The 55,801-nt window shown below is 74.4% G+C and carries 50 protein-coding genes (1 of these 50 cut by a window edge); 16 read left to right on the top strand and 34 right to left on the bottom strand.

What is annotated here, in order from left to right; genetic code table 11:
• Positions 1-2,277: the 3' portion of a SpoIIE family protein phosphatase gene (locus ACFVVL_RS28290; RefSeq protein ID WP_387680096.1), read on the top strand. Its footprint begins 492 nt before the window's first position; only the last 2,277 of its 2,769 coding nucleotides appear in the window; its start codon lies off the left edge, out of view; its stop codon occupies positions 2,275-2,277.
• Positions 2,278-2,411: 134 nt separating this feature from the next.
• On the opposite strand, the gene cobA is transcribed toward ACFVVL_RS28290, so the two are convergent.
• The 17 genes from cobA to ACFVVL_RS28205 form a co-directional block, all read right to left on the bottom strand.
• Positions 2,412-3,665 carry a uroporphyrinogen-III C-methyltransferase gene (gene cobA / locus ACFVVL_RS28285; protein WP_380293281.1) on the bottom strand — a complete coding sequence of 418 codons (1,254 nt, stop codon included), beginning with the start codon at positions 3,663-3,665 and terminating at the stop codon, positions 2,412-2,414.
• A gap of 102 nt (positions 3,666-3,767) precedes the next feature.
• A complete protein-coding gene (gene cobT, locus ACFVVL_RS28280) occupies positions 3,768-7,463 on the bottom strand; it encodes a nicotinate-nucleotide--dimethylbenzimidazole phosphoribosyltransferase (protein WP_387680093.1) in 3,696 nt (1,231 codons plus the stop codon).
• A gap of 503 nt (positions 7,464-7,966) precedes the next feature.
• Complete coding sequence (gene cbiE, locus ACFVVL_RS28275; RefSeq protein ID WP_380293277.1) at positions 7,967-9,256, bottom strand: precorrin-6y C5,15-methyltransferase (decarboxylating) subunit CbiE; 1,290 nt, start codon at positions 9,254-9,256, stop codon at positions 7,967-7,969.
• A gap of 203 nt (positions 9,257-9,459) precedes the next feature.
• Positions 9,460-10,113, bottom strand: a complete 654-nt coding sequence (locus ACFVVL_RS28270) for a GNAT family N-acetyltransferase (protein ID WP_380293275.1) — start codon at positions 10,111-10,113, stop codon at positions 9,460-9,462.
• Between the two features lie 205 nt (positions 10,114-10,318).
• On the bottom strand, positions 10,319-11,149 hold the full coding sequence (locus ACFVVL_RS28265) for a MetQ/NlpA family ABC transporter substrate-binding protein (RefSeq protein WP_380293273.1): 831 nt from the start codon (positions 11,147-11,149) through the stop codon (positions 10,319-10,321).
• A gap of 59 nt (positions 11,150-11,208) precedes the next feature.
• Positions 11,209-11,955: a methionine ABC transporter permease gene (locus tag ACFVVL_RS28260; protein WP_387680089.1), complete on the bottom strand. Its 747-nt coding sequence runs from the start codon at positions 11,953-11,955 to the stop codon at positions 11,209-11,211.
• Positions 11,952-12,992: a methionine ABC transporter ATP-binding protein gene (locus ACFVVL_RS28255; RefSeq protein WP_387680086.1), complete on the bottom strand. Its 1,041-nt coding sequence runs from the start codon at positions 12,990-12,992 to the stop codon at positions 11,952-11,954. Before ACFVVL_RS28255 ends, ACFVVL_RS28260 begins: the two co-directional genes overlap by 4 nt.
• A 559-nt stretch (positions 12,993-13,551) precedes the next feature.
• Positions 13,552-14,052: a GNAT family N-acetyltransferase gene (locus ACFVVL_RS28250; RefSeq protein ID WP_387680083.1), complete on the bottom strand. Its 501-nt coding sequence runs from the start codon at positions 14,050-14,052 to the stop codon at positions 13,552-13,554.
• A gap of 360 nt (positions 14,053-14,412) precedes the next feature.
• Positions 14,413-14,670: a hypothetical protein gene (locus tag ACFVVL_RS28245; RefSeq protein ID WP_380293265.1), complete on the bottom strand. Its 258-nt coding sequence runs from the start codon at positions 14,668-14,670 to the stop codon at positions 14,413-14,415.
• 114 nt (positions 14,671-14,784) lie between these two features.
• A complete protein-coding gene (gene argH, locus ACFVVL_RS28240; RefSeq protein WP_380293263.1) occupies positions 14,785-16,218 on the bottom strand; it encodes an argininosuccinate lyase in 1,434 nt (477 codons plus the stop codon).
• Positions 16,219-16,296: 78 nt separating this feature from the next.
• Complete coding sequence (locus ACFVVL_RS28235; RefSeq protein WP_380293261.1) at positions 16,297-17,490, bottom strand: argininosuccinate synthase; 1,194 nt, start codon at positions 17,488-17,490, stop codon at positions 16,297-16,299.
• Positions 17,491-17,640: 150 nt separating this feature from the next.
• Entirely contained in the window at positions 17,641-18,189 is a 549-nt protein-coding gene (locus tag ACFVVL_RS28230) for an arginine repressor (RefSeq protein WP_380293259.1), read from the bottom strand.
• Between the two features lie 17 nt (positions 18,190-18,206).
• Positions 18,207-19,415: an acetylornithine transaminase gene (locus ACFVVL_RS28225; RefSeq protein ID WP_380293257.1), complete on the bottom strand. Its 1,209-nt coding sequence runs from the start codon at positions 19,413-19,415 to the stop codon at positions 18,207-18,209.
• Entirely contained in the window at positions 19,412-20,287 is an 876-nt protein-coding gene (gene argB, locus ACFVVL_RS28220; protein WP_380293287.1) for an acetylglutamate kinase, read from the bottom strand. Before argB ends, ACFVVL_RS28225 begins: the two co-directional genes overlap by 4 nt.
• 87 nt (positions 20,288-20,374) lie before the next feature.
• Positions 20,375-21,547 carry a bifunctional glutamate N-acetyltransferase/amino-acid acetyltransferase ArgJ gene (gene argJ, locus ACFVVL_RS28215; protein WP_380293256.1) on the bottom strand — a complete coding sequence of 391 codons (1,173 nt, stop codon included), beginning with the start codon at positions 21,545-21,547 and terminating at the stop codon, positions 20,375-20,377.
• Complete coding sequence (argC, locus tag ACFVVL_RS28210; protein ID WP_380293254.1) at positions 21,544-22,572, bottom strand: N-acetyl-gamma-glutamyl-phosphate reductase; 1,029 nt, start codon at positions 22,570-22,572, stop codon at positions 21,544-21,546. The genes argJ and argC overlap by 4 nt, the downstream gene beginning before the upstream one ends.
• 100 nt (positions 22,573-22,672) lie before the next feature.
• Complete coding sequence (locus ACFVVL_RS28205) at positions 22,673-23,896, bottom strand: methyltransferase (RefSeq protein WP_380293252.1); 1,224 nt, start codon at positions 23,894-23,896, stop codon at positions 22,673-22,675.
• A gap of 103 nt (positions 23,897-23,999) precedes the next feature.
• Here ACFVVL_RS28205 and ACFVVL_RS28200 point away from each other — a divergent pair, with 103 nt between their 5' ends.
• From ACFVVL_RS28200 to ACFVVL_RS28190, 3 genes are all read left to right on the top strand, one after another.
• A complete protein-coding gene (locus ACFVVL_RS28200; RefSeq protein WP_380293250.1) occupies positions 24,000-24,404 on the top strand; it encodes a VOC family protein in 405 nt (134 codons plus the stop codon).
• 21 nt (positions 24,405-24,425) lie between these two features.
• Positions 24,426-24,800, top strand: coding sequence for an RNA-binding S4 domain-containing protein (locus ACFVVL_RS28195; RefSeq protein ID WP_380293248.1), 375 nt, complete (start codon positions 24,426-24,428; stop codon positions 24,798-24,800).
• A 145-nt stretch (positions 24,801-24,945) separates the two neighbouring features.
• On the top strand, positions 24,946-25,197 hold the full coding sequence (locus ACFVVL_RS28190) for a hypothetical protein (RefSeq protein ID WP_380293246.1): 252 nt from the start codon (positions 24,946-24,948) through the stop codon (positions 25,195-25,197).
• Positions 25,198-25,272: 75 nt separating this feature from the next.
• Here the strand turns inward: ACFVVL_RS28190 and ACFVVL_RS28185 are convergent, their stop codons facing one another.
• Entirely contained in the window at positions 25,273-25,782 is a 510-nt protein-coding gene (locus tag ACFVVL_RS28185; RefSeq protein ID WP_387680073.1) for an FBP domain-containing protein, read from the bottom strand.
• Between the two features lie 102 nt (positions 25,783-25,884).
• Positions 25,885-26,772 carry an SAM-dependent methyltransferase gene (locus ACFVVL_RS28180; RefSeq protein ID WP_380293242.1) on the bottom strand — a complete coding sequence of 296 codons (888 nt, stop codon included), beginning with the start codon at positions 26,770-26,772 and terminating at the stop codon, positions 25,885-25,887.
• A gap of 275 nt (positions 26,773-27,047) precedes the next feature.
• Here ACFVVL_RS28180 and ACFVVL_RS28175 point away from each other — a divergent pair, with 275 nt between their 5' ends.
• Together ACFVVL_RS28175 and ACFVVL_RS28170 are read left to right on the top strand one after the other, a co-directional pair.
• Positions 27,048-27,950, top strand: coding sequence for a polysaccharide deacetylase family protein (locus ACFVVL_RS28175; protein WP_387680070.1), 903 nt, complete (start codon positions 27,048-27,050; stop codon positions 27,948-27,950).
• Between the two features lie 33 nt (positions 27,951-27,983).
• Positions 27,984-28,982: a ketopantoate reductase family protein gene (locus ACFVVL_RS28170; protein ID WP_380293238.1), complete on the top strand. Its 999-nt coding sequence runs from the start codon at positions 27,984-27,986 to the stop codon at positions 28,980-28,982.
• Positions 28,983-29,022: 40 nt separating this feature from the next.
• On the opposite strand, the gene ACFVVL_RS28165 is transcribed toward ACFVVL_RS28170, so the two are convergent.
• The gene (locus ACFVVL_RS28165) at positions 29,023-29,841 is read right to left on the bottom strand and encodes an SDR family NAD(P)-dependent oxidoreductase (protein ID WP_380293236.1); all 819 of its coding nucleotides are present in this window, start codon (positions 29,839-29,841) and stop codon (positions 29,023-29,025) included.
• A 294-nt stretch (positions 29,842-30,135) separates the two neighbouring features.
• Between ACFVVL_RS28165 and ACFVVL_RS28160 the strand changes: the two genes are divergently transcribed.
• The gene (locus ACFVVL_RS28160; protein WP_380293234.1) at positions 30,136-31,005 is read left to right on the top strand and encodes a 3-hydroxybutyryl-CoA dehydrogenase; all 870 of its coding nucleotides are present in this window, start codon (positions 30,136-30,138) and stop codon (positions 31,003-31,005) included.
• 37 nt (positions 31,006-31,042) lie between these two features.
• On the opposite strand, the gene ACFVVL_RS28155 is transcribed toward ACFVVL_RS28160, so the two are convergent.
• From ACFVVL_RS28155 to infC, 8 genes are all read right to left on the bottom strand, one after another.
• Positions 31,043-31,894, bottom strand: a complete 852-nt coding sequence (locus ACFVVL_RS28155; RefSeq protein ID WP_387680065.1) for a chitosanase — start codon at positions 31,892-31,894, stop codon at positions 31,043-31,045.
• Between the two features lie 213 nt (positions 31,895-32,107).
• Positions 32,108-34,609 (bottom strand): phenylalanine--tRNA ligase subunit beta, encoded by a 2,502-nt coding sequence (gene pheT / locus ACFVVL_RS28150; RefSeq protein WP_387680062.1) that lies wholly within the window; start codon positions 34,607-34,609, stop codon positions 32,108-32,110.
• Entirely contained in the window at positions 34,609-35,730 is a 1,122-nt protein-coding gene (gene pheS / locus ACFVVL_RS28145) for a phenylalanine--tRNA ligase subunit alpha (protein WP_355370869.1), read from the bottom strand. Before pheS ends, pheT begins: the two co-directional genes overlap by 1 nt.
• Positions 35,731-35,977: 247 nt before the next feature.
• Complete coding sequence (locus tag ACFVVL_RS28140) at positions 35,978-37,081, bottom strand: ATP-binding protein (protein ID WP_380297820.1); 1,104 nt, start codon at positions 37,079-37,081, stop codon at positions 35,978-35,980.
• Positions 37,082-37,197: 116 nt separating this feature from the next.
• The gene (locus tag ACFVVL_RS28135) at positions 37,198-38,064 is read right to left on the bottom strand and encodes a TrmH family RNA methyltransferase (protein WP_387680057.1); all 867 of its coding nucleotides are present in this window, start codon (positions 38,062-38,064) and stop codon (positions 37,198-37,200) included.
• Positions 38,065-38,163: 99 nt separating this feature from the next.
• Positions 38,164-38,559, bottom strand: coding sequence for a 50S ribosomal protein L20 (gene rplT, locus ACFVVL_RS28130; protein WP_030395970.1), 396 nt, complete (start codon positions 38,557-38,559; stop codon positions 38,164-38,166).
• Positions 38,560-38,668: 109 nt separating this feature from the next.
• Entirely contained in the window at positions 38,669-38,863 is a 195-nt protein-coding gene (rpmI, locus tag ACFVVL_RS28125; protein ID WP_045701618.1) for a 50S ribosomal protein L35, read from the bottom strand.
• 138 nt (positions 38,864-39,001) lie between these two features.
• Positions 39,002-39,709, bottom strand: coding sequence for a translation initiation factor IF-3 (gene infC, locus ACFVVL_RS28120; RefSeq protein ID WP_380297826.1), 708 nt, complete (start codon positions 39,707-39,709; stop codon positions 39,002-39,004).
• Between the two features lie 462 nt (positions 39,710-40,171).
• Here infC and ACFVVL_RS28115 point away from each other — a divergent pair, with 462 nt between their 5' ends.
• Entirely contained in the window at positions 40,172-40,549 is a 378-nt protein-coding gene (locus ACFVVL_RS28115) for a DUF1844 domain-containing protein (protein WP_380297824.1), read from the top strand.
• 70 nt (positions 40,550-40,619) lie between these two features.
• Here ACFVVL_RS28115 and ACFVVL_RS28110 read toward each other — a convergent pair whose 3' ends face one another.
• Complete coding sequence (locus ACFVVL_RS28110; RefSeq protein ID WP_380422964.1) at positions 40,620-41,393, bottom strand: SseB family protein; 774 nt, start codon at positions 41,391-41,393, stop codon at positions 40,620-40,622.
• A gap of 100 nt (positions 41,394-41,493) precedes the next feature.
• Between ACFVVL_RS28110 and ACFVVL_RS28105 the strand changes: the two genes are divergently transcribed.
• The 3 genes from ACFVVL_RS28105 (at position 41,494) to ACFVVL_RS28095 (ending at position 44,404) form a co-directional block, all read left to right on the top strand.
• On the top strand, positions 41,494-42,738 hold the full coding sequence (locus ACFVVL_RS28105; protein ID WP_387680052.1) for an amino acid deaminase/aldolase: 1,245 nt from the start codon (positions 41,494-41,496) through the stop codon (positions 42,736-42,738).
• Between the two features lie 64 nt (positions 42,739-42,802).
• Positions 42,803-43,225, top strand: a complete 423-nt coding sequence (locus tag ACFVVL_RS28100; protein WP_387680050.1) for a hypothetical protein — start codon at positions 42,803-42,805, stop codon at positions 43,223-43,225.
• Between the two features lie 258 nt (positions 43,226-43,483).
• A complete protein-coding gene (locus tag ACFVVL_RS28095; RefSeq protein ID WP_387680047.1) occupies positions 43,484-44,404 on the top strand; it encodes a lytic polysaccharide monooxygenase in 921 nt (306 codons plus the stop codon).
• Positions 44,405-44,540: 136 nt separating this feature from the next.
• Here ACFVVL_RS28095 and ACFVVL_RS28090 read toward each other — a convergent pair whose 3' ends face one another.
• The 4 genes from ACFVVL_RS28090 to ACFVVL_RS28075 form a co-directional block, all read right to left on the bottom strand.
• The gene (locus ACFVVL_RS28090; RefSeq protein WP_387680044.1) at positions 44,541-45,692 is read right to left on the bottom strand and encodes a DUF2510 domain-containing protein; all 1,152 of its coding nucleotides are present in this window, start codon (positions 45,690-45,692) and stop codon (positions 44,541-44,543) included.
• A 109-nt stretch (positions 45,693-45,801) separates the two neighbouring features.
• Positions 45,802-46,557 (bottom strand): 3-oxoacyl-ACP reductase, encoded by a 756-nt coding sequence (locus ACFVVL_RS28085; protein ID WP_387680117.1) that lies wholly within the window; start codon positions 46,555-46,557, stop codon positions 45,802-45,804.
• Positions 46,558-46,647: 90 nt separating this feature from the next.
• The gene (locus ACFVVL_RS28080) at positions 46,648-48,036 is read right to left on the bottom strand and encodes an aldehyde dehydrogenase family protein (protein ID WP_387680114.1); all 1,389 of its coding nucleotides are present in this window, start codon (positions 48,034-48,036) and stop codon (positions 46,648-46,650) included.
• 5 nt (positions 48,037-48,041) lie between these two features.
• Positions 48,042-49,505 carry a glutamine synthetase family protein gene (locus tag ACFVVL_RS28075; protein ID WP_387680041.1) on the bottom strand — a complete coding sequence of 488 codons (1,464 nt, stop codon included), beginning with the start codon at positions 49,503-49,505 and terminating at the stop codon, positions 48,042-48,044.
• Positions 49,506-49,661: 156 nt separating this feature from the next.
• On the opposite strand from ACFVVL_RS28075, the gene ACFVVL_RS28070 reads away from it, so the two are divergent.
• Entirely contained in the window at positions 49,662-50,396 is a 735-nt protein-coding gene (locus tag ACFVVL_RS28070; RefSeq protein WP_387680038.1) for a gamma-glutamyl-gamma-aminobutyrate hydrolase family protein, read from the top strand.
• Positions 50,397-50,474: 78 nt separating this feature from the next.
• Here ACFVVL_RS28070 and chrA read toward each other — a convergent pair whose 3' ends face one another.
• Positions 50,475-51,650 (bottom strand): chromate efflux transporter, encoded by a 1,176-nt coding sequence (gene chrA, locus ACFVVL_RS28065; protein ID WP_387680035.1) that lies wholly within the window; start codon positions 51,648-51,650, stop codon positions 50,475-50,477.
• Positions 51,651-51,833: 183 nt separating this feature from the next.
• Between chrA and ACFVVL_RS28060 the strand changes: the two genes are divergently transcribed.
• The 4 genes from ACFVVL_RS28060 (at position 51,834) to ACFVVL_RS28045 (ending at position 55,174) form a co-directional block, all read left to right on the top strand.
• Complete coding sequence (locus ACFVVL_RS28060) at positions 51,834-52,916, top strand: cation diffusion facilitator family transporter (protein ID WP_380294506.1); 1,083 nt, start codon at positions 51,834-51,836, stop codon at positions 52,914-52,916.
• A 58-nt stretch (positions 52,917-52,974) separates the two neighbouring features.
• The gene (locus tag ACFVVL_RS28055; protein ID WP_380294517.1) at positions 52,975-53,877 is read left to right on the top strand and encodes a 5'-3' exonuclease H3TH domain-containing protein; all 903 of its coding nucleotides are present in this window, start codon (positions 52,975-52,977) and stop codon (positions 53,875-53,877) included.
• A gap of 149 nt (positions 53,878-54,026) precedes the next feature.
• Positions 54,027-54,833, top strand: coding sequence for a hypothetical protein (locus tag ACFVVL_RS28050; protein WP_387680030.1), 807 nt, complete (start codon positions 54,027-54,029; stop codon positions 54,831-54,833).
• Positions 54,830-55,174, top strand: a complete 345-nt coding sequence (locus ACFVVL_RS28045; protein WP_380294504.1) for a winged helix-turn-helix domain-containing protein — start codon at positions 54,830-54,832, stop codon at positions 55,172-55,174. Before ACFVVL_RS28050 ends, ACFVVL_RS28045 begins: the two co-directional genes overlap by 4 nt.
• The last annotated feature ends 627 nt before the right edge of the window (positions 55,175-55,801 follow it).

Genomic DNA, 55,801 nt, shown 5'->3' with positions numbered 1-55,801 from the left:
CAGCCCGCGCTGGCCGGGCAGGTGGTGACCGAGCAGGTCACGGGCACGATCGGGTCGCTGGTGCAGGCCATCGTGCCGGTGCGCGCCCCGAACGGGCAGGTGGTCGGGATGGTGTCGGCGGGCATCACGATCGCCAATGTGAGCAGTGCCAGCGAGCGGCAGCTGCCGGTGGTGCTGGGGGCGGCGGCCGCCGGGCTCGCGCTGGCGACCGGCGGGACGGCGCTGATCAGCCGGCGGCTGAAGCGGCAGACCCGGGGGCTGGGACCGGCCGAGATGACCCGCATGTACGAGCACCACGCGGCGGTGCTGCACGCGGTGCGCGAGGGCGTGCTCATCGTCGGCGACGACGGCCGGCTGCTGCTCTGCAACGACGAGGCGCGCCGGCTGCTCGACCTGCCGCCGGACGCGGAGGGCCGTCCGCTGACCGAACTGGGCCTGGATCCGGCGCCGCTGGAGCTCCTGGCGGACGGCCGGACGGTCACCGACGAGGTGGTGCTGGCCGGGGAGCGGCTGCTGGCGGTGAACGTGCGGCCCACGGACCGCGACGGCGGGCCGCCGGGCTCGGTCGCGACGCTGCGGGACTCGACCGAGCTGCTGGCGCTGTCCGGGCGGGCCGAGGTGGCGCAGCGTCGGCTGCGGCTGCTGTACGACGCCGGGGTGCAGGTCGGCAGCACGCTGGACGTGACCCGGACGGCGGAGGAGCTGGCGCAGGTGACGGTGGGCCGGTTCGCCGACATCGTCACGGTGGACCTGGCCGACCAGGTGCTGGAGGGCGACGAGCCGCCGTCCGGCGGTTCGCTGCGGATGCGGCGGACGGCGCTGGCGGCGGTCCGGGACGACGCGCCGTTCTACCCGGTGGGGACGGTCCAGGAGGTGGCGCCGTCGACGCCGCTCGCCGGGGCGCTGAGCAGCGGGCTGCCGGGGGTGGAGCCGCGGCTGGCGGACGCCGCCGGGTGGCGGGAGCAGGATCCGGAGGCCGCCGCGCGGGTGCTGGCGTACGGGGTGCACTCGCTGGTGCGGGTGCCGCTGAAGGCGCGCGGGGTGCTGCTGGGGATCGCCCGGTTCTGGCGCACGGAGGGGTCGGAGCCGTTCGAGGAGGACGACCTGGCGCTGGCGGCGGAGCTGGTCGCGCACGCGGCCGTGTGCGTCGACAACGCGCGCCGGTACACCCGGGAGCACGCGATGGCGGTGACGCTGCAGCACAGTCTGCTGCCGCGGAGCCTGCCGGAGCAGAACGCGCTGGAGGTGGCGCACCGGTACCTGCCGGCGCAGGCGGGGGTGGGCGGGGACTGGTTCGACCTGATCCCGCTGCCGGGGGCCCGGGTGGCGCTGGTGGTCGGGGACGTGGTCGGGCACGGGCTGCACGCGGCGGCGACCATGGGGCGGCTGCGGACGGCGATCCACAACTTCTCGACGCTGGACCTGCCGCCGGACGAGTTGCTGGGGCACCTGGACGAACTGGTGAACCGGATCGACCTGGAGGAGTCGGCGACCGGGGGTTCGGCGGCGGTGACGGGGGCGACCTGCTTGTACCTGATCTACGACCCGGTGGCGCGCCGGTGCACGGCGGCGAGCGCGGGGCACCCGCCGCCGGCGCTGGTGCGCCCGGACGGGTCGGTGGTCTTCCCGGAGCTGCCGACGGGGCCGCCGCTGGGGCTGGCGGTGCTGCCGTTCGAGACGGTGGAGCTGGAGGTGGCGGAGGGAAGCCGGCTGGTGCTCTACACGGACGGGCTGGTGGAGGACCGCGAGCGGGACATCGACGAGGGGCTGGAGCTGTTGCGGGCGGCGTTGACGGGGCCGCCGCGGACGCCGGAGCAGACGTGCGCGGACGTGCTGGGGGCGATGCTGCCGGAGCGGCCGCAGGACGACATCGCGCTGCTGGTGGCGCGGACCCGGGGGCTGCCGGCGGAGCAGGTGGCGGAGTGGGAGGTGCCGTCGGAGCCGGCGGCGGTCGCGGGGGTGCGGGCGGCGGTGGCGGAGCGGCTGGAGCGGTGGGGGCTGGCGGAGGCGGCGTTCGTCACCGAGCTGATCCTGAGCGAGCTGGTGACCAATGCGATCCGGTACGGCACGGGGCCGATCAAGGTGCGGCTGCTGCTCGACCGGTCGCTGATCTGCGAGGTGTCGGACGCCAGCAGTACGTCGCCCCACCTGCGGTACGCGGCCACCACGGACGAGGGCGGGCGCGGGCTGTTCCTGGTCGCCCAGTTCGCGGACCGGTGGGGGACGCGGTACACGGCCACCGGGAAGGTGATCTGGACGGAGCAGCCGCTGGAGTAGTCCGTCGGCGCGGGAGGACGCGTCGGGCACTTCGCGGAGTCGCACCCGGCGAAGTGCCCGACGCGGAGAACCGTGCGGAGACCGGCGAGGCGTCGGGCGTCAGGCGTCAGGCGTTCGGCGTCAGGCGTCAGGCGTCAGGCGTCGGGGGACGCAGCGGCGGCGAGGACGTTGACCACGTCGCCGATGACGATGACCGCCGGGGGCTTGATGCCCTCGGCCTCGACCGTGGCGGCGACGGTGGCCAGGGTGGCGTCCACCCGGCGCTGGGCGGCGGTGGTGCCCTCCTGGACGACGGCCACCGGGGTCCCGGCGGCGCGCCCCTCCGCGATCAGCCGGGCCGCGATCGCGCCGATCTTGTCCACGGCCATCAGCAGCACCAGGGTGCCCGTCATCCGGGCGAGCGCCCCCCAGTCGGTGAGCGAGCGCTCGTCGTCCGGCCCGACGTGCCCCGAGACCACGGTGAACTCGTGCGTCATCCCCCGGTGGGTGACCGGCACGCCGACCGCCGCCGGCACGCTGATCGAGCTGGAGATGCCCGGCACCACCGTGACCGGAAGCCCGGCCTCGGCGCAGGCCAGCAGCTCCTCGCCGCCGCGCCCGAACACGTACGGGTCGCCGCCCTTCAGCCGGACCACGAACTTGCCGGCCTTGGCGTGCTCGACCAGCGTCCGGTTGATCGCCTCCTGCGCCATGAAGCGCCCGTAGGGGATCTTCGACGCGTCGATCACCTCGACGTGCTCCGGCAGCTCCGCCAGCAGCTCGCGCGGCGCCAGCCGGTCGGCCACCACCACGTCCGCGTCCGCCAGCAGCCGCCGGCCGCGCACCGTGATCAGGTCCGGGTCGCCGGGGCCGCCGCCGACCAGTGCCACCCCCGCGCCGTGCGCGCGGTACTGGCGGGCGGCGAGCGAGCCGTCCCGAAGCCCCTCGACGATCGAGTCGCGCAGCGCGGCCGAGTGCCGGGGGTCCCCGGTGAGGACGGCCACGGTCGCCCCGGCGTCGCGGCCGCTGGCCGGCGTCCACGCGGTGGCGGCGGAGGCGTCGTCGCTGCGCGCGCAGAACACCCGTCCGCGCTCCGCCTCGGCGCTGACGGCGGCGTTCACCGCGGGGTCGTCGGTGGCGACCAGCGCGTACCAGGTGTCGGCGAGGTCGCCCTCCCGATAGGGCCGGCGGTGCCAGGTCAGCTCACCGGCGTCGGCCATCGCCTGGACGGCCGGGGTGGTGGCCGGGGATATCAGGTGCACCTCGGCGCCGGTGGCGAGCAGGGCGGGCAGCCGCCGCTGGGCGACGTGGCCGCCGCCGACCACCACGACGCGGCGGCCGGCGAGCAGCAGGCCGACCGGGTACGGGGTGCGGCCCTCGGTGCTGGGGTGGGGGGTGGGCGCGGTCATCGGTGGTGCTCCTGGATCGGTGAGGGTGTGGGGGTGCGACGCGGCGCCGCTCCGCGCACCGGCGCGCCCTCGGGCCGGTGCGCGGAGCGGATCGGGCGGGCGTCAGGCCTTCTCGGTGACCCCGGCGGAGTCGAAGGTGGCTACATCGTGCATCGCGCGGGCCGCACTCTGCACCAGCGGCAGGGCCAGCAGGGCACCGGTGCCCTCGCCGAGCCGCAGGTCGAGGTCGATCAGCGGACGCAGGCCCAGCTTGGTGAGCGCGGCCTGGTGGCCGGGCTCGGCCGAGCGGTGGCCGGCGATGCAGGCGGCCAGCACCTCGGGGGCGATCGCCTTGGCGACGAGCGCGGCCGAGCCGGCGATCACGCCGTCCAGGATGACCGGGGTGCGCAGGCTGGCCGCGCCGAGCAGGAAACCGGCCAGGGCCGCGTGCTCCAGGCCGCCGACGGCGGCCAGGACGCCGATCGGGTCGCCCGGGTCGGGCTGGTGCAGGGCCAGGGCGGCCCGGACGACCTCGACCTTGCGGGTGTGCGTCTCGTCGTCGATGCCGGTGCCGCGGCCGGTGACCTCGGCCGGGTCCAGGCCGGTGAACACCGAGATCAGGGCGGCGGAGGCGGTGGTGTTGGCGATGCCCATGTCACCGGTGACCAGCGCCTTGTTGCCGGCCGCGACGAGGTCGCGGGCGGTCTCGATGCCGACCTCCAGGGCCTTGAGGGCCTCCTCGCGGGTCATCGCCGGGCCCTGGGTCATGTCGTCGGTGCCGGGCTTGACCTTGCGCGGCAGCAGGCCGGTGGTGCGGCCCTGCTGGATCGCGTCCGGCAGCTCGGCGGCCACGCCGACGTCGACCACGCAGACCTCGGTGCCGATCTGCTTGGCGAAGGCGTTGACCACCGCTCCCCCGGCGAGGAAGTTGCCGACCATCTGGGCGGTCACCTCCTGCGGCCAGGGGGTGACGCCCTGGGCGTGCACGCCGTGGTCACCGGCGAAGACCGCGACGCAGGCGGGCTCCGGGATCGGCGGCGGGCACTTGCGGGACAGGCCGCTCAGCTGGGCGGAGATGATCTCCAGCATGCCGAGCGAGCCGGCCGGCTTGGTCATCCGCTTCTGGCGGTCCCAGGCCTCGCCGAGCGCCTTGGCGTCCAGCGGGCGGATGCCGCGCAGGGTCTCGGAGAGCAGGTTGTTCGGCTCCTCGCCCGGCAGGGCCCGGTTGCCGTACTGCTCCTCGTGGACGACCCAGGACAGCGGGCGCTTCTTCGCCCAGCCCTGCTGCGCGAGCTCGGGCTCGTCCGGGAAGGCGTCGACGAAGCCGACGCACAGGTAGGCGACGACCTCCAGGTGCTCGGGCAGACCGAGCTCGCGGACCAGCTCCTCCTCGTCGAAGAAGCTCACCCAGCCGACGCCGAGGCCCTCGGCGCGGGCGGCCAGCCAGAGGTTCTCGACGGCGAGGGCGGCCGAGTACGGGGCCATCTGCGGCTGGGTGTGGCGGCCCAGGGTGTGGCGGCCGCCGCGGGTGCGGTCGGCGGTGACCACGATGTTGACCGGCGTCTCAAGGATCGCCTCGATCTTCATCTCCTTGAACTGCTTGGCCCGGCCCTTGGGCAGCGAGTCCGCGTAGGCCTCGCGCTGGCGCTCGGCGAGCTCGTGCATCCTGCGGCGGGTCTTCGCGGAGCGGATGACCACGAAGTCCCAGGGCTGGGAGTAGCCGACGCTGGGGGCGGTGTGGGCGGCCTCCAGGACGCGGATCAGCACCTCGTGCGGGATCGGGTCGGGGCGGAAGCCGTTGCGGATGTCGCGGCGCTCGCGGATCACCTGGTGGACGGCCTCGCGGCCGGCGTCGTCGTAGCCGGGGGCGGCCGGGCCGCGCGGTTCGGCGGGCTCGGCGGGCTCGGCGGCGGCTTCGGCCTCCTCGGTGGCCTCGGCGACGGTCTCGGTGGCCTCGGCGGTCTCGGAGACGGTCTCGGCGGTCGCGGAGGCGTCGACGGCCTCGGGGGCGTCGGCGGTCCCGGCGGTTTCGCCGACCTCGGCGGACTCCGTGGCCTCGGGGGCCCCGGTCTCCCGGGCTGCCTCGGCGGTCTCGGCCGGAGCGACGGCCTCGGCCTCGGGCTCGGCCTCGGGGGCAGGCTGCTCGGCAACAGGCTCCGCAACGGGCTCCGCGGTGGGCTCGGCGACGGCCGGGGCCTCGGCGGGGGCCGGGGCCTCGGCGGGGGCCGGGGCCTCGGCGGGGGCGGCGTCCACGGGAGCGGCCGCTCCGGCGACAGGGACGGCGACGGGCTGGCCCGAGGGCATCTCGCCCGTGCCGACGGCGGTCTCGGCCGCGGCCTCGGGCACGGCCTCGGCGGCGGGGGCCTCGACGACGGGCTGCTGCTCGGCGGCGTGGGCCTCGGCGGGTGCCTCGGCGGCGGCCTGCTCCACCACGGGCTGCTCCACCGCAGGCTGCTCGACGACCGGCTGCTCGGCAACCGGCTGCTCGGCCGCGGCCTGCTCGACGACGGCCTGCTCGGCGGCCGGGGCCTCGGGGGCGGGCTGCTCGGCCGGGGCGGGCACGGCGGGCTGGGCCGCGGCCTCGGCCGGAGCGGCCTCGGCGGCGGGCGCGGCGGTCGCATCGGGCGCGACCTCGGCGGGCGCGACCTCGGCGGGCGCGGCGGTCCCGTCGACGGCGGGCGCTATGGGGGCGGACTGCTCCGCCTCCGTCTCGACGGCGGCCGGGGCCTGGGCGGCCGGGGTGCCGGCCTCGACCGGCGGCAGACCGTGCGGGGTCGGCGCGGCCAGGAAGGCGGAGATGCGGCGCGGCTGGCCGGCCGGAGCGGCGGGCTGCGCGTCGGCGGCCGGGGTCTCCCCCTGCACCGGCTCGGCGGCGGCCGGGGCCTCGGCGGTCTCGGGCGTGGCGGCGGCCGGGGCGAGCGGCTGCGCGGGGGCCGGGACCTCCACCGGCGCGGGCGCGGCGGCGGCCTCGGGGGTCTCGGCGGGCGTGGCCGGCACGGCGGGCGCGGCGGCCTCCGCGGGCGCCGGGACCTCCACCGGAGCGGCGGCCTGCTGGACGGCCGGCGCGGGCTGGACCACGGGCGCGGCGGGCGCGGCCGCCGGGGCGGCCTGCGGCTCCGGCTGGACGGCGGCCGGCACGATCGGGATGCCGTGGGCGGGCGTGCTGCCGGTGGAGGGGCCGCGGTCGGCGAGGGAGCGCACCGGGACCTGGCCGGTCATCAGGGACGGGTCCGGGATCGGCGGGCCGGCGTGCAGCGGGCGGCGCGGCGGCTGAGCGGCCGTCATCGCCTCGGGGCCCTGCCCCTGGACGGGGACGGTCTGGGCGCCGGGCGCGGGCTGGGCGTGCAGCGGCGCCTGGGGGGCCGGGGCCTGCGCGGCGCCGTGGGCGGCGCCGAGCACGGGCGGGTCCAGCGGCGGCCAGGACGGCTCGACGGGCGTGCCGGGGGGGGTCTGCTGGTCGGGGGCCGGTTCGCCCCAGGAGCCCTGCGGGCCGGGCATCAGCAGGACGTCGTCCTCGTCGTCGAGGCCGTCCGGCTGGTCGACGAAGTGGAAGGCGGGCCGCTGGGCGCCCGGGTCGACGTTCCAGCCGTCGCCGGGGGTGCCGGGGACGCCGGCGGGGGCGTAGCCGGGCGCGCCGAGCGGGGTGCCCTGGGCGGGGACGCCGTGCGGCGGGAGCGTGCCGGGCAGGCCGGTGCCGTCCGTCGCGACGCCCGGTCCGGGTGCGACGGCCGCGGCGCCCTCGGGGCCGCCGAGCGGGTCGGGCCCGGCGAGCAGGTGCTCCGGCAGTCCCTCGTTCGGGACGTGGCCGCCATCGGTCATGTCAAAGCTCCTTCCAGGCCGCTGCCGCGCCCTCGGCGACGCGATCACCGACCGCAGCGCCCATCCGCACGGGCCGGGCCTGCACCGGCCCGCCCCTCAACCACACACGGCCGCCGCGCCGAGGCGCTGCGGCCGAAGTCCTTCCGGCGCGCTGCGGCACCCCGGCCCGTGCGCCACGCGTGAGCGGTGGCGCGTCATCTGAAACAACGACAAGCCGGGGCAACCGGCACGACCGCACCGGACCCTACGGCATTCTCCAGGTCCGGCGGGCGGCCCGTCGAATTGCCCACACTTCGAGCCGTACCGGTCCGTACCGCGTCAGAAAGGCGCCGGACCGACCGGATCGGGCGGGTCGGCGGAGGCCGCAGCCGTCCCGGACGCCACACTACCGGCCCGGCGGGGCCGCCTCTCGAATCGGTGTCCGGATGCGACCTGGATCACCGTCCGGGGCGGCCGGGCGGTGCCGCCGCCGGGGTGCGGCGGGCGGAATCGGCACCGGGCCTTCACGCTTTCTGCTCACCCCAGAGCAGGAAGGTGCCGGGGTCGCCGACGCCGAGGCGCAGTCCGTGGCCACCGTCGCCGCCGGGGGTGGTGGCGGGTGCGAGCAGCGGCGCGGACTGGAGCAGTGCGCCGTCGGCGCGGTAGCCGGCGTCGGCGATGGTGCGGCGGACCTCCTCCGCCTCGGCGAGGGTGCGGGCGACGGCGACGATCCGTTCGGGGCGGCGGGAGAGGACGGCGCGCACGACGTCGGGGCCGCCGGTCTCGACGACGACGGCGTCGGGTTCGGGGAGTTCGCCGAGGACGTCGGGGCCGTGGCCGTGGACGGTCTCGACCTCGACGCCGTAGCGGCGGGCGTTGACGGCGAGGCGGGCGCAGGCGGCGCGGTCGGCCTCGACGGCGACGACGGCGGCGCCGAAGCGGGCGGCCTCGACGGCGAGTGCGCCGCTGCCGGCGCCGACGGACCAGACGAGGTCGCCGGGGCGTGCGCCGAGGCGGGCGAGCACGAGCGCGCGGACGTGCGCCGGGAGCGTGTCGGGCGCGCCGGGCGTGCGCTCGGTGCCGGTGTAGGTGTCGGTGGGCAGGGCCCAGCCGCGGTCGGGGCCGGGGTAGCCGACGGGGCGTCCGGCGAGCCAGCCGGCCGCTTCGCCGGCGCCGCCGCCCTGCGGTCCGCCGCCGGGGCCGCCGGCGCTGCTGCCGCCGATGACCAGGACGACGCTGGGGTCACGCCAGATGTGGTCGGCGACGCGGTCGGAGGTGAGGACGGTGACGTCCTCGTCGGGGGTGCCGAGGGCCTCGCAGACGACGAAGGTCCGGTGGACGCCGCGGAGCATCAGGGCGAGTTCGCTCGGTCCGGCGCCGGGGGCGGTGAGGACGGCGACCTTGGGGTGGGCGCGGCAGACGTTGGCCGCGCGGCGCAGCCGGCCGCCGTGGGCGCTGACGACCTGGGCGTCCTCCCAGGGCATGCCGGCGCGGGCGAAGGCGGCGGCGACGGAGGAGACGGCGGGCAGGACTTCGAGTTCGAGGCCGTGTTCGGGGCGGCGCAGGGTGCGGACGACGCCGAAGAAGCCGGGGTCGCCCTCGGCGATGACGACGGCGGCGCCGCGGTGTTCGGCGATCCGGCGGGCGGCGAGCTGGATGCTGCCGAGGGCGATGCGTTCGGCGGCGGCCGGCACCGGGAGGGCCTTGAGCTGGTAGGGGGCGCCGGCCACCAGGGTGGCTGCGGCGAGGGCCGCGGCGGCGGCCTCGGTCAGCGGCGTGCCGTCCCACCCGATGACCGTGATCCGGTCAGCCATCTGCGGCTGTCTCCCTCGCCGTCCGTGCACCGTCAGGCGCCGCACACCGGCGCCGGTCAGAGGCTACCGGGTGTGATCCCCCCGGCGCGGACATCTCGCACACCTGTGCCCGGCGAGGCGCGCGACACGCGGCGCGGCCGGGGCGCGGGAGCCGGGGATCGGGGGGTCGGCGGCCGGGGGTCGGCGGCCGGGGCGCGGCGGGTTCAGTCGCGCAGGACGTAGCGGTCGCCGCCGGCCCAGGCGGGGGCGGGTGCCTCGGGGGCTTCGAGGTCCTCGGGCAGCAGGCTCCACAGGATGAGGTCGCTGCGGCTCTCGGCCCCGGACGCCTCCGCCTCGTCGGCGGCGCCGGACTCGCCGCGCACTATCCAGGCGCTGCGCAGCACGCCCTCGCTGATGCCGCCGATCTTCTGGGCGACCTGCTGGGCGGCGGTGTTGCCGGCGGCGGTGCGCAGTTCCAGGCGCTGGAAGCCGCGGTCCTCGAAGAGCCACTGGGCGACGCCGAGGACGGCTTCGGGGGCGTAGCCCTCGCCGCGGGCCCAGGCGGCGGTGACGAAGGAGATCTCGGTGGAGCGCAGCCGCCAGTCGGTGTGGCGCAGTTCGACGAGGCCGACGAGGCGCTGGGTGAGGTGTTCGGTGACGGCGAGGACGATGCCGTGGCCGGCGGCGCGGTGGGCGGGGGCGAGGGTGCGGACCAGGTCGAGGGCGTGGGCCTCGGTGAAGGGGTGGGGCCGGTCGGTCCAGGCCAGGACGAGTTCGTCGGCCATCATGGCGGCCAGGCCGGGGGCGTCGTCCTCCGCAAGCGGGCGCAGCAGCAGCCGTTCGGTGCTGATGGCGGTCTCGGGGAAGCTCGCTGCCATGCCGTCTCTCCTCGCCGGGTCGTGGACACACCGTACGCCTCGCCGGTGCCGGGTGGTCACGCGGTGCAGGGACCGGACGACGGTACGTCAGATGTGGGCCTGTCGGACCGTCACTGGTGCATACTGCCCGACCGGGCCCCCGCCTGGTTGCGGCGGGGGCCCGGTGGTGTCCGGCGGGACGGGTCGGTGGTGCGCTCGGCGTGGATCAGAACGCCGGGATGACGGCGCCCTGGAAGGTGTCGTCGATGTACTTCTTGACCTCGGGCGAGTGGAGCAGCTCGGCGAGCTTCTTGACCCGCGGGTCGTTCTCCTTGCCCTGCTTGACGGCGAGGATGTTGGCGTAGGGGTTGCCCTCGGCCTTCTCCAGGATCAGCGAGTCGCTGGTGGGCTTGAGGCCGGCGTCGAGGGCGTAGTTGCCGTTGATGACGGCGGCGTCGAGGTCGTCGATGGAGCGGGGCAGCTGGGCGGCCTCCAGCTCCTTCCACTTGAGGTTCTTCGGGTTGCCGGTGACGTCGGCGGGGGTGGCGGCGGTGCCGACGCCGGCCTTGAGGGTGATGAGGTTGTTGTCGGCGAGGAGCTTGAGCGCGCGGCCCTCGTTGGTGGCGTCGTTGGGCAGGCCGACGGTGGCGCCGTCCTTGATGTCGCCGACGGCCTTGGCCTTCTTGGAGTAGAGGCCGAGGGGCTCCAGGTGGACCGTCTCGACGGAGACGATCTGGGTGCCGTGCTTCTTGTTGAAGTCCTCCAGGTACGGCACGTGCTGGAAGTAGTTGGCGTCGGCCGAGCCGTCCTGCACCGCCGTGTTGGGGGTCACGTAGTCGGTGACCTCCTTGATGGTGAGCTTGAGGCCGGCCTTGTCCGCGAGGTTGTCCTTGACGTACTTGAGGATCTGCCCGTGGGGGGTGGGGCTGGCGACGACGGTGAGCGGCGCGTTCGGGTCCGAGGAGGACTTCGAGTCGCCGTTGCTGCCGCAGGCGGCGAGGGAGAGGGCGATGCCGGCGGTGGCGAGGACGCTGGTGAACTTCAGGGCGTTGCGCACGAAAAGTGCCTTTCTGCGTGATGCGGGGAGCCGGGTCCGGGGTTCGGACGCCGGGTGGTCTAGGGGGCGACGAGGTCGTCGCCGGGGCCGGCCGGGGCGGCGGGGACGCGGCCGCGCGGGCGGAGCAGGCGGGTCCGTCCGCCGGTGCGGCCGCGGTGGGCGAGGGAACGGACGGCCCAGTCGCCGAGCAGCTGCACGACGGTGACGATGATCACCAGTTCGGCGACGATGATCCACATGAAGGCGGTCTCGAAGCGGAAGTAGCCGTAGTTGATGGCGAGGGTGCCGAGGCCGCCGCCGCCGACCGCGCCGGCCATGGCGGAGTAGCTGATCAGGGTGATGATCGTGGTGGTGACGGAGGCCACCAGGCCGGGCAGGGCTTCGGGGATCAGCGTCTTGCGCACGATGGTCCAGGCGGAGCCGCCCATCGCCTGGACGGCCTCGACCAGGCCGCGGTCGACCTCGCGCACGGAGGTCTCGACGAGGCGGGCGAAGAACGGGATCGCGCCGATGGTGAGCGGCACGGTCGCGGCCTGCCAGCCGATGGAGGTGCCGACCAGCCAGCGGGTGAAGGAGATCAGGGCGATCATCAGGATGATGAACGGCACCGAGCGGGCGATGTTGACGACGGCGCCGAGCACCTTGTTGACGGGCAGGTTCTGCAGCAGGCCGCCCTTGTCGGTGACGACCAGCAGCACGCCGAGCGGCAGTCCGAGCAGGACGGTGCCGACGGTGGCGGCGCCGACCATCTGGAGGGTCTCCCAGGTGGCGGGCCACATCAGTTCCTGCATCTGGTCCCAGGTCATGCGTCCGCTCCCTTCGTCGTCGCGGTGAGGGTGGTGTCGAGGACGTCGACCTGAAGGCCCTGCTCGCGCAGGAAGCCGATGGGCACCACGTTGTCCTGGTGGCTGCCGGGCAGTTCGACCCGCATCCGGCCGACCATGCGCCCGGCGATGGTCTCGACGGCGGCGCCGAGGATGTTGATGTCGATCTGGTAGGTGCGGGCGAGCTGGGAGACGAAGGGCTGGGCGGGGGTGTCGCCCTGGAAGGTGATCTCCAGCACGGTGGCGCCGGGGTGGCCGGTGCCGAACTCGCCGAGCGGGAAGAGCTCGCGGGCGAGCTCGGAGTCGGGGACGGCGAGCAGGTCGGTGAGGGCGCCGGACTCGACGACCCGTCCGCCGCGCATCAGGGCGGCGGAGTCGCAGACGGACTTGATGACGTCCATCTCGTGGGTGATCAGCAGCACGGTGAGGCCGAGCTGCTGGTTGAGCTCGCGCAGCAGCTTGAGGATGGAGCGGGTGGTCTCGGGGTCGAGCGCGGAGGTGGCCTCGTCGGAGAGCAGCACCTTGGGGTCGCCGGCGAGGGCGCGGGCGATGCCGACGCGCTGCTTCTGGCCGCCGGAGAGCTGGCCGGGGTAGCTGCGGGCCTTGTCGGCGAGGCCGACGAGGTCGAGCAGTTCGGCGGCCTTGCGGCGGCGTTCGGTGCGGTCCAGGCCGATGATCTCCAGCGGGAGTTCGACGTTCTGCTGGACGGTCCGGGAGGCGAGCAGGTTGAAGTGCTGGAAGACCATGCCGATCCGGCGGCGGGCCTCGCGCAGCTCCCGGCCGGCCCGGTTCTCGCCGCCGGACAGGGCGGTGAGTTCGACGCCGTCCACGGTGACGGTGCCGGAGCTGGGGCGCTCCAGCATGTTGACGCAGCGGATGAGGGTGGACTTGCCGGCGCCGCTGGTGCCGACGACTCCGTAGACCTCGCCGGGGCGGACGTGGAGGTCGACGCCCGCGAGGGCGGTCACCTCGCGGCCGCGGGAGCGGTAGACCTTGGTGAGGTCCGTGGTGGTGATCACAGCTGCTTCCGTGGGTCGGGGCGGGCGGCGTGCGGCCGCCGTACCGGGGGTGCGGTGGGCGGCGCGCGACGGCGCCACGTGCCGTGGGGATGCGAACCCGCCGTCCCTTGATCGTCGCCGCCGGGCGGCCGGGCCGCGCGACGGCGTGGCCCTTACGAGTCACCGGCCGTCCGCGGGCGGGCGGGCGGGCGGGCGGGCGGGAGGAGGGGGGACGGCAGGACGGGCGCGCTCGCACGGGGACGGCAGCGGCGCCGGGGTCTCGCTTCGGGGCGCGAGGGAGGGGCACTCTCAGCGGGTGCCGGGGGCGATGGCCCTCAGCGGTGACACATTCGACGGCACATGGCACGCTCACCTGCCGGCAGTGTGCCGGTGGGGGTCCATTTCGTCGTCGCAGTCATGTGAGCCAGTAAAACAGATGGGCCGGGGTACGCCCAATTGTCCGCACGGGCTGTCCGCAATGCGGACACCTGGGGCGGTGAGCTGGGGTGACGCGACTCGGCGCCGCCACCGGGGGTCCGGATGGTGGCGGCGCCGGCGGGAACCGGGACGGCCGGGGCGTTCAGGCGGTGGCGGCGAGCGGGGCGGCGGCGGGCTTCTCCAGGTGGACCAGGGTGACCCGGCCGCTGACCTGTTCGACGGTGGTCCGCCGGTAGCCCTGGCGGGCGTAGAGACGCAGGTTGCCGAGGCTGCGGTCGCCGGTGAAGAGCTGGTAGGAGGTCACCGCGCCGTCCTGGGCGAGGCGCTGTTCGAGGGCTTCCAGCAGGCGGCCGCCGAGGCCGTGGCGCTGCATACGCGGGTGGACGACCAGGCGCCCTATCCGCCCGACGCCGTCGGGGCCGCGCACGCCGCGCACGGTGCCGACGATCTCCTCGCCGAGGCGGGCGACCAGGATGTGCTGCTCGGTCAGTTCGGTGCGCAGGCTCTCCAGGGTCTGGGTCAGCGGCTCGATGGCCCAGTCCCCGTAGAGTTCGGCCTCGCTCTGGTAGCCGAGGTACTGGAGCTTGAGGATCTGCTCCGCGTCGTTCGTGTCGGCGGTCGAAATGATGACGCTCATGCCCATGTGCGGGGGCCTCCCCATCCTTGTGCCGGCGCGTGAACGTGAGGGTGTCGCACCGGGTCCCTGCCGGAGGTGTTGTCCCGGCCGGGGATCCGCCCAGACCGGGGTGGCGCACGAACGTACCAGCCCGCACGGCCCTGTGGGGCCGTGTCGGCGGCGGCACGCTCACGGTCAGTATCGGGGCGGGCGCGTCACCGTCAAGAGCGGCGTTCGCCAGCGCCTTACCCGCGCGTCAGCTGCCCTCAACCTCGTGGCCGCCGGACGTGGCGAGGGTCACGCCCGGCGGCGCGGCGGGCGTGGCGGACGTCACGTCCGGTCGGGTGAGCGGCGGCGGCCGGGCGGGGCGGGCCACGGCGGCCCGGGTCAGGCGTGGCGCTCGGCGTGCAGCAGGGCGCGCAGGCAGGCGAGGCAGCGGGCGCGGGTGGGGCCGATGGAGCCGCGGGGCATGCCGAGGCGGCGGGAGAGTTCGCGGTAGGTCGGCGGCGGGTCCTCGGTGAGGGCGGCGACCAGTTGCGGGCAGCGGCCGGGCAGGGCGGCGACGGCCTCGTGGACGAGGCGGCGGCGCAGCCCGGCGAGGACCTCGTCCTCGGCGGACGGGTGGGACGGGGGGTCGGTGCGCATACCGTGCTTGACCCGGCGGGGGCCGGGCCGGTTACGGCCGTGCGGTGGCGTGCGCGCGGGAGGGGCGCGGCGGTCGGTCCGCCACGCCCCTCCCCCGGGTGCTCGGGGCCGCGCTCAGCCGGTGACCCACGTCTGCTGGGCGGCCAGGTCGGCCTTGACCTCGGCGAGCTGGACGGCGACGGCGTCGGGGGCGGTGCCGCCGCGGCCGTTGCGGGAGGCGATCGCGCCGTGGACGCTGAGCACGGTGCGGACCTCGGGGGTGAGGTGCTCGGAGATGGCGGCGAACTGCTCGTCCGTCAGGTCGGCGAGTTCGATGCCGTGGGCCTCGCACTCCTTGACGCAGGCGCCGGCGACCTCGTGGGCGACCCGGAACGGCACGCCCTGCTTGACGAGCCATTCGGCGATGTCGGTGGCGAGGGAGAAGCCGGCCGGGGCGAGCTCTTCGAGGCGCTCGCGGTGGACGGTGAGGGTGGCCATCATGCCGGTGAAGGCGGGCAGCAGGACTTCGAGGGTGTCGCAGGAGTCGAAGACCGGCTCCTTGTCCTCCTGGAGGTCGCGGTTGTAGGCGAGCGGGAGGGCCTTGAGGGTGGCGAGCAGGCCGGTGAGGTTGCCGATGAGCCGGCCGGACTTGCCGCGGGCGAGCTCGGCGATGTCGGGGTTCTTCTTCTGCGGCATGATCGACGAGCCGGTGGAGAAGGCGTCGTGGAGCGTGATGAAGCCGAACTCCTTGGTGTTCCAGATGATCACCTCCTCCGCGATCCGGGAGAGGTTGATCCCGATCATCGCGGTGACGAAGGCGAATTCGGCGACGAAGTCGCGCGAGGCGGTGCCGTCGATGGAGTTGCCGACGGAGCCGCCCTCGAAGCCGAGGTCGGCGGCCACGGCCTGCGGGTCGAGGCCGAGCGAGGAGCCGGCCAGCGCCCCGGAGCCGTAGGGGGAGACGGCGGTGCGGGCGTCCCACTGGCGCAGCCGCTCGGCGTCGCGGCCGAGGGCCTGCACGTGCGCGAGGACGTGGTGGGCGAAGAGGACCGGCTGGGCGTGCTGGAGGTGGGTGCGGCCCGGCATGGCGGTGTCCGGGTGGGCCTCGGCGAGGCCGACCAGGGCGTGCTGGAGGTCGAGCAGCAGGGCGCCGATGGTCTTCGCGTGGTCCCGCAGGTACATCCGGAAGAGGGTGGCGATCTGGTCGTTGCGCGAGCGGCCGGCCCGCAGCTTGCCGCCGAGGTCGGGGCCGAGGCGCTCCAGCAGGCCCCGCTCCAGGGCGGTGTGGACGTCCTCGTCGGCGATGGTGCCGGTGAAGGTGCCGGCCTCGACGTCGGCGAGCAGCCGGTCGAGTCCGTCGTGCATCGCGGCGAGTTCGCCGTCGTCGAGCAGGCCGGCCCCGTGCAGTACGCGGGCGTGGGCCTTGGAGCCGGCGATGTCGTAGGGGGCGAGGCGCCAGTCGAAGTGCACCGAGGCGGAGAGCCTGGCCAGGGCCTCGGACGGGCCGTCGGCGAAGCGGGCGCCCCAGAGGCGGACGTCGCCACCGGAGGCGGTCTGGTCGGCGGACATCGCTGGCTCCTTACTGACGTGCGGGAAGTGCGGGTGGGGGGCGGCCCCGGCCGGGTGCGGCCGGGGCCGGGTGCGGGCTCAGCCCAGGTCGCGGCGGGCGGCGATCTTCGAGGAGAGGCCGAAGATCTCGATGAAGCCCTTGGACATCGACTGGTCGAAGGTGTCGCCGGTGTCGTAGGTGGCGAGGTTGAAGTCGTAGAGCGACTGCTCGGACTTGCGGCCGTTGACGACGGCCCGGCCGCCGTGCAGGACCATCCGGATGTCGCCGGAGACGTGCTGGTTGGCCTCGTCGACGAAGCCGTCGAGGGCGCGCTTGAGCGGGGAGAACCACAGGCCGTCGTAGACCAGTTCGGCCCAGCGCTGCTCGACCTGCCGCTTGTAGCGGGCGAGTTCGCGCTCGACGGTGACGTTCTCCAGCGCCTGGTGGGCGGTGATCAGGGCGATCGCGCCGGGGGCCTCGTAGATCTCCCGGGACTTGATGCCGACCAGCCGGTCCTCGACCATGTCGAGGCGGCCCACGCCCTGGGCGCCGGCCCGCTTGTTGAGCTCCTCGATGGCCTGCAGGACGGTGACCTTGCGGCCGTCGATCGCGACCGGGACGCCGGCCTCGAAGGTGATGACCACCTCGTCGGCCTCGCGCGGGGTGGCCGGGTTCTGGGTGTACTCGTAGACGTCCTCGATCGGGGCGTTCCAGATGTCCTCCAGGAAGCCGGTCTCGACGGCCCGCCCGAAGACGTTCTGGTCGATCGAGTACGGGGACTTCTTGGTGGTGGCGATCGGCAGGCCCTTGGCCTCGGCGAAGGCGATGGCCTTGTCCCGGGTCATCGCGTAGTCGCGGACCGGGGCGATGCACTTGAGGCCCGGGGCGAGGGAGTTGATGCCGACCTCGAAGCGGACCTGGTCGTTGCCCTTGCCGGTGCAGCCGTGGGCGACGGTGGTGGCGCCGTGCTTCTGCGCGGCGGCGACCAGGTGCTTGACGATGACCGGCCGGGACAGGGCGGACACCAGCGGGTACTCGCCCTGGTAGAGGGCGTTGGCCTTGAGGGCCGGCAGGCAGTACTCGTCGGCGAACTCCTCGCGGGCGTCGGCGACCTCGGCCTCGACGGCACCGCAGTCCAGCGCGCGCTGGCGGATGACGTCCAGGTCCTCGCCGCCCTGGCCGACGTCGACGGCGACGGCGATGACCTCCGCGCCCGTCTCCTCGGCGATCCAGCCGATGCAGACGGACGTGTCCAGACCGCCCGAGTAGGCGAGTACGACGCGCTCGGTCACGGCTTTCTCCTTCACAACTGTGCGAACAGGCTTACGGCGATAGGCATAAGTATGCACTACTCCGTATGAAACTCAAAACCCCGTGGCCGAGGAGTTCCGGATACGCCGGTGGGCCCGGCCGGAGCCGGGCCCACACGGGACGTACGGCGGTTACTGCGCCTTCGCCTGGGCGAGCTGCATCAGGTGGTCGGCCAGTGCCTGGCCGCCGGCCGCGTCCCGGCTGATCAGCAGCACGGTGTCGTCGCCGGCGATGGTGCCGATGATCTCGAACACCTCCGCCTGGTCGATCGCCGAGGCCAGGAACTGCGCCGCGCCCGGCGGGGTGCGCAGCACGACCAGGTTGCCGGAGGCGGTGGCGGAGACCATGAGCTCGCCGGCCAGCCGGGCCATCCGGCCCTCGGTGGCGGACTCCCCCATCGGCGCGCGCGGGGTGCGGTCGCCGCCCTCGGCCGGGACGGCGTAGATGAGCGCGCCGTCCCGGTTGCGGATCTTCACCGCGCCCAGCTCGTCCAGGTCCCGGGAGAGGGTGGCCTGGGTGACCACGAGTCCGTCGTCGGCGAGCAGCTTGGCGAGCTGGCTCTGCGAGCGCACGGGCTGGCGGGTGAGCAGGTCCACGATCCGCCGGTGGCGCGCGGTGCGGGTCTGCGGCACCTGCGGCGACGGGCCGGCGGCGGGCTGCCCGGAGTTGGGTACGGTCATGTGATTATTCTCCCGGACTACGCGCGGTTCGCATCGTCCGGGGCGCCCTCGCGGACGGCCCGCAGCACGGCCGGCAGGGCCGCCAGGAAGGCGTCCGCCTCCTGCTCGGTGAGCACCAGCGGCGGGGCCAGGCGCACCGCGTCCGCCACCGCGGCGTTCACCAGGAACCCGGCCTCCTGCAGGCCCGCCTGCACCTTCGCCGCCACCGGCTCGGTGAGCACGATGCCCAGCAGCATCCCGGCCCCGCGCACGTGCGAGACCAGCGGGTCCGCCAGCGCCTCGACGCCGGTGCGCAGCCGCTCGCCGATCTTGCGGGCGTGCTCCAGCAGGCCCTGGGACTCGATGGTGTCGAGCACCGCGAGACCGGCCGCCGCGGCCACCGGGTTGCCGCCGAAGGTGGTGCCGTGCTGGCCCGGGGTCAGCAGGTCGGCCGCCTCGCCGAAGGCCAGCACCGCGCCCATCGGCAGGCCGCCGCCGAGCGCCTTGGCGAGCGTGACGACGTCCGGCTCGATGCCCTCGGAGGCCTGGTGGGCGAACCAGTGGCCGGTGCGGCCGATGCCGGTCTGGATCTCGTCCAGCACCAGCAGGGTGCCGGTGGCGCGGGTGATCTCGCGGGCGGCGGCCAGGTAGCCCTCGGGCAGCGGGATCGCGCCGTTCTCGCCCTGGATCGGCTCCAGGAACACCGCGGCGGTCGCCGTGGTGACGGCCGCGCGCAGCGCCTCGACGTCGCCGAACGGGACGTGCGTGACGTCGCCGGGCAGCGGGCGGAACGGGTCCTGCTTGGCGGGCTGGCCGGTGAGCGCGAGGGCGCCCATGGTGCGGCCGTGGAAGCCGCCCTCCAGGGCGACCACGTGGGTGCGGCCGGTGCGGCGGCCGATCTTGAAGGCGGCCTCGTTGGCCTCGGCGCCCGAGTTGCAGAAGAACACCCGCCCGGGGCGGCCGTCCAGGCGCAGCAAGCGCTCGGCGAGGGCGACGGTGGGCTCGGCGATGAACAGGTTGGAGACGTGGCCGAGGGTGGCGATCTGCCGGCTCACGGCCTCGACGACGGCCGGGTGGGCGGTGCCGAGGGCGTTGACGGCGATGCCGCCGAGCAGGTCGGTGTACTCCTTGCCGTCGGCGTCCCAGAGCTTGCTGCCCTCGCCGCGGACCAGCGGGATCCGGGGGGTGCCGTAGTTGTCGGTGAAGGAGTGCTGCCAGCGCTCGGTGAGCTGGGCGTTGGAAGTCATGCGAGTCCCCCGGTCACGGTCGGTTCGTCGTCGGGCACGACCATCGTGCCGATGCCCTCGTCGGTGAAGATCTCCAGCAGCAGGCTGTGCGGCACCCGGCCGTCCAGCACGCGGGCGGTGCCGACGCCGGAGCGCACCGCGCGCAGGCAGCCCTCCATCTTGGGCAGCATGCCGCTGGCCAGGGTGGGCAGCAGCTCGTCCAGCTCGGAGGCGTTGAGCTGGCTGATCACGTCGTCGGAGTTCGGCCAGTCCTTGTAGAGGCCCTCCACGTCGGTCAGCACGACGAGCATCTCGGCGCCGAGCGCGACCGCGAGGGCGGCGGCGGCGGTGTCGGCGTTGATGTTGTAGACGTGGCCGTCGGCGCCGCGGGCGATCGAGGAGATCACCGGGATGCGGCCGTCGGCGATCAGCCCCTTCACCGCGCCGGCCTCGATGTTGACGATGTCGCCCACCAGGCCGATGTCGACCTGCTCGCCGTCGACCACCGCGTAGCGCTTGACGGCGGTCATGGTGTGGGCGTCCTCGCCGGTCAGGCCGACCGCGAAGGGGCCGTGCTCGTTGAGCAGGCCGACGAGTTCGCGCTGCACCTGGCCGGCGAGCACCATCCGGACCACGTCCATGGTCTCGGGGGTGGTGACCCGCAGGCCGTTGGTGAACGAGGACTCCAGGCCGAGCCGGTCGAGCTGGGCGCTGATCTGCGGGCCGCCGCCGTGCACCACGACGGGGTGCAGACCGGCGAAGCGCAGGAAGACGACGTCCTTGGCGAAGGCGGCCTTGAGCTCCTCGTCGACCATGGCGTTGCCGCCGAACTTGATCACCACGGTCTTGCCGTGGAAGCGCTCCAGCCACGGCAGGGCCTCGATGAGCGTCATGGCCTTGGGCAACGCGGTGTTGTTGCGGGCCTGTTCGCCCTTGGGTGCGATCTGCACAGTTCTGCTTCCCCGGCTCGATGGCGGCTGTCAGGTGGAGTAGGCGCTGTTCTCGTGCACGTAGTCGGCGGTGAGGTCGTTGGTCCACAGACTGGCCCCGGCCCCGCCCGCGTTGAGGTTCGCGGTGATGACGACCTCGCGGCCGGTCATGTCGACGAGGTCGCGGTCCTCCCCCACGCTGCCGTCGCGGCAGACCCAGACACCGTTGATGGCGACGTCCAGGCGGTCGGGGTCGAAGGCGGCGTCGGTGGTGCCGATCGCGGCCAGCACCCGGCCCCAGTTGGGGTCCTCGCCGTGGATGGCGCACTTGAGGAGGTTGTTGCGGCTGATCACCCGGGCGACGTCGACGGCCTCCTGCTCGGTGGCGGCGCCGGTGACGTCGATCCGGATGTCCTTGCTCGCGCCCTCGGCGTCGCCGATCAGCTGGCGGGCGAGGTCGGCGCAGACGGTGCGAACGGCCTCGTCGAACTCGGCCGCGTCCGGGACGGTGCCGCTGGCGCCGGAGGCGAGCAGCAGCACGGTGTCGTTGGTGGACATGCAGCCGTCGGAGTCGATCCGGTCGAAGGTGGTGCGGGTGGCGCCGCGCAGCGCCGCGTCCAGGGCGGCGGCGTCGGCGTCGGCGTCGGTGGTGAGCACGACCAGCATGGTGGCCAGGCCCGGGGCGAGCATGCCGGCGCCCTTGGCCATGCCGCCGACCGTCCAGCCGGCCGGGCTGGTGACCTGTGCGGTCTTGTGCACGGTGTCGGTGGTCTTGATGGCGATCGCGGCCTGCTCGCCGCCGGTGGCGCTGAGCGCGGCGGCGGCGGTGGTGACGCCGGGCAGCAGGATGTCCATCGGCAGGCGCACGCCGATCAGGCCGGTGGAGGCGACGGCCACCTCGCCGGCGTTGAGCTCCAGCTCCCCGGCCACCTTCTCGGCGGTGGCGTGGGTGTCCTGGAAGCCGAGCGGGCCGGTGCAGGCGTTGGCGCCGCCGGAGTTGAGGACGACGGCGGAGACCGTGCCGCCCTTGAGGACCTGCTCGGACCAGAGCACGGGGGCGGCCTTGACCCGGTTGGAGGTGAAGACGCCGGCGGCGGCGAGCGAGGGGCCGTCGTTGACGACCAGCGCCAGGTCGGGGGTGCCGGAGGCCTTGATCCCGGCGGTGACGCCGGCGGCCCGGAAGCCCTGGGCGGCGGTGACGCCGACGTTCTGGTGGTCGGTCACGGTGCGACTCCGTTCACGGGAAGGCCCAGCTCCTCGGGCAGTCCGAGGGCGATGTTCATGCTCTGCACCGCACCGCCGGCGGTGCCCTTGACCAGGTTGTCGATCGCGCTGATCGCCACGATCCGCCCGGCGGCCGCGTCCAGGGCGACCTGCACCAGGGCGGCGTTGGAGCCGTAGACGCTGCTGGTCTGCGGCCACTGGCCCTCGGGCAGCAGGTGCACGAACGGCTCGTCGCCGTACGCCTCGGCGTAGGCGGCCCGCAGTTGCTCGGCGCCGACCCCGGGCTTCGCCTTGGCGGAGCAGGTGGCGAGGATGCCGCGCGGCATCGGGACCAGGGTGGGGGTGAAGGAGACGGTGACCGGCTCGCCCGCGAGCGGGGTGAGGTTCTGGGACATCTCCGGGGTGTGCCGGTGGACGCCGCCGACGCCGTAGGCGCTGACGCTGCCCATCACCTCGCTGCCGAGCAGGTGGGTCTTGGCGGCCTTGCCGGCGCCGGAGGTGCCGGAGGCGGCGACCACCACCGCCTCGGGCTCGGCCAGGCCCGCCGCGTAGGCGGGGAACAGGGCGAGCGAGACGGCCGTCGGGTAGCAGCCGGGGACGGCGATGCGGTTGCTGCCCTTGAGCGCGGCGCGGTGGCCGGGCAGCTCGGGCAGGCCGTAGGGCCAGGTGCCGGCGTGCGCGGAGCCGTAGAACTGCTCCCAGTCGGCGGCGGCCTTGAGCCGGAAGTCCGCGCCGCAGTCGACGACCAGCACGTTCTCGCCGAGCGCCTCGGCGACGGCGGCGGACTGGCCGTGCGGCAGCGCCAGGAACACCACGTCGTGGTCGGCCAGCACCTCCGGGGTGGTCGGCTCCAGGACCCGGTCGGCCAGCGGCAGCAGGTGCGGCTGGAGCAGCCCGAGGCGGGTGCCCGCGTTCGAGCCGCCGGTCAGCGCCCCGATCTCCACCTCGGGGTGGCCGAGCAGCAGGCGCAGCACCTCACCGCCCGCGTACCCGCTCGCGCCGGCGACGGCGACTCGCAATGCCATGGCGTTCCTCCTTCGTCGTGGCATGAATATACGCAGCACGGAACATTCATGCAAGGAGTATGCGCGGGGCCGCCCCGGCCCGGGGGCGGCGCCGGGGTGCTCAGCGCTTGACGGCCCTGAGCACCACGAACTTCGGATTGCCCGCGACCGTCCGGCAGTTGCCGAACAGACGGCGCAGCTTGACGTGGTAGCCGAGGTGGCGGTTGCCGACCACCCACAGCTCTCCGCCGGGGCGCAGCGCGCGACGGGCGCCGGTGAACATCCGCCAGGCGGTGGCGTCGGTGGTGGCCTGGTGGGAGTGGAACGGCGGATTGTTGAGCACGAGGTCCACCGAGCCGGCCGGCACCCCGGCGTCGTCGAGCGCGTCGGCGGTCAGGAACTCGGCGGGGGCCTCCGGGCCGAGGTTGGCGCGGAAGGTCTCCTCGGCGGAGGCGACCGCCTGGTGGGACTCGTCGACGAAGACCAGTTCGGCGCCGGGGGCGGCGAGGGCGGCGGCGGTGCCGACCACGCCGTTGCCGCAGCCGAGGTCGACGACGCGGGCGCCGGGGGCGGCGGTGGGCAGGTGGGCGAGGAGGAAGCGGGTGCCGATGTCCAGGCGGTCGGCGCAGAAGGTGCCGGCGTGGTTGACCACGGTGCGGCCCGAGACCGGGCCGATGCCGGCGGGCAGGGCGTAGCGGTGCGGCCAGGGGTTGGGCCCGGGCTCGCGCGCCGGGTCGGGGGTGCACAGGATCAGCCGGGCCTTGCGGACGGCGAGCGAGGTGCGGGTGGGGCCGAGGATCCGCTCGAAGAGCTGCAGGGTGGAGGTGTGGATCTCGGTGGTCATGCCGGTGCCGAGGACCACGGTGTCCGGGTGGAGGGCCGGGGCGAGCCGGTGCAGCTGGTCCTCCAGCAGGGCGAGGCTCTTGGGGACGCGCACCAGCAGGACGTCGGTGCGCCCGGGCGGGGTGTCACGGGTGGTGAGCAGCCGGGCGGCGGCGGGGTCGGCCCCGGCCCGGGCGAGGTTGGTCCCGGTGGCGCACCGGGCAAGGTGCGAGTCGCTGATCTGGGTGATCGCAGCGGGGGCGTCGGCGGCGGGGGCGGTGGCGAGCGCGGTGGTCAGCGCCCCCCAGCGGTCGCCGAGGACGGTGACGGCGCGCCCGGCCAGGGCGGTGGGCCGGCCCTCGGCGGAGTCGCTCTCGCCGGCCAGGTGCCGCAGCAGGTACTCGTCGGCGGCGTCCCAGGCGCGCAGCCGCTCGCGCGGGTCCTCCGGGTGGCGGGTGAGGTCGAGGGTGCCCCACGGGGTCGGGAAGGGGGTCGCGGCGGCGGTGGTGGCGAGGTGGTTCATCGCCGCCCAGGCTAGCCGACCGGCGCGGGACGGCCGACCGGCGCCCGCGCGCGCGGAGGGGCGGCGGCCGATACTGGGAGGGCCCGACGGAAGGGGCGCAGCCATGGACTGGAAGCTCGAAGTGGTGGTGGTCCCGGTCACGGACGTCGATCGGGCGAAGCTCTTCTACGAGGAGCAGGCCGGCTTCACCGTCGACCACGACAGCCGGATCCGGGACGGGGTGCGGGTGGTGCAGCTGACGCCGCCCGGCTCCAGTTGTTCGATCGTGCTGGGCACGGGGCTGACGGACGCGCCGGCGGGCTCGCTGAAGGGGCTGCAGCTGGTGGTGCCGGACATCGACCGGGCGCACGCGGAGCTGGTGGCGCGGGGCGTGGAGGTGAGCCCGGTGCAGCACTTCGAGGACGGCGACCGGGTGGACGGGCGCGGCGAGCTGTGGAACTCGTTCGTGTTCTTCAGCGATCCGGACGGCAACGGCTGGGCCGTGCAGGAGGCGCCCGGGCGGCGCTGAGGCAGGCTCTAAGCTCGGAGGATGGTCGAAGACGAGGGAAGCGTCCGGGTGGACAGCTGGATCTGGTCGGTGCGGCTGGCCCGGACGCGGTCGGCCGCGGCGGCGGCGTGCAAGGCCGGGCACGTGCGGGTCAACGGCGAGCGGGCCAAGCCCGCGCAGGCGCTGAAGCCGGGCGACGAGGTCCGGGTGCGCCTGGAGGGCTGGGAGCGGGTCGTGGTGGTGACGAAGCTGATCCGCAAGCGGGTCGGCGCGGGCGTCGCGGCGGAGTGTCTGGTGGACAACAGCCCGCCGCGGCCGGCGCGCGAGTTCGTCGCCGCGCCGGGCGTGCGCGACCGGGGCGCCGGGCGGCCGACCAAGCGCGACCGCCGCGAGATGGACGATCTGCGCCGCCGGTGAACCCTTCGCGGGCGCGTCGCGCAAGGCCACGGCAGGTTCCTGCCGAATTGGTCTCGACCATTGCCCGCGGTCCGGGCACCGGAGAACACTCGCTGCGAAGCGCCGGGCGGGCAGTCCGGCGCTCACGTCCGAGGAAGGCACCGGCATGGCATTGCGCAAGGCGGTTTCCACCATGGCTCTGGCCGGCCTGCTCGCGGCGGGCGGTCTGATGGCCGCCCCCGCCGCCCAGGCATCCACCACCAGGACGACCGGCTACGTCTACGTGGGCATGTACCCGAGCGGTGAGGCGTGCCACGCCGCCGGCAAGGCGTACGTGGCCCGGGGCCAGGCGGTCTCGTACTTCTGCGACGTCCTCGACTTCTCCCCGTTCACGGCCCGGCTGTCCATCTGGGCCTGACCGCCGCACGGCGGGCGGGCCCGGCGGTGCACCCCGCCGCCGGGCCCGCCGGTGGGCCGGGGGCGCCGCTGCCGCTCAGGCGACCGGGGACTCGCTGCGCACCTGGGTCAGGAAGGCGTCCAGGTTGGCCACCGTGCGGGCGATCTGCTCCTCCAGCGGGAGCGACTCGTTGGGCCGGGTGACCGACGCGGACTTCTTGCGCCCGCGCACGTAGAGCGAGCAGGCGAGGTCCGCGCAGATGTAGCTGCCGACGCTGTTGCCCTCCCGGCCCGCCGCACCGGCCCGGCGGGCGGTGAGCAGCGCGACGCCGGAGCCCGCGTGGGCCGTGACGCACAGCGAGCACACATTGGTCTTGGTCAGGCTGCGCCGGAACGAGGGCACCCGCAGGGTGACGCCGACCAGCTCGCCGCGGTGCTCGGCGACGAGGTAGGCGCGGTCGGGCGCACCCTGGTCCCGCCAGCCGAGGAAGTCCAGCTCGTCCCACGGGAGTTCGGCCAGCCCCCGGGGCAGGTTCAGCCGGCGCGCCTCGCCCTTGGAAGAGTTGACGAAGGACGCACGGATCTCGGGGTCGTTCAGTGCACGCATGCCCGGCAAGCTAACACCGCCCGCCCCCGCCCGTCGCCCGATTTTTCCGGTACCGCACCCCCGCCGCCGCCCGCGGCGCGGGCGGCGGCAGCGGCCCGGTGGTCATCCGCGCTTGAAGGCGACACCCGCGTAGGCGGAGACGTCCTGCCAGCCCTCGGGGAGGTCGGCGGTGCGGATGTGACCGGCGTCGGGGCGCCACAGCGGGAGCTGGACCAGGCCGGGGCCGGCGAACTCGAAGTCGCCGAAGAAGGGTTCGACGGCCGCGCGCGGGCGCAGCACCAGCGGCGCGCTGGCGCTGCGGTAGACGCGGGTGCCCTCGGCGGCGCTCTCCCGGGAGGCGAAGTCGGGGCTGCCGTGCGAGAGGATCAGCGCGCTGCCGGGGGCGAGCGCGTCGCGCAGGGTGCGCACGATCCGCTCGGCGCCGTCCTCGTCGCGGATGAAGTGCAGGACGGCGACCAGCATCAGGGCGACCGGTTCGCCGAGGTCCACGGCGCCGCTCAGGGCGGGGTGGGCGAGGATCGACTCCGGATCGCGCAGGTCCGCCTCGATGACCGAGGTGTGCCCGGCCGGGTGCCCGGAGAGCAGGGCGCGCGCGTGGGTGGCCACGATCGGGTCGTTGTCGACGTAGACGACCCTGGCGTCGGGGGCGACCCGGCGGGCGACCTCGCTGGTGGAGCCGACGGCGGGGATCCCGGTGCCGATGTCGAGGAACTGCCGGATGCCCCGGCCGGCCGCGAACTCCACGGCTCGGCCGAGGAATTCGCGGTTGGTGCGGGCCATCAGCGGCAGCGCCGGATAGGCGGCGATGGCGGCCTCGGCGGCCTTGCGGTCCGCCTCGAAGTTGTCCTTGCCGCCGAGGTAGTAGTCGTACATCCGGGCCGTGTGCGGGATCCCGGTGTCGAGCTCGGTCGGCGGCTGCCAGTCGTCGGCGCGCGCCCACTCCCAGTCGGTGCCGGTCCCGCCGTAGGCCGCCGTCGTGTCCTCGCTCATCTTCCGCCCCCTGGTGTCCGCTGCGTCCGGAGCTGTTCGCCGCCGAACGGGTCCTGTTCCCCTTGCCCCGCGTCCGGCGGACTGCCGGCAGCGGCCCCCACCGCACGGTGCGCCGTGATCGTAACCGACGAAACCCCGGTGAAACAGCGGAAGTTCAGGTTTCCGCAGCATCCGAACAATGGTGTGTGTGCACGTCAACACCCCTCCGCGGGGCGGCCCGGACCGCCGCGCCCGGCGGTCGCCGCGCGGTGGCGGCGTCTCTATGCTGGCTGCCGATGACTGCCGACCGGCGCACCGTCCTGCGCACCACCGTCAAACTGGCCGCCCTCACCGCCGTCGGCGGCCTGCTCACCGCCTGCGGCGACACCGGCCGCCGCCGGACCGACCCGGGGGCCTTCGCCGTGCGCCCGGGGCCGGTGGACCCGTCGGGCACCGTGGACCCGGCCTGGGCCGGCAGCGAGGGACCGGCCTCGCCGGAGCCCGCCGCGAGCCCGGCCACCGCCTCCGCCCCGCCCGCCGTCGCGACCGCCGCCGACACGCCGCCCACCCCGCCGGTGCTGCCGCCGCTGGCACCGGGCACCCCGGTCGAGGTCGCGTACGGGCCGCGCTCGGGCCGCGGTGTCGCGCTGACCTTCCACGGCAGCGGCGACCCCGCGCTCGCCACCGCCCTGCTGGAGATCGCCGAGCAGCGCGGGGTGGGGCTCACCGTGATGGTCGTCGGCAGCTGGCTCGACCAGCAGCCGCAGATGGCCCGGCGGATCCTGGACGGCGGCCACGAGCTGGGCAACCACACCCAGAACCACCAGAACATCTCCACCATGACGCCGGACCGGGCGCGCGCCGAGATCGCCCAGTGTGCGGAGCGGCTGCAGCGCCTCACCGGCTCGATCGGCCGCTGGTTCCGCCCCTCGGCCGCCCAGTACGCGACGCCGATGGTGCGCGAGCAGGCGAAGGCGGTCGGGTACGAGCACGTCCTCTCCTTCGACGTCGACCCGCGCGACTACGCCGACCCGAACGCCGCCGAGCTGCAGCGCCGGGTGCTCGGCTCGGTGCGCGGCGGCTCGGTGGTCGCCCTGCACCTGGGCCACCGCTGCACGGTCGACGCGCTGCCCGGCATCCTCGACGGCCTCGGAAGGGCCGGCCTCACCCCGGTGACCGCGAGCCGCCTGTTCGCCTGACGGCCCGCGCGGGGCCCGTGGCATGCTTCGGGGATGCGCTACATCATCGTCGGGGCGGGTGCGGTGGGCGGCACGATCGGTGCCCGGCTGCACGAGGGCGGGCACGAGGTGGTCCTGGTCGCGCGCGGCGCGCACCTGGAGGCGCTGCGCGCGCGGGGCCTGCGGTTCGGCACCCCGGAGGGGGTGCGGACGCTGCGGGTCCCGGTGGCCGGCGGGCCGCAGGAGGTGACGCTGCGGGCGGACGACGTGCTGGTGCTCGCCGTCAAGACGCAGGACACCGCCGCCGCGCTGGCCGCGTGGGCGCCGCGCCCGGTGGCCGGCGGCGGGACGGCCGCCGAGCGGCTGCCGGTGGTGTGCGCGCAGAACGGGGTGGAGAACGAGCGGCTCGCGCTGCGGCTGTTCCACGAGGTGCTGGCGATGTGCGTGTGGATGCCGTCCACCCATCTGGAGCCGGGCCGGGTGAGCGCGGGCGGCACGCCGGTCAGCGGGGTGCTGCGGCTGGGCGGCTACCCGTCCGGCACCGGCGGGCCGCGGGCCGCCGCGATCGCCGCCGACCTCGCCGCGTCGGGCTTCGGCGCCCCGCTGGAGGACGACGTGATGGGCTGGAAGTACACCAAGCTGCTCGGCAACCTCGGCAACGCGCTGGACGCCGTCGCCGCAGGCACCGACGACGCCGCGCTGCACGAGCTGCGGGAGCGGGTGACCGCGGAGGGCGTCGCCGTGCTGGCGGCCGCCGGCGTCGCCCACCGGGACCCGGCCGAGCAGGCCCGCACGGTGCGCGCGTCGCTGCGCATGGAGCCGGTGGCCGGCGAGGAGCGGGCCGGTTCGTCGTCCTGGCAGAGCCTGGCCCGCGGCACCGGCTCGATCGAGGCGGACCACCTGAACGGCGAGATCGTGCTGCTGGCCCGGCTGCACGGGGCGGCGGCGCCGCTCAACGAGGCCCTGCAACGGCTGGCCGGGGAGTTCGCCCGCACCGGCCGGGCGCCGGGCTCGCTGACCGGACCGGAGCTGGCGGCGCTGCGCGCGCTGTGAGCCGTGTGCGGCGGTTCGCCCGGCTCGCCCTGTGCGCGGCTCAGACCATCGGGTCGTCGGGCCCGTACGGGCGCAGCCGCAGGGTGCGGGCGTCCGTCTCGCGCATCCGCTCGGCGTGGCGGACGAGTTCCTCCAGGTCGTCCCGTCCGGCGTGCAGGAAGCGCCCGTGCAGCGCGTCGAAGCGCCCGCGGGCGACGTCCACGGTGACCGCGACCATGTAGGGGATGGAGCCCCAGCTGGTGGTGTCGCGGAACATCGGCATGCCGGCGGTCATGTCGGTGGCGACGGCGCCGGGGCTGATGTCGAGGATCACCACGTGGTGCTCGGCGAGCGAGTCGGCGATGTTGTCGGAGAGCTGGAGCAGCGCGCCCTTGGAGGTCGCGTACGCGGTGTAGTGGCCGTCGGGGCGCAGCGCGAAGCCGGAGTTGAGGTTGACGACACGGCCTCGGCGGCGGCGGACCATGCCGGGCAGCACGCAGCGCAGCAGGTTGTAGGGGCCGCGCAGGTTGACCTCGACGACCTGCCACCACTGGTTGACGTCGGTCTCCCAGAGCGGGACCTCGGCGTGGTCGACCTGGCCGGCGTTGTTGACCAGCAGGTCGACGGGGCCGAGGTCGCGTTCGACGACGCGGACGGCTTCGCGGACCGAGCCCGGGCGGGTCACGTCGGCGGCGACGGCGACGCCGCGCGCGCCGTGCCGCACGCACTCCTTGAGGGTGTCGGTGAGCGTCTCCTGGGTGCGGCCGACGAGGCCGACGGCCATGCCCTCGGCGGCCAGGCCCACGGCGAGTTCCCGGCCGATGCCGCGGCCGGCGCCGGTGACCAGCGCGACCTGTCCCGTGAGCGATCCCGTCGGCATGCCGTGCTCCCTCCGTCCGTCCGTGACCACCCGCGGTCCGGCCCCGCATTCTGTCGCCCGGCGGGCCGCACCGGCGCGGGTGAGCGCCCGCGACGCGGGCGGGCCCACCCGTTCGGGGGAAGGCGCCGCGCGGCGCCTCCGCCGGGGAGGGGATGACCTACTGGCTGGTAGGGAGTAGTAACGTCGTCGGGGCGGTGCACCGGTCCGCACATACCGGTGCTCCCGAACCGCCGGACAGCAGCAGCTGGGCCACTTGTCGCTGGGTGACCCCCAGCACCACCGAAGGGCAACTGAGTGAGTGACATCGCGCGCGTCGGAGTGATCGGCTGCGGACTCATGGGATCGGGCATCGCGGAGGTGTTCGCCCGGGCGGGGCTGGACGTCCTGGTCGCCGAGGCGAGCGGGGAGGCGCTGGAGTTCGGGCGCGCCCGGCTGACCAACTCGCTGGACACCGCCGTGAAGCGCGGCAAGCTGTCGCAGGAGGAGCGCGACGAGGCGCTGGGCCGGCTGGCGTTCACCGTCGACCTGACGGACTTCGCCGACCGCGACCTGGTGGTCGAGGCGGTGGCCGAGCGCGAGGACGTCAAGGTGAAGATCTTCGAGACGCTGGACCGGGTGGTGGAGCGCCGGGACGCGATCCTCGCCTCGAACACCTCGTCGATCCCGATCGTGAAGCTGGCCGCCGCCACCTCCCGCCCGGAGCAGGTGATCGGCCTGCACTTCTTCAACCCGGCGCCGGTGCAGAAGCTGGTCGAGGTGATCCCGACCCTGACGACCTCGGCCGCCACCACCGACCGGGTGGAGGCGTTCGCCACCGAGGTCCTGCACAAGGCCCCGATCCGCGCCCGCGACCGGGCCGGTTTCGTGGTGAACGCGCTGCTGGTGCCGTACCTGCTGTCGGCGGTGCGGATGTTCGAGTCCGGGGTGGCGACCGCCTCCGACATCGACAAGGGCATGGAGGCCGGCTGCGCCCACCCGATGGGCCCGCTGCGGCTGTGCGACCTGATCGGCCTGGACACCATCGTCTCGATCGCCGAGTCGATGTACGACGAGTACAAGGAGCCGCTCTACGCCGCTCCCCCGCTGCTGTCGCGGATGGTGGACGCGGGCCTGCTCGGCCGCAAGTCCGGCCGCGGCTTCTACGACTACACCGCCACCGCCTGACCGCCGGCGCCCGGCGGCCGGGCGCACCGGCCCCGCGTCAGCTGTTGATGACGTAGCTGTCGCCGTAGACCTTCCACTTCAGCGGCGGGTTGAGGTCGAAGTTCCTGGCGTTGAGGAAGACCAGCTGCTCGGTGTCGACCCGGCTGGTGTCGGCGTGGGCCTCCTCCTGCTTCATGACGACCTTGCGGGCGTCCAGGAAGGCCTTCAGGTAGGTGGCCTCGTCGCCGCCCTGGGCGGGGGACTTGGCCTTCTTCAGGGCGGCGGCGCGGATCCCGCCGAAGCTGTCGGAGCTGGTGCCGGGGCCGTGCATGACGATGGCGTCGTAGTAGACGAACTGGCCGAGCGCGCGCAGGCCGTCGGCCTTGGCCTGGTTGACCGAGGGGTTGAAGTAGACCCGGTCGCGCTCCTCGTTCTGGGCCTGCTGGAAGACGGTGTCCTTGGCGGCGGTCGCCCAGTCGCGCTCGAAGGCGGAGCCGAGGCCGGAGTGCGAGTCGGTGCCGTTGACCTTGCGCAGCGCCGGCAGGTACTTGGCGAGGATGTTGCCCGGCTTCAGGTCGGTGTAGTGCTCGACGAGTTCGAGCATGTCGCCGGTGCCGGAGCAGAAGCCGATGATGCCGGCGGTGTAGCCGCGGCCGTCGTTGATGTCCTCGATGTACTTGTACTGGGCCTTCCAGTCGAGGGAGGAGTTCTCGGCGCTGGACACCAGCTGCATGGCGATGTCCTTCTTGTGCGGGTCGTCCAGACCCACGGCGGCGAGCCGGACGCTGCCGGCGGCGGGGGCGGGGGCGGCGTGGACGGCTCCGGCGGCCGCGACGGTGGCCGGGGCGGCGACCAGCAGGGCGGCGAGGGCGAGGCGGGCGGTGCGGGCGGTGCGGTGCTGGGTACGCATCTGACGCTCCGTTTCCCTGGTCCGGACATGGGGGTGGCCGGACCCCTGAGAGAGGGTTAGGAAAGTTTCCTAACTTGATTGAAGCGTTCACGTCGGTCGTGGCGCAAGGGGGTTGCCCGCAAAGGCACGCGGAAGGGCCCCGGCCGGAGATCCGGCCGGGGCCCTTCCGTCGGCGCGCCGGACGCGTCACGCGCGTCCGGACGCCGCGCTGCCTCAGGCGCCGCGCAGCACCGCGCCGGTGCGGGCGACGGCCTCGGCGACGGCCGCCTCGCGGGCGGCGCTCGCCTCGTCGGCGGTCAGCGTGCGGTCCGCGGCGCGGAACCGCAGCGCGTACGCCAGCGACTTCCTGCCCTCACCGACCTGCTCGCCGGTGAAGACGTCGAACAGCCGGATCGCCTCCAGCAGTTCGCCGGCCCCGGCGCGCAGCGCGCCCTCCACGTCGGCGGCCGGCACGGCCGCGTCGACGATCAGCGCGACGTCCTGGGTGGCCACCGGGAACCCGGAGACCGCCGGGCCGTCGACCCGCGCGGCGCCGTCGGCGGCCAGCAGGTCCAGGTCCAGCTCCATCGCGCCGGTGCGCTCGGGCAGGTTCATCGCCTTGACGACGCGCGGGTGCAGCTCACCGGCGTGGCCGACCACGCGGTCGGTGCCGGCGACCACCAGCTCGGCGCAGCGGCCCGGGTGCCACGGCATCAGCCGGCCCTGGCGCACGGTCAGCTCGACCCCGGCGGCGCGGGCCACCGTGCGGGCGGCCTCGATCGCGTCGGCCCAGATCGCCGGCGCGCCCTTGCCCCACCAGCCGGACGGCAGCCGCTCGCCGGCCAGCGCGACGGCGACCCGGCGCGGCTGGTGCGGCAGCGCGGCGTCCAGCGCGGCCAGCTCCTCGTCACTGGGCCGGCGGTCGACGGCCGGGCGCGGGGCGACCGAGCGCTCGTCCTTCGGCAGGAACACCGTGCCCGTCTCGAAGATCGCCAGATCGGTGTTGCCGCGGCCGACGTTGCGGCGCAGCGCCCCGAGCAGGCCGGGCAGCAGCGTGGTGCGCAGCCCCGGCTCCTCGTCGTTGAGCGGGTTGACCAGGGTGACGGTGGTCCGCCGCCGGTCCCCCGGCTCCAGGCCGAGCGCCTCGAAGGAGGCCTCACCGACGAACGGGTAGTTGTTGACCTCGACGTAGCCGGCCCCGGCCAGCGCGACGCCGACCCGGCGGTGCATCCGCTGGGCCTCGGTCAGGCCCTTGCCCGGCGGGACGGCGGGCATCCGGGCGGGGACGTTGTCGTAGCCCTCCAGCCGGATGACCTCCTCGGCGAGGTCGTAGGGGTCGGTGAGGTCGGGGCGCCAGGTCGGCGGGGTGACCTCCAGGACGTCGGCCCCGGCGACCGAGCAGCCGATCTCCTGCAGGCGCCGGGTGACGGTCTCGCGGCCGTACTCGGTGCCGGCGACCCGGTCGGGCAGGTCGGCGGCGATGGTGATGGTGCGCACCGGGTGCGGGGCGGCGATGTCGGTGACACCGGCCTCGGCGGTGCCGCCGGCGATCAGCACCAGCAGGTCGACGGCGCGCTGCGCGGCGGCGCGGGCGGCCTCGGGGTCGACGCCGCGCTCGAAGCGCTTGGACGCCTCCGAGGGCAGCTTGTGCCGCTTGGCGCCGCGGGCGATGACGACCGGGTCGAAGTGCGCCGCCTCGATGATCACCTCGGTGGTGCCCGGGCCGGCGGCCGGGTCGAGGATCTCGGTGGAGGCGCCGCCCATGACGCCGGCCAGGCCGATCGGGCCGCTGTTGTCGCAGATCAGCAGGTCCTCGGCGGACAGCTTGCGCGTCACGCCGTCGAGGGTGGTGAGGCTCTCGCCCTCCTCCGCCCGGCGGACCGTGATCGGGCCGTCGACGCGCTGCTTGTCGTAGGCGTGCAGCGGCTGGCCGACCTCCAGCATCACGTAGTTGGTGATGTCGACGGCGAGCGAGATCGGGCGGATGCCCGCCTTCTGCAGCCGGCGCTGGAGCCAGATCGGGGACTTGGCGGCCGGGTCGAGGCCGACGACGGTGCGGGCCACGAAGCGGTCACAGCCGGCCGGGTCGTTGACCTTGACCAGGTAGCCGAAGGAGTTGGCCGGCGGCACGTCGAGCAGCGCCGGGTCGGCCAGCGGCAGCCCGTAGGCGGCGGCGGCCTCGCGGGCGACGCCGCGCATGGACAGGCAGTAGCCGCGGTCCGGGGTGACGGCGATGTCGAGCACCTCGTCGACGAGCTGGAGCAGCTCGATCGCGTCGGTGCCGGGCTCGTACTCGGGCGGGAGCACGATGATGCCGTTGTGGTCGTCGCCCATGCCGAGCTCGCGGGCCGAGCAGATCATGCCGGCCGAGGTCTGGCCGTAGGTCTTGCGGGCGGAGATCGGGAACGGGCCGGGCAGCACGGCGCCGGGCAGGACCACGACGACCTTGTCGCCGACGGCGAAGTTGCTGGCGCCGCAGACGATCTCCTGCGGCTCGCCGGTGCCGTTGGCGTCGCCGACGTTGACGAAGCAGTGCCGGATCGGCTTCTTGAAGCCGGTCAGCTCCTCGATGGAGAGCACCTCGCCGACCACCAGCGGGCCCTTGAGGTCGCCGCCGAGCTGCTCGACGGTCTCGACCTCCAGGCCGGCGCGGACCAGCCGCTCGGCCACGTCGCGGCCGGTCTCGCCGGCCGGCAGGTCGACGTACTCGCGCAGCCAGGAAAGCGGGACGCGCATCAGATCTCCATCCCGAACGGGAGGGTGAAGCGCACGTCACCCTCGACCATGTCGCGCATGTCGGCGACGTTGTGACGGTTCATCAGGATCCGCTCCAGGCCCAGGCCGAAGGCGAACCCGCTGTAGCGGTTGGGGTCCACGCCGCAGGCGACGAGCACCCGCGGGTTGACCACGCCGCAGCCGCCGAGCTCGATCCAGCCCTCGGAGCCGCAGGTGCGGCAGGGGCGGTCCGGGTTGCCGACCGACTCGCCGCGGCACACGAAGCACTGCAGGTCGATCTCGGCGCTCGGCTCGGTGAACGGGAAGTAGGAGGGCCGCCAGCGCAGCTCCAGGCCGTCGCCGATGAGGGTCGAGACCAGCTGCTCGATGGTGCCCTTGAGGTCGGCGAAGGTGATGCCCTCGTCCACCGCCAGGCCCTCGACCTGCCGGAAGACCGGGGTGTGGGTGGCGTCCAGCTCGTCGGTGCGGTAGACCCGGCCGGGGCAGACCACGTAGACCGGCGGCTCCCGGTCGAGCAGGGTGCGGGCCTGGACCGGGGAGGTCTGGGTGCGCAGCACCACGCCGGAGTCGGCGGAGCCGTCCGGGGCCTGGACGAAGAAGGTGTCCTGCATGGAGCGGGCCGGGTGGTCCGGGCCCAGGTTGAGGGCGTCGAAGTTGAGCCACTCGGCCTCGACCTCGGGGCCCTCGGCGACCTGGTAGCCCATCGCGACGAAGGTGTCCTCGATGCGCTCGGCCAGCGTGGTCAGCGGGTGGCGGGCGCCGCGCGGGGTGCGGTCGTAGGGCAGGGTGACGTCCACCGCCTCCTCGACCAGCACGCGGGCGTCCCGCTCGGCCTCCAGTTCGGCCTGCCGCTTGGCGAGCGCCTGGTTGACGGCGCCCCGGGCCTGGCCGATCAGCTTGCCGGCGGCGGCCTTGGCGTGCGGGGGCAGGGCGCCGATCTCGCGGTTGGCGAGGGACAGGGCGGAGCGGTCGCCGGTGTGGGCGACCTTGGCCTGCTTCAGCTCGTCGAGGCTGGTGGCGGCGGCGAACGCGGCGACGGCCTCGTCCCGGGCCGCCTCCACCACCTCGGGCTTGAGGGCCTCGACCTCGACCGGGTCGTACGACTTGTTGGGTGCCGACATCTCTATCTTTCCCGTGCTCCTGCTCGTCCGTGCTCAGGTAAGGGGCTCGTGCCTTCGCGTCACGCCCGGCGTGGCCGGGGCACGGGCAGCCGTTCTCCGAACCGGGGAGGCGGGGTGTCCGCGGCGCAGCCGCGCGGGGCGTTCCACAACGCCAAAGGTCGAGTGTAGTCGCAGCGCGTAGCGCAGCTGCCGTCAAGCCCGCCCGGGGTGCCGACTACGGCAGGCCGTGTTCGGCGTCCATGCCCCTTCAGAGCATGAAGTCGGGGATCCCGGCGGGCAGGATGAATCGGAACCGGGCGCCGCCGCCGGGTGCGCGGTCGACGCGGATCGAGCCGCCGTGGGCCTCCACGATGCCCTTGACGATGTAGAGGCCGAGCCCGGTGCCGCCGCGCTTGGAACCGCGCCAGAAGCGGGTGAAGACGCGCGGCACCGCTTCCTCGGGGATACCGCTGCCTTCGTCGCTCACGGTGACCGCTGTGCCTTCCACGATGCGGGGCGGGGTGCCGGGGCGCTCCCAGACGGGGGCCTCGACGACCTCCTTGGCCGGTGCCACCTCGATGGTGACAGTCCCCTCGCCGTGCCGCACGGCATTTTCCAGCAGGTTGGCGAGCACCTGGTCGACCTTGTCGGGGTCGGCCCACAGCACGGTGAGCGGCTCGCTGACCCGGATGTCGAAGCGCTCCTCGGCGATGCCGGTGGCCACCTTGCGCTCGACGTGCCGGCGCACGGCGGCGGCCAGGTCGACGACCTGCTTGCGCAGCTCCAGCCGGCCGGCGTCGATCCGGGAGATGTCCAGCAGCTCGGCGATCAGCCGGGTGACCCGGTCGGCGTCGGCGTCCACGGTCTCCAGCATCAGGCGCTTCTGCCCGTCGGTGAACCGCTCCCACTTGGCGAGCAGGGTCGCGGTGAACCCCTTGACGCTGGTGAGCGGCGAGCGCAGCTCGTGCGCGACGGTGGCGATCAGCTCGGCGTGGCTGCGTTCGGTGCGCCGGCGCGCCTCGGTGCCGCGCAGGGCGATCACCAGCCGCTCCAGCGGCCCCCCGGGGCGCTCGCGGACGTAGCGGGCGGAGACCAGCACCTCGCGTCCGCCGGGCAGCAGCAGGTTGCGCTCCGGCTGGCCGGTGCGCACCGCCAGGCCGCCGTAGGGGTCGGTCAGCTGCCACCAGCGGCGGCCGTCGAGGTCCTCCAGCGGCAGGACGTCCTCCAGGGCGCTGCCGAGCGCGTCCTTCGGGGCGACGCCGGTCAGCCGGGCGGCGGCCCGGTTGAAGCGGACCACCCGGCCCAGGGCGTCGGCGACCACCAGGCCGTCCGGCAGGTCGTCCGGGTCGAGCTCTGGCCCGCTGCCGACCATGGGTGTCCTCCCCGATTACCCACCGTGTCTTTCCCCCCACCGAGGCAGACCCTAGCGCCTCACAGCCTCGGGTAATAGGGCCCGCGACGAGTTCCCGGCACGGGTCGGCGCACGGGTCACCCCGCGGCGCGGCACCCGCCCGGCGAGCGCTGGGCGCGGGCCGAGGCGTAGAGGCACACGGCGGCGGCGGTGGCCAGGTTGAGGCTCTCGGCGTGTCCGTGGATCGGCACGCGCACGACCTCGTCGGTCAGTGCGCGGGTCTCCTCCGGGAGCCCCCACGCCTCGTTGCCGAACACCCATGCGCCCGGTGCGCCGAGGGTGCCCTCGTCGAGTTCCCGGTCGAGGTCCCGCTCCCCCGCGCCGTCGGCGGCCAGCACCCGCACCCCGGCCTCGCGCAGCCGGCCGATCGCCTCCTCGACCGGCACGCCGACGGCGACCGGGAGGTGGAACAGGCTGCCGACCGAGGCCCGCACGGCCTTCGGGTTGTAGAGGTCCACGGAGGCGTCGGTGAGCACCACGGCGTCCGCGCCGGCCGCGTCGGCGGTGCGCAGCACGGTGCCGGCGTTGCCGGGGTCGCGCACGTGGGCGAGCACGGCGACCAGCTTGGGGCGGGCCGCGAGGACGTCGGCGAAGGGCGTGTCGATGAAGCGGCAGAGCGCGACGATGCCCTGCGGGGTCACGGTGTCGCAGATCCCGGCGATGACCTCGTCGGTGGCGGTCAGCACCGGCAGCCCCTCGTCCAGGGCGGCCCGGACGATGCCGGCGTGGCGTTCGGCGGCCTCCGGCGTCGCGTAGACCTCGACCACGGCGTGCTCGTCGGTCCCCGGCAGCCTGCCGAAGGCGACGGCCTCCCGGACGGCCTGCGGGCCCTCGGCCAGGAAGCGGCGCTCCTTGGTGCGCTGGTTGCGCTTGGCCAGCCGGCGGGCGGCGACGACGCGCGGCGAGCGCAGGGAGGTCAGCAGGGGGGTGTCGGTGCTCGGCATGGTCTCGTTCTCTGGAGGCGCTGAAGGACGGGGTCAAAGCAGGACCGGACCCGCAGGCGAGCCTGCGGGTCCGGTCAGAGCTCAACCGATCTCGGAAGATCAGGCGGCGTCGGCGGCGGCCTTCGGGGCGTTCACGTCGGCCGGCAGCGCCTTCTGGGCCACCTCGACCAGGGCGGCGAAGGCACCCGGGTCGTTGACGGCCAGGTCGGCCAGCATCTTGCGGTCGATCTCGACGCTGGCGGCCTTCAGACCCTGCACGAAGCGGTTGTAGGTGATGCCGTTGGCACGGGCCGCAGCGTTGATGCGCTGGATCCACAGCTGACGGAAGTCGCCCTTGCGCTTCTTGCGGTCGTTGAAGTTGTAGACCAGCGAGTGGGTGACCTGCTCCTTGGCCTTGCGGTACAGGCGCGAGCGCTGGCCGCGGTAGCCGCTGGCGCGCTCCAGGATGACCCGGCGCTTCTTGTGGGCGTTGACTGCCCGCTTGACGCGTGCCACTTGATTACTCCTTGAGTTGGACCACGGACTGCTTCACGTGGTCCGTCATTCGAATGGGTCGGGAAGGATCAGCTGCCCCGCACACGACTCGCGCCGGGCGGGAGGGCGATCACTTGCCGAGAAGCTTCTTGATCTTCTTGGCGTCGGCGGGGGCCAGCTCGATCGTCCCGGCCAGCTTGCGGGTCAGCGTCGAGGGCTTGTGCTCCAGGAGGTGGCGGCGGCCGGCGCGCTCGCGCAGCACCTTGCCAGAGCCACTGATCTTGAAGCGCTTGCTGGCGCCACTGTGCGTCTTCTGCTTCGGCATTTCGCCGTATCTCCTCGTCGGTCCGTCCACGCCCGCGCGGTGTGCGCCGCGCGGGCGTGAAGGATGGATCTGCGGTGACCGGGCGGGACGCCCCGTCACCCTGGTGGCCGGTCTCCCGGGCCTTCCTGACCCTGGGGGTCAGGCGCCCTGGGAGGCCTCGGCCGGCTGCTCGACCGGAGCGGCGGCCTCGGGGGCCTCCACCTCGGCGGCGGCGTCCTGGGCCTCGGCAGGCTCGTCGGACTCGGCAGTGGCGGCGTCGGAGCCGGCGGTCCGGCCCTGGCGCTCGGCCTTGCGGGCGTCCGCGGCGGCGCGGGCCTCGGCCATCGCCTCGGTCTTCTTCTTGTGCGGGCCGAGAACCATGATCATGTTACGGCCGTCCTGCTTCGGCGAGGACTCGACGAAGCCCAGGTCCTGGACGTCGTCGGCGAGCCGCTGGAGCAGACGGAAGCCCAGCTCGGGGCGGGACTGCTCACGACCGCGGAACATGATCGTGATCTTGACCTTGTCGCCCTGCTTGAGGAACCGGACGACGTGACCCTTCTTGGTGTCATAGTCGTGCGGGTCGATCTTCGGCCGGAGCTTCATCTCCTTGATGACCGTGTGCGCCTGGTTCTTGCGCGCCTCACGGGCCTTCATGGCCGACTCGTACTTGAACTTGCCGTAGTCCATGAGCTTGCACACCGGCGGCCGGGCGGTCGCCGCGACCTCGACCAGGTCGAGGTCGTACTCCTGCGCGAGCTCCAGCGCCTTGGCAAGCGGCACGATGCCGACCTGCTCGCCGCTGGGACCGACGAGTCGCACCTCGGGGACGCGAATCCGGTCGTTGATGCGGGGCTCGGTGCTGATGGGGCCTCCTCGGTTGCACCTTCTGCGATGCGGCCGTCGGACGGCGGTCGCACGTAGTGGACTCGACCACTGGGCGGGGCTTCATTCGTGCTGCGCTGTACCCGGCTCCGTTCGGCCGTTCACACCGCGACACGAAAAAAGCCCCGCTCGGTACACAAGCGGGGCTCCACACAACCGGGGGCGGCACCCGGTGAGGGGCGCTGCGGCGACCGTCGGCACACTGGGCGCCCGTCGCGGACCGGACCCGTCGACCGCGAGGCCGATCAGGTGGGAGACTTTCGCGGTTGCCCTCTCGGGCCTCCTGGGTGGAGCCTCCACTTGCTGGCCGGACCTCCGTGAGGACGTCTGGCCGGTCAGTCTCGAAGCATACAGCGCCGAGGGGTCGAACGCTATTCCGCCCCCGCGTGCCCCGGCTTGTACGCTCCCTCTGTACGGACACCGGCACGACGGAACGAGCCCCCTTTGAGCAGCGAGCCCACCCAGACCCCCGCCGCGGACGACGAGGCGATCGGCTTCGACGACCTCACCCGGGACATCGCGGAGGTCCCGGCCGTCGAGGTGATCACCACCGTCGCGGTGCACCTGATGAGCGCCGCCGCCGTGAAGTGCGGCCTCGCCGAGGGCGGCGAGAAGGACAAGGACCTCGACGAGGCCCGCAAGCTCATCACCGCGCTGGCCGGGCTGGTCACCGCCGGCGCCCCGGAGATCAGCAACTTCCACGCCGCGCCGCTGCGCGACGGCCTGCGCTCGCTGCAGCTGGCCTTCCGCGAGGCCTCGATCGTCCCGGACGCGCCGGGCGCGGGCCCGGGCGAGAAGTTCACCGGTCCGGTCTACTCCTGACGTGACCCGCGCGGGGGCGCGCGGACCACGGGGGGTCGTGGTCCGCGCGCCCCCGCTCCCGGGAACGCGCCTAGCGCCGGTAGAGCGGCTCGCCCGGCAGCCCGGCGCTCGCCGGCAGCACCGCCAGGTCGAGGCCGCGGTCCAGCCGCACCCGCAGCACCGGGTCACCGGCCACCGCCTGCCCGACCCGCTGCGCGGCCGCCTGCATCCCGGCCTGGTCCAGCGCCGGGTCCAGGACCACCGCGAGCACCCCGTCGGAGTCCTCGGCCGGGGCCAGCAGCCCGGCGGTCACCTGCGGCTCGGCCGCCAGCAGCGCCCGGACCGCCTCGCGCACCTCGGGGTCGGCGGCCGGCGGCAGGTAGGGCCGGTTCTCCGCCAGCGCCCGCAGCCGGGCCCCGGACAGCTGGAACGGCACCGGGCCGGCCGGGTCGAGCAGCAGGGTGTCCGCCCGCTCGGAGAAGGCGACCATCGCGGCCTGCGGGGCGGCGGTCGGCGCCGGACGGGCGTCCGCGCGCCAGCGGGCCAGCGACTCCAGCGAGGTGAAGGCCGGCAGCGCGCGCCGGCCGTCGGCGGCCTCCAGCACCGGGACGGCCATGTCGCTCGTCTTCTCGTGCCGGTGCCCGTGCGCGTCCACCTCGACCTCGCCGAGGATCGCCACGATCGGCACCATCAGCCGGGTGGGGGTCAGCGCCGCGAGCACCTCCGGTTCGGCCGCGCGGTCCTGCGCCCAGCGGGCGAGCGCGGCGGCCAGCGCCGGATCGGCGGTGCCGTCGTCGCCGGAGAAGCCCGGGTCGGGGATGTTCTTGCCGACGAACGCCGGGTTGGAGAAGTCTTTGCGGTCCACCCGGCCGACCCTATGCCACCGGTCCCCCGCCCCCACACGGACCGAAGGTCCCCCGTCCGTCCCCTACCCGTGGGTAGACCCGGTGTGGCAGTCTGCGCCCATGGCCACGCTCGAAGCCGCCGCCACCGGCGGCGCCCGCACCGCGTCCGCCCCCTCGCCGGCCGCCGACCGCGCCCGGTACGACCGGGCCACCGCCCATCTGGACGGCCCGGTGGCCGTCGTCGACCTGGCGGCCTTCGACGCCAACGCCGCCGACCTGGTGCGCCGGGCGGGCGGCAAACCGATCCGGGTGGCCAGCAAGTCGGTGCGCTGCCGCGCCCTGCTGGAGCGGGCGCTGGCCGTGGAGGGGTTCGCCGGGGTGATGAGCTTCACCCTCGCCGAGTCGCTCTGGCTGGCCCGCTCCGGCCTGCGCGACGTCCTGCTCGCCTACCCGTCCAGCGACCGGGCGGGCTTCGCCGAGCTGACCGCCGATCCGCAGCTGGCCGGGGCCGTCACCGTGGTACTGGACGACCCCGCCCAGCTGGACCTGGTCGACGCGGTCCGGGCCGGTTCCGCCGAGGTGCGGGTCTGCCTGGAGCTGGACACCTCGCTGCACCTGCTCGGCGGGCGGGTGCGGGTCGGCGCGCGCCGCTCCCCGCTGCGCACGCCCGAGGACGTGGCCGCCTTCGCCGAACTGGTGCAGCACCGCCGGGGCTTCCGGGTGGTCGGGCTGATGGCCTACGAGGGGCACGTCGCCGGGGTGGGCGACGCGGTGCCCGGCCGACCGGTGCGCTCCGCGCTGGTGCGGACGATGCAGAGCCGGGCGCGGGCCGAGCTGGCCGGGCGCCGGGCGGCCACGGTGCGGCTGCTGCGCCGGGTGGCCGAGCTGGAGTTCGTCAACGGCGGCGGCACCGGCAGCGTCGAGTCGACCGTGGCCGAGCGCGCGGTGACCGAGGTGGCCGCCGGGTCCGGGCTCTACCAGCCGCAGCTGTTCGACCACTACCGGGCCTTCCGCGGCCGGCCGGCGGCACTGTTCGGCCAGCCGGTGGTGCGCCGCCCCGGGGTCGGCGTGGTGACCGTGCTCGGCGGCGGCTACCCCGCGTCCGGCGCGCCCGGCCCGGACCGCTCCCCCGTGCCCTACCTGCCGCCGGGGCTGCGCTACGACCCGATGGAGGGGGCCGGCGAGGTGCAGACGCCGCTGCTCGGCGCGGCCGCCGACGACCTGCTGATCGGCGACCGGGTCTGGTTCCGGCACGCCAAGGCCGGGGAACTCTGCGAGCGGTTCGCCGAGTTGCACCTCGTGGAGGGGGACGCGGTGGTGCGCACCGTACCGACCTACCGGGGCGAGGGACACACCTTCCTCTGACCCGTGCGGGGCCGCGGTTCCACTACCGTGGGGAAGGACACCGGAACGTACGGAGGGGGAGGCCGTGGAGGCCGAGATCGCGCAGCTGGTGACCACGGGTGCCACGACGGTGGTCGGACTGATGGCCACCGAGGCCTGGACGCAGGTGCGTTCACGGCTCGCGGGGCTGCTGGGGCGCGGCCGGGACACCGCGGAGGTGTCCGCCGAGCTGGAGGAGATCCGGGTCGAGGTGGTCCGGGCGGACGGCGACGAGGAGCTGGTCGGCGACCAGGCCGCCGAGCTGCGCAACCGGATCCGCCGGCTGCTCCGCCAGGACCCGCAGGCAGGCGGGGAGCTGCGCGCCCTGCTGGAGGAGTTCACACCGCGGACGACAAACGTCACGGTGTACAACCAGACGATCAGCGGCGGGACGCACTACGGCGTCATCCAGGCGGGCCGCATCGATCACGTCCACCAGACCCCGCCGGCCGCGCCCAGCGGCAGCTGAGCCTTCCGGAAAACCTTGCCCCCACCTTAAGCAGGCCCGAAGGGATGCCTAACCCAGGCGCCCCCTCGGGCCTTTGCGCTGCTCGGGGGGCTACATTCCGTCAAAAAGTGGCTCACAACGCACTATTGCCAGCTGGTCTAGTCCAATCATACGCTCAGCCCCAGGGGCCGCGCGCCGGGTCGACCGGTCCCTCGGGCAGACGTGCCCGGCAGTCCCCCACAGCTTCGACCCGGTTCACGGTCAAGGAGTCCCCACCCCATGTCCATCAAGCGAACCGCCATGTCCGTCGGCGTCGTCGGCGCCGCGTTCCTCTCCGTCTCGGCCGTCGGCATCGGCACCGCCGCCGCGCACGGCACCGTCACCAACCCGGTCAGCCGGGTCGCCGCCTGCTACGCCGAGGGTCCGGAGACCCCCAAGTCGCAGATCTGCAAGGACGTCGTGGCCCTCGGCGGCACCCAGCCGCTGTACGACTGGAACGAGGTCAACCTCCCCAGCGTCAACGGCGCCCACCAGGCGCAGATCCCGGACGGCAAGCTCTGCTCCGCCGGCCGCGACAAGTACAAGGCGCTGGACCTCGCGCGCACCGACTGGCCCGCCAGCCCGGTCACCGCCGGCAAGGTCGACTTCAAGTTCCGCGTCACCGCCGCGCACCAGGGCAACCAGACCATCTACATCACCAAGCAGAGCTGGGACCCGACCAAGCCGCTGAAGTGGTCCGACCTCGACGCGGTGCCGGTCGCCCAGGTGCCCACCTCGCGCACCTCGGACAACGGCTACTACAACTACAGCGGCACCCTGCCGCAGCGCACCGGCCGTCAGCTGCTCTACATGGTGTGGCAGCGCACCGACAGCCCGGAGGCGTTCTACAGCTGCTCCGACGTCGACTTCGGCAAGGGCGGCACGGCCGCCGCCGTGTCGGCGCTCTCCGCGCAGGCCCCGGCCGCGCCGAGCGAGGAGCAGATCACCGCCGGCCAGTCCAAGTCCACCGTCGCCCACCACGGGCACGGCGGCAACGCCGAGGAGCCCGCCGGCCGGGTCGTCGCGGCCGACAGCGCGGCGGTGGGTGGCGGTTCCGCCACCGGCCCGCTGCTGCTCACCGGTGCCGCCGCGATCGGTGTCGGCTGGGCCGGCATGGTGCTCCGGCGCCGTCGGGTCGAGGCTGTGCGACACGACGGCTGACCGCCGGAAGCCGGGGCCGGGCCGCTCCATCCCCCGTTCGGCCCGCCCCGGCCGATCCCCCCTCGAAGAGCGGTGAAGGCCCGCCCGGAGTCGTTCCGGGCGGGCCTTCGCCGTGCGTGAGCCGAGTGGTGACCGGTCAGGTGTTGGCGGTGCCGTTGGCACCGGCATCCGGACCGCCGGGGATGCCGGGGATCGACGGCAGCTTCCCGCTGAAGTCGCCGATGCCCTTGACGATGGTGTCCATCACCGCGACGTCCGGCGCCTTGGCGGCGACGTCGAAGCCCAGGTGCACCGAGACCAGCGACTTGCCGTCCGCGGAGGGGAAGACCACCGTCTGGACGTAGCCGTCGTTGCCCTTGGCGGCGTCGACCTTCCAGCGGACCAGGTAGCCGTCCCGGCCGTCCACCTTGACCGGCTCGGACTTGAGCTCCTCGTGCGAGACGATCTCGTTGTAGGAGTCCTTGGCGGCCTTCTCGATGTCGGCCTTGGCCGCCGCCTGCACGTCGGTGCCGCCGCCGTCGATCCGGCCGGTGTTGGCACCGCCGAGGGAGCAGGAGCCGCCGCCCTCGCAGTCGTAGGGGCCGATGCTGAGCGCGGCGAAGCCGTCGCGGGTGGTGCCGCCCTCCCAGCCGGAGGGGACGGGCAGGACCAGCCGGTTCACGACGTCCACGGCCCGGTCGCTGCCGGTGTTCCGGCCGCCGTTCCCGTTGCCCTGGCCGTTGCCGTTCCCGTTGCCCTTGCCGCTGCCGCCCTTGCCGTTGCCCTGGCCACCGTCGGTGTTGCCGTCACCGCCGTTGCCGTCACCGCCCGGGCCGCCGAAGTCCGGAAGCCCGCGCCACCCGTTCTCGCCCTCCTGCCCGGGCGGGCCGGCGGGACGCGCGACGCGGTGCCGCTCGCCGTGGTCGTCCGTCGCCAGGTAGGTGACGCCCGAGCCGACGCCCAGGCCGAGCACGGCCGCCACCGCCGCCGCGATCACCACCTTCGACGGCTTGCGCCGCCGCTTCGGGGGCGGCGGCACCGGCGAACCGTAGGCGGTGCCGAAGGGCGGCGGCTCCGGGTAGCGGACCGACGGCCCGCCGTCCAGCACCTCGCCCTCCAGCACCCGGGGTCCGGCGGCCTCGTCCGGCCCCGGAGCACCGGCCGCCGGGGCCTCCGGCGGCGGCGCGTCCGAGGGTGCGGGCCGGGTGTTGGCCGTCCACCCCTTGCCGTCCCACCAGCGCTGCGGTCTCGGGTCGCTGGTGATGTCCTTCGGGTCCGGGTACCACCCGGCGGGGATCTGCTCACTCACGACAAAGAATCTAAAGGCAGCCGGATAAGCGCGAAATCAGCTGGGCCCCGAATTCCGGCGTTTTCCATGAGATTACGGTGAGAAGGCGGCCCGCGGCCCGCCGGAGCCCCTACAGCGGGGTCACGTAGGCGCCCGCGATCCCGCCGTCCACCAGGAACTCGCCCGCCGTGATGAAGGAGGAGTCGTCGCTGGCGAGGAAGGCCACCGCGGCGGCGATCTCCTCCGGCCGGGCGAAGCGGCCGAGCGGGATGTGCACCAGCCGGCGGGCCGCGCGCTCCGGGTCCTTGGCGAACAGCTCGCGCAGCAGCGGGGTGTCCACCGGCCCCGGCGACAGCGCGTTGACCCGGATGCCCTCCCGGGCGAACTGCACGCCCAGCTCCCGGGACATCGCCAGCACCCCGCCCTTGGAGGCGGTGTAGGAGATCTGCGAGGTGGCGGCGCCCATCCGGGCCACGAAGCTCGCGGTGTTGATGATCGAACCGCGCCCGTGCCGGCGCATGTACGGCAGCGCCGCCCGGCAGCAGAGGTAGACCGAGGTCAGGTTGACCTCCTGGACCCTGCGCCAGGCGTCGAGTTCGGTGGTGAGGATGGAGTCGTCCTCCGGCGGCGAGATGCCGGCGTTGTTGAAGGCGACGTCCACGCTGCCGAAGGTCTCGTAGGCCTCGTCGAAGAGCGCCTCGACCATCGCCGGGTCGGTGACGTCGGTGTGCACGAAGAGGCCGCCGACCTCCCCGGCGGCCGCCTTGCCGGTGGTCTCGTCGACGTCGGCGCAGACCACCTTGGCGCCCTCGGCGGCGAGCCGGCGGGCCGAGGCCAGGCCGATCCCGCTGCCCGCGCCGGTGATCACGGCCGTGCGGCCGACCAGCCGGCGGCAGACCGGCGCCGCGGGCTGCGCGGCCTTCTCCGACTTCTCGGAGGCGCGGGGGTGGTGGGACTGGTGGGTCACCGGGTGCTCCTACTCCTCGGTCCGGATGAAGACGTTCTTGGTCTCGGTGAAGTGCGCCAGCGCCTCCGGCCCCAGCTCGCGGCCGATCCCGGACTCGCCGAAGCCGCCGAACGGCGTCCAGTAGCGCACCGAGGCGTGCGAGTTGACCGACAGGTTGCCCGCCGCGACGCCCCGGGCCAGCCGCAGCGCCCGGCCGAGGTCGCGGGTCCAGATCGAGCCGGACAGCCCGTACCGGGTGGCGTTGGCGAGCCGCAGCGCGTCCGCCTCGTCGGTGAACGGCAGGACCACCGCGACCGGGCCGAAGATCTCCTCGGTGACGGCGGGGACGTCCGGGTCGGTGGGCGCCAGCACCGTCGGCGGGTACCAGCAGCCGGGCCCGTCGGGCACCGTTCCGCGGGCCAGCACCGGCAGTTCGGGCGTCACGTACGACGCCACCCGGCGGACGTGGGCGGCCGAGATCAGCGGGCCGAGGTCGGTGCGCGGATCGGCCGGGTCGCCGGTGCGGATCCGCTCGACGGCGGGCAGCAGCAACGCCAGGAAGTCGTCGTAGGCCTCGCGCTGGACCAGGATCCGGCTGCGGGCGCAGCAGTCCTGGCCGCTGTTGTCCAGGAAGGACATCGGGTCCGCGGCGCCTTCGAGGTCGGCGTCGGCGAAGACGATGTTGGGGCTCTTGCCGCCGAGTTCCAGGGTGACCCGCTTGGCCCCGGCGGCGCAGCGGGCGGCGACCTCCTTGCCGACCGCGGCCGACCCGGTGAAGACGATCTTGCGCACCGCGGGGTGGTCGACCAGCGCCCGGCCGGTCACCGGACCGGCTCCCGGCACCACCTGGAACAGGCCCTCCGGCAGCCCAGCGGCGAGGGCGAGTTCGGCCAGCCGCAGTGCGGTGAGCGGGGTCGCCTCGGCGGGCTTGAGGAGGACGGCGTTGCCGGCGGCCAGCGCGGGCGCGAAGCCCCAGGCGGCGATCGGCATCGGGAAGTTCCACGGCACGATCACGCCGACCACGCCGACCGGCTCGTGGAAGGTGACGTCCAGGCCGCCGGCCACCGGGATCTGGCGTCCGGTCAGCCGCTCCACTCCCCCGGCCGCGTACTCCAGCAGGTCGCGGACGTTGCCCGCCTCCCAGGTGGCGTTGCCGACCGGATGGCCGGCCTCGGCGACCTCCAGCGCGGCGAGTTCGGGGACGTGCACCTCCACCTGGTCGGCGAAGCGGCGCAGCAGCCGGGCCCGTTCCCCGGGGGCGAGGGCGGCCCAGCCGCGCTGCGCCCCGACGGCGCGCCGCACGGCCGCGTCCAGCTGCCCGGGGGTGGTGTCGGGGACGGTGCCGAGGACCTCGCCGGTGGTGGGGTTGCGGACGGCGTGGGCGGCGGGCTGCGCCTCGGTGAGGGTGGTGGTGTCGATGGTGCTCACATCCGCTCGAAGGATCGGTAGCGCTCCCAGTCGGTGATCGCGCTGTCGTAGGCGGCCTGTTCGACCCGGGCCATGTGCAGGTAGTGCTCGACCACGTCGTCCCCGAAGGCGGCGCGGGCGAGTTCGCTCGTGCCCCACAGGTCGGCGGCCTCGCGCAGCGAGCCGGGCACCCGGGCGTAGTCGTCGGCGGCGTAGGCGTTGCCCAGGCAGGGGGCGGGCAGTTCCAGCTTCCGCTGGATCCCGTGCAGTCCGGCGGCGAGCATGCCGGCCACCGCCAGGTACGGGTTGACGTCGCCGCCGGGCACCCGGTTCTCCATCCGCAGCCCGACGCCGTGCCCGACGACCCGGTAGGCGCACGTCCGGTTGTCGCGGCCCCAGGCGACGGCCGTCGGGGCGAAGGAGCCCGGGCGGTAGCGCTTGTAGGAGTTGATGTTCGGCGCGTAGAGCAGGGTGAACTCGCGCAGCGCGGCCAGCTGTCCGGCCAGGAAGTGGCGCATGGTGTCGGTCATCCGGCCGTCCGCGGCGGCGAAGGCGGGCGCGCCGACGGCGTCGCGCAGCGACAGGTGGATGTGGCAGCTGTTGCCCTCGCGCTGGTCGTACTTGGCCATGAAGGTGAGTGCGCAGCCGAGTTGGGCGGCGATCTCCTTGGCGCCGGTCTTGTAGACGCTGTGCTGGTCGCAGGTGGTGAGCGCGTCGGCGTAGCGGAAGGCGATCTCGTGCTGGCCGAGGTTGCACTCGCCCTTGGCGGACTCCACCACCAGGCCGGCGCCGGCCATCTCGGTGCGGATCCGGGAGAGCAGCGGCTCGACCCGGGCGGTGCCGAGCAGCGAGTAGTCGGCGTTGTAGAGGTTGGCCGGGGTGAGGCCGCGGTAGCCGCCCTGCCAGGCCTGCTCGTAGGTGTCGCGGAAGACCAGGAACTCCAGCTCGGTGCCGATGTCGGCGGCCAGGCCGTGCTCGGCGAGCCGGGCGATCTGGCGCCGCAGCAGTTGCCGGGGCGCGGCGGCGACCGGGTGGCCGCCGTGGGCGGCCAGGTCGGCGGTGACCTGGGCGGTGCCCGGCTGCCAGGGGGTCAGGCGCAGGGTGGACAGGTCGGGGCGCATCGCGAAGTCGCCGTAGCCGGTCTCCCAGGAGGAGAGCGCGTAGCCGTCGACGGTGTTGAGCTCGACGTCGACGGCCAGCAGGTACTCGCAGGCGTCGGCGCCGTGCTCGGCGACCTCGTCCAGGAAGAAGCGGGCGGCGAAGCGCTTGCCCTGGAGGCGGCCCTGCATGTCGGTGAAGCCGAGGGCGACGGTGTGGACCACGCCGGCGTCGACCAGGGCGCGCAGCTCGTCCAGGGTCAGCGGGGCGCGGCGCGGCGGGGTGCCGGGGGCGGCGCCGGGCTCGGTGCCGGGCGCGGTGGTGCCGGGGCCGCCGGGCGCGGTGGTGCCGGTGGTGCCGGGTGCGGTGGTGCGGTCGGACATGGCGGACGCCCTCCTCGTCGATCACGCAGCGAGACCAAGCGGTCACAGCGAACCGTACGGCCTGTCGCTCGGGGCGCGGAAGAGGGCGGACGGGTGTGGCGCGCCGAGGTGCGAGGTTGACGAGGGATCAGGCGGTACGGGAGGAGAATGCGCGCCATGGATCGCAGGCCTTTTGTCGGCGTCAGCACCTATCTGGTGGACGCGAGTTGGAGCGACTGGCAGGAGCGCAGGGTGGCCCTGCTGCCGCAGCGGTACACCGCCTACGTACAGGACTCGGGCGGGATCGCGGTGCTGCTGCCGCCGGACGCCCCCGAGCGCGCGCCGGAGGTCCTCGCCCGGCTCGACGCGCTCGTCATCGCGGGCGGGCCGGACATCGATCCCGCCTACTACGGGCAGCCGCCGCATCCGCTGAGCGACATCGACGCGGTGGAGCGGGACGCCTGGGAGAGCGCGCTGCTGCGGGCGGCCCTGGCGGCGGGGATGCCGCTGCTGGGGATCTGCCGGGGCATGCAGGTGCTCAACGTGGTGTGCGGGGGCACGCTGGTCCAGCACCTGCCGGACGTCCTGGAGACGGACGTGCACGGCGGAACGCCCGGCCGCTACGGCACGCACCTGGTGCGGCCGGTGCCGGGCACGCTGCTCGGCGGGCTGCTGCCGGAGCCGGAGCTGACCGTGCCGACCTTCCACCACCAGGCGGTGGACCGGCTGGGGACGGGGCTGCGGGTGAGCGCGCACGCGCCGGACGGGACGGTGGAGGCGGTGGAGGGGCCGGGGTTCACGCTCGGGGTGCAGTGGCATCCGGAGCAGGGGGACGACCTTCGGGTGATGCAGGCGCTGGTGCGGGCGGCGACGGCCGCGCGGCCGGTGCAGCTGGAGCCGGTGGAGGTGTAGTCGGTGGAGGTGTAGCCGGCGCGGGCGCGGGTGGTGTCGGTCCGGGCGCGGGGGCCGGGCACCGGGGCCGGGCCGCTCCTACGGCAGGGGCAGTCCGGCCGCCGTCGCGATCACCCCGGCCACGCCGGCGGCCAGCAGGGCGAGCACCACCCCGCGCCGGGCGGCGACCAGCCAGAGCAGCGCGAGGGCCAGCACGGCCCACTGCCAGCCGTGGGCGAGCGCCGCGGCGAGCGGCAGCGCCGAGCCCGCGATGGCGCCGATGACGGCCGGGCCGGCGCCGGTGAGGAAGTCCTGCACCCGCCGGTCGGCGCGCAGCCGGTCGAAGTGCCGGCCGCCGATGATCACGAACAGGAAGGACGGCGCGAAGGCGACCGCCGCGGCGAGCAGTCCGCCGGCGATCCCGGCGGCCGCGTAGCCGACCACGGCGACGGTCTGCACCACCGGCCCGGGGGTGACCTGGCCGAGGGCGACGGCGTTGAGGAACTGTCCGTCGGTCATCCAGTGGTAGCGGTCGACGGCGTCGTCCTGCATCAGCGGGATGATCACGAACCCTCCGCCGTAGGAGAGCGCGCCCACCTTGAACGCCACCCAGGCCACCGCCCCGAGCCCGCCCAGCGCGGGCAGTGCGGTGGCGAGCGGCAGCAGGCCGCCGGCGCTGCGGCGGGGGCCTTCGCGGCCGGCCCGCTCGTCGCGCCGCCGGACGGCGACCTCGGCCAGCCCGGAGGCGATCAGCACCAGGACCAGCCAGGGGCCGGTCAGCACGGCGGCCACCGCCCCGGCGAGCGCGTACCCGGCCCAGCGGGCCCGCGCCGCCCGGCCCCGGCCGGCCCGGCCGAAGCTGGCGGGCACCAGCGAGGTGGCGGCCTGCACGGCGACCGCCGGGACGGCCGCACCCGCGCCGGCGGCCGCGCCGAGCACCCAGGCCGGCGGGTCGCCCGCCAGGAACAGCACCGCGAGGGCGAGGATCAACGCCAGGCCGGGCGCGATGAAGCAGACCCCGCCGACCAGCGCGCCCGGGGTGCCGCGCAGCCGCCAGGCGGTGAGGATCGCGAGCTGGGTGGAGGCCGGGCCGGGCAGCAGGTTGGTCGCCGCGATGCCGTCCTCGAACTCCTCCGGGGAGAGCCACTTGCGGCGCTCCACGCAGAGCCGGCGCAGCAGCAGGATGTGGGCGGGCGGCCCGCCGAAGCCGGTGATGCCGATTCGGCCCCATTCGCGGGCGATCATGGCCAGATTCACCCGTCCGGTCGCTTCCATGCGCGTCTCCCCTGTTCAGCGGCGGCGCGACGATACCCGACGGGGGTTACCGCACGGCAATGACAACGGTCTCCAGTGCAGCCTTTGGATCTTCGTACGATCTGCGGTTCACTTCGAGTGCGGGGTGCTCGCACACCCCGCCCCTTACCCCCGCGCGTTCATGAGTTCCAGGAGAGGACTTCGATGGCCGGCCACGAGCACTCCCACCATGATCATGGGCATGACCAGAAGCAGCAGTCCCACGGCGGACCCGGCGGTCACGGCGGTCACGGCCACGGGGGCCACGGGGCCCACGGCGGCCACTCGCACGGCGTCGCCGCCGATGCCGACCGCCGCTGGCTGGTGAGCGCGCTCGCACTGATCGTGGTGTTCATGGCCGGCGAGGTGGTGGTCGGCTTCGCGGCCGAGTCGCTGGCGCTGATCTCGGACGCCGCGCACATGCTCACCGACGCCGCCTCGATCGTCCTCGCGCTCATCGCCATGCGGCTCTCCGCCCGCCCGGCGCGCGGCGGCTACACCTACGGCCTCAAGCGCGCCGAGATCCTCTCCGCCCAGGCCAACGGCGTGACCCTGCTGGTGCTGTCCGCCTGGCTCGGCTACGAGGCGATCCGCCGGCTGTTCGAGCCGCCGGAGGTGACCGGTTCGCTGGTGCTGATCACCGCACTGGTCGGGGTCGTGGTGAACCTGGCCGCCACCTGGTGCATGTCCAAGGCCAACCGCAGCTCGCTGAACGTCGAGGGTGCCTTCCAGCACGTCCTCACCGACCTGTACGCGTTCATCGCCACCGCCGTGGCCGGTGTGATCATGGTGACCACCGGCTTCGCCCGGGCCGACTCGATCGCCTCGCTGATCGTCGTCGCGCTGATGCTGAAGGCGGGCATCGGCCTGGTCCGCGACTCCGGGCGGATCTTCCTGGAGGCCGCCCCCGCCGGCGTCGACCCGGACGCGGTGGCCGACCGGCTGGTCGCCCAGCCGCTCGTCGAGGAGATCCACGACCTGCACATCTGGGAGATCACCTCCGGCCAGCCCGCGCTCTCCGCGCACATCCTGGTCACCCCGGGCGGCGACTGCCACGCGGTGCGGCGCGAGCTGCAGCGCCGGCTCGCCGGCGAGTACGGCATCACCCACAGCACCCTCCAGGTCGACCACGTCGGCGAGGACGAGGCGGGCGCGCTGCTGCAGATCACCCACCCCGGCGACCTCACGCCCGAGCACTGCGCCGACGCCCACGGACCCGTCCACCGCGCCGGGCCGCACGAGCACTAGGAGGCCGTCCGTGTCACCCCGGTACGGCATGATCGGAGGCGTGACCGCACCCCGTCTGATGCTGCTCGACTCCGCCAGCCTGTACTTCCGGGCCTACTACGGCGTACCGGACACCCTGCGCTCGCCGCAGGGTGAGCCGGTCAACGCCGTCCGGGGCCTGCTGGACTTCATCGCCCGGCTGGTCCACGACCACCGGCCCGACCAGCTGGTCGCCTGCATGGACGCCGACTGGCGCCCCCAGTGGCGGGTGGACCTCATCCCCTCGTACAAGACCCACCGGGTCGCCGAGGCCGCCACGGACGGGGAGGAGGAGGTGCCGGACACCCTCGCCCCGCAGGTGCCGGTGATCGAGCAGGTGCTGGACGCGCTCGGCATCGCCCGGATCGGCTCCCCCGGCTACGAGGCGGACGACGTGATCGGCACGCTGACCGCGCGCGCCACCGGGCCGGTGCAGATCGTCACCGGCGACCGCGACCTCTTCCAGCTGGTCGACGACGCCCGCGCGATCACCGTGCTCTACCCGGTCAAGGGCATGGGCAACCTCCAGGTCACCGATGACGCGCTGCTGCTGGAGAAGTACGGCGTGCGCGGCGCCCAGTACGCCGATCTGGCCGCCCTGCGCGGCGACCCGAGCGACGGCCTGCCCGGCGTCAAGGGCATCGGCGAGAAGACGGCGGCCCAGCTGATCCACGAGTACGGCGACCTGGACGGCATCCGCACCGCCGCCCAGGACATCGGCTCGGCGCTCACCCCGGCCCGGCGCCGCAACATCCTGGAGGCCTCGGCCTACCTCGACGTGGCCCCGACCGTCGTCCGGGTCGCCGCCGACGCCCCGGTGCCCGACGTCGACCCCGCCCTGCCGGGCGAACCGCTCGACCCGATGACACTGGAGGCGCTCGCCGCCCGCTGGGGCCTCGGCACCTCCCTGGACCGCGTCCTGGAGGCGCTCGCCGCCCGCTGACCCACCCCGCCCGCCCCCGGGGCCCGTCGCACTCGCCCGCGACGGGCCCTTCGCTTTGCCGTGCCGTGAACTCTTGACCGCAATCTACTTTGCGATGCAAAGTTGACGGGCCGGCTCGACATGACGACACGACGTCACCAGGGGGGACCATGGACACACTGCACCGGGACGCGGCGGCCGACGGCCCGGCCGAACTGCTCGCCGCCACGGAGGGCCTGCGCGCCCGGGCCCGCACCCGCCTGCGCGGCTCGGGCGTCCCGCTGCTCGGCTTCGGGCTGCTGGCGGCGGCGGCCGTGCCGATCGCCGGACAGGCCTACAACTTCGCCGCCAACGGGCGCAGCGTCACCTCGTACCCCTACTTCGCGTACTCGGAGTACATCGGCCTCTGCGTCCCGCACTCCCTCGACGGTCCGTGTTTGGAGGGCGAGTTCGACGGGGCCATCCTGCGCTTCGTCGGCTGGGGCCTCTGGTACGCCCTCCTCCCGCTGGCCTGGTTCGCCCTCGCCCGCTGGTACCGGCGGCGCGGCGAGACCCGCGGCATCGTCCCGCACCGGGGCGCCTGGCTCGGTACGGCGGCCGCCGCCGGCGTCCTGGTCGCCGCCGTCCCGGTCGTCCTGGTCTTCGCCCACCGGGTGCCGTTCAGCCTCTCCCTCCTCGGCAACTCCTACGCCTCCCCCTGGTACGTGGTCGGCCTCGGCCTGCTCGTCCTCGGCCTCACCGAGCACGACCGGCTGGTCGCCGGCACCGGGCTCGTCCACACCGCACTGCTCACCGCCTACCTCTCGGGCGTGTGGGGCGACGGCTGGCTGCCGTGGCTCGACCACCTCGACACCGCCTGGGCGAACGCCGCCCAGCCGAAGGCCCTGCTGCTCGCCGCGGTCCTGCTCGCCCCCGGCCTGGCCCAGTGGACCGCCGGGCGCCGGGCGCCCGCCGCATCCCGTACGGTCACCTCATGAGCGTTGCGGACGACACCGAGGAGCGGCATCCGACCCTGGCCCTGGACGACACCGTCCACCAGCGGGTCCGGCTCGGCATCCTGGCGATCGCCCGCGAGGCCGAGAGCGTCGAGTTCGCGTTCCTCAAGCAGGAGTTGGGGCTCACCGACGGCAACCTCTCGCGCCATCTGAAGGTCCTGGAGGACTCCGGCCTGGTCGCCGTCAACAAGGGCTACGCGGGCCGCCGCCCCCGCACCTGGATCACCCTCACCCCCACCGGCGCCCAGGCCCTCGACCGCGAACTCCGCGCCCTCCGCGCCCTCGTCCACCGTCTGGAAGCCGCCGGCCCCCCACCGAGCTGAGCACGGCGGAGTGGGAAGTCGGCGAGAGCGACTTCCCACTCCGGAAGCCTCGGGCACCGGTGGGCCGGTGGGCCGGTGGGCCGGTGGGCCGGCAGACGCCGTACGCGGGCACCTCGGGAGCAGGAAGTCGGACCGGCCGACTTCCTGCTCTGGGGCCTCAAGGCACCGGCGTTCCCTGCCCGGCCCCGCGCCCACCCGTAAGGGGGCCGGCAGGAGCCACACACAAGCGCCGCCACCAAGCCGCGCGATCCAATGACTCAGGAGTAGGAAGTCGGACCGGCCGACTTCCTGCTCCACGTGCGCCCGCCCCCGCTCCAACCGGTTGCCCTCGCTCAGTCCGAGCGAGGGCAACCGTGGTCGGGCGGAGCAGTCGTGGAGTGGGAAGTCGGCCGATCCGACCTCCCACTCCGGGCACAGGGTGCTTCCGGGAGAGCGTGTATCTGGCTGCGCCTCTCACCGGAGTGACCTCGACCAGCAACAGCAAGCAGCGGCGAGGCGAAGCCGAAGCCGCACAGGGCGAAGCCCACACGCGCGGCGAGGCGAAGCCGAAGCCGCACAGGGCGAAGCCCACACGCGCGGCGAGGCGAAGCCGAAGCCGCACAGGGCGAAGCCCACACGCGCGGCGAG

This window comes from Kitasatospora sp. NPDC058115 (genome assembly GCF_042884635.1).
GTDB lineage: Bacteria > Actinomycetota > Actinomycetes > Streptomycetales > Streptomycetaceae > Kitasatospora.
The sequence above is the reverse complement of the archived record's forward strand: the minus strand, read 5'-3'. Positions and strand labels throughout refer to the sequence as shown.

Excerpts from the sequence above, each read along its gene's own strand:
- ACFVVL_RS28260 (WP_387680089.1), bottom strand. The coding sequence starts at position 11,955 with ATGACCTGGGACCAGATGCAGGAACTGATGTGGCCCGCCACCTGGGAG.
- pheT (WP_387680062.1), bottom strand. The coding sequence starts at position 34,609 with ATGCGCGTCCCGCTTTCCTGGCTGCGCGAGTACGTCGACCTGCCGGCC.
- ACFVVL_RS28095 (WP_387680047.1), top strand. The coding sequence starts at position 43,484 with ATGTCCATCAAGCGAACCGCCATGTCCGTCGGCGTCGTCGGCGCCGCG.
- ACFVVL_RS28230 (WP_380293259.1), bottom strand. The coding sequence starts at position 18,189 with ATGACCGTACCCAACTCCGGGCAGCCCGCCGCCGGCCCGTCGCCGCAG.
- ACFVVL_RS28185 (WP_387680073.1), bottom strand. The coding sequence starts at position 25,782 with ATGCGTGCACTGAACGACCCCGAGATCCGTGCGTCCTTCGTCAACTCT.
- ACFVVL_RS28070 (WP_387680038.1), top strand. The coding sequence starts at position 49,662 with ATGGATCGCAGGCCTTTTGTCGGCGTCAGCACCTATCTGGTGGACGCG.
- pheS (WP_355370869.1), bottom strand. The coding sequence starts at position 35,730 with ATGTCGGCACCCAACAAGTCGTACGACCCGGTCGAGGTCGAGGCCCTC.
- ACFVVL_RS28175 (WP_387680070.1), top strand. The coding sequence starts at position 27,048 with ATGACTGCCGACCGGCGCACCGTCCTGCGCACCACCGTCAAACTGGCC.
- ACFVVL_RS28055 (WP_380294517.1), top strand. The coding sequence starts at position 52,975 with ATGCTGCTCGACTCCGCCAGCCTGTACTTCCGGGCCTACTACGGCGTA.
- ACFVVL_RS28165 (WP_380293236.1), bottom strand. The coding sequence starts at position 29,841 with ATGCCGACGGGATCGCTCACGGGACAGGTCGCGCTGGTCACCGGCGCC.
- ACFVVL_RS28180 (WP_380293242.1), bottom strand. The coding sequence starts at position 26,772 with ATGAGCGAGGACACGACGGCGGCCTACGGCGGGACCGGCACCGACTGG.
- ACFVVL_RS28060 (WP_380294506.1), top strand. The coding sequence starts at position 51,834 with ATGGCCGGCCACGAGCACTCCCACCATGATCATGGGCATGACCAGAAG.
- ACFVVL_RS28195 (WP_380293248.1), top strand. The coding sequence starts at position 24,426 with ATGGTCGAAGACGAGGGAAGCGTCCGGGTGGACAGCTGGATCTGGTCG.
- cobA (WP_380293281.1), bottom strand. The coding sequence starts at position 3,665 with ATGACCGCGCCCACCCCCCACCCCAGCACCGAGGGCCGCACCCCGTAC.
- cbiE (WP_380293277.1), bottom strand. The coding sequence starts at position 9,256 with ATGGCTGACCGGATCACGGTCATCGGGTGGGACGGCACGCCGCTGACC.
- ACFVVL_RS28200 (WP_380293250.1), top strand. The coding sequence starts at position 24,000 with ATGGACTGGAAGCTCGAAGTGGTGGTGGTCCCGGTCACGGACGTCGAT.
- ACFVVL_RS28050 (WP_387680030.1), top strand. The coding sequence starts at position 54,027 with ATGGACACACTGCACCGGGACGCGGCGGCCGACGGCCCGGCCGAACTG.
- rpmI (WP_045701618.1), bottom strand. The coding sequence starts at position 38,863 with ATGCCGAAGCAGAAGACGCACAGTGGCGCCAGCAAGCGCTTCAAGATC.
- ACFVVL_RS28170 (WP_380293238.1), top strand. The coding sequence starts at position 27,984 with ATGCGCTACATCATCGTCGGGGCGGGTGCGGTGGGCGGCACGATCGGT.
- ACFVVL_RS28205 (WP_380293252.1), bottom strand. The coding sequence starts at position 23,896 with ATGAACCACCTCGCCACCACCGCCGCCGCGACCCCCTTCCCGACCCCG.
- ACFVVL_RS28270 (WP_380293275.1), bottom strand. The coding sequence starts at position 10,113 with ATGGCAGCGAGCTTCCCCGAGACCGCCATCAGCACCGAACGGCTGCTG.
- ACFVVL_RS28225 (WP_380293257.1), bottom strand. The coding sequence starts at position 19,415 with ATGACTTCCAACGCCCAGCTCACCGAGCGCTGGCAGCACTCCTTCACC.
- chrA (WP_387680035.1), bottom strand. The coding sequence starts at position 51,650 with ATGGAAGCGACCGGACGGGTGAATCTGGCCATGATCGCCCGCGAATGG.
- argB (WP_380293287.1), bottom strand. The coding sequence starts at position 20,287 with ATGACGCTCATCGAGGCCCTGCCGTGGCTGGAGCGCTTCCACGGCAAG.
- ACFVVL_RS28045 (WP_380294504.1), top strand. The coding sequence starts at position 54,830 with ATGAGCGTTGCGGACGACACCGAGGAGCGGCATCCGACCCTGGCCCTG.
- argC (WP_380293254.1), bottom strand. The coding sequence starts at position 22,572 with ATGGCATTGCGAGTCGCCGTCGCCGGCGCGAGCGGGTACGCGGGCGGT.
- ACFVVL_RS28140 (WP_380297820.1), bottom strand. The coding sequence starts at position 37,081 with ATGGTCGGCAGCGGGCCAGAGCTCGACCCGGACGACCTGCCGGACGGC.
- ACFVVL_RS28075 (WP_387680041.1), bottom strand. The coding sequence starts at position 49,505 with ATGTCCGACCGCACCACCGCACCCGGCACCACCGGCACCACCGCGCCC.
- ACFVVL_RS28105 (WP_387680052.1), top strand. The coding sequence starts at position 41,494 with ATGGCCACGCTCGAAGCCGCCGCCACCGGCGGCGCCCGCACCGCGTCC.
- ACFVVL_RS28250 (WP_387680083.1), bottom strand. The coding sequence starts at position 14,052 with ATGGGCATGAGCGTCATCATTTCGACCGCCGACACGAACGACGCGGAG.
- cobT (WP_387680093.1), bottom strand. The coding sequence starts at position 7,463 with ATGACCGATGGCGGCCACGTCCCGAACGAGGGACTGCCGGAGCACCTG.
- argH (WP_380293263.1), bottom strand. The coding sequence starts at position 16,218 with ATGTCCGCCGACCAGACCGCCTCCGGTGGCGACGTCCGCCTCTGGGGC.
- ACFVVL_RS28245 (WP_380293265.1), bottom strand. The coding sequence starts at position 14,670 with ATGCGCACCGACCCCCCGTCCCACCCGTCCGCCGAGGACGAGGTCCTC.
- ACFVVL_RS28155 (WP_387680065.1), bottom strand. The coding sequence starts at position 31,894 with ATGCGTACCCAGCACCGCACCGCCCGCACCGCCCGCCTCGCCCTCGCC.
- ACFVVL_RS28190 (WP_380293246.1), top strand. The coding sequence starts at position 24,946 with ATGGCATTGCGCAAGGCGGTTTCCACCATGGCTCTGGCCGGCCTGCTC.
- ACFVVL_RS28135 (WP_387680057.1), bottom strand. The coding sequence starts at position 38,064 with ATGCCGAGCACCGACACCCCCCTGCTGACCTCCCTGCGCTCGCCGCGC.